Genomic DNA, 57,671 nt, shown 5'->3' on the forward strand with positions numbered 1-57,671 from the left:
TATACCTAAGACATTTTTGAGCAGTGGCCTGTGGACGGCTGATTGGTAGGGTGGGAGCTTTAAAATCCTAGCGGATTTACTCTAACTAGTTCTATACCCAACCCTTCGATATTTCAACGACTTTTGAGGTATTCTGATTTTGAAGTGGAGCCATACGATGGCGGGAATTTGCAAGTATGCTACTGCCTTGGATGTGGCTTATCTTGAGATGAAAAACATGTCCTTTGGCAATCAGCCGTCCACGTTGTTGTGTATGGTTAGTTGCGTGGTTAAGCAACTAATTTAGTAAACTTTTACGAACCCGTGAATATTCCGCAGGAATATTCGCAAGTAGGCTAGAACCAAGCAATTAATTATACACGGTGTTACCAATAGTTTTTAATTCAGTTGTAATTCAAACGTCTTAAAAACTCTTTGGTCTATTAATATATCAAACCGTTCAATGTTTTCAGACGTAATTTTCGCTTCTATTATAATTTTATTATTTAAGTCAATTCGTTTATTTATCTCAATGCTCGGAATCATTAGATTTATCTTATTTTTTTCTTCGTCAGATAGCGCAAGAAATTTCTCATTCGTATAATCTGGGATTTTCAGATTGTTTTTAGTGGCATAAGTCTCAATTGGATATCCAAGAAGCATAATCGGAAGTGATTGTTCCTTTGAGGTCAGAACTATTGTGAAAGTTCGTTTTTTATCCACCAATATTGTGTCAGTCAGCGGTTCTTTCAGTTCAACAAATTCCGATAAGTTTTTCGGAAGTTCTTTTCGGTCATCGTCTCCGTTCGCAAAAATTACAGTTTGCGAATTTGCCTGAAAACTAATGGCAAATAGTAAAATCAATATGGTAGTAATGTTCTTTCTCAAATTATTGGTAACAGGCCACTGCATAAAGCGAGTGCGGCATTTTGCTGGGTAGCCTGTATTTATTTGTTTATTAATTGATTGTCTAAATATACAGTTATTTGTGGTTCCTTCGCCGCGCGTAGAGCTTTCAAACCCCGATGTACTTCGGGACGCTTTATGCTGTAGTTCTTGCATCCGACGAGTGAGGTATGAGCGAGAGGAATGCACAGGCGCAACCACGTTTCGAGCTTTCTATACTTTAGATGTATACCTAAGACATTTTTGAGCCCTGCCTCCGACGAGCATAGCGAGAGGAAGGCATCAAAGAACTACTTAGTCATCTCATCACGGATTATCAATAGAAAGATACCAAGAGCTTTAAAATCCTAGCGGATTTACTCTAACTTGATCTATACCCAACTCTTCGATATTGCAACGACTTTTAAGGTGTTCTGATTTTGAAGTGGAGCCATACGATGGCGGGAATTTGTAAGTATGCAACTGCCTTGGATGTGGCTTATCTTGAGATGAAAAACATGTCCTTTGGCAATCAGCCGTCCACGTGATTGTGTATTGTTAGTTGCGTGGTTAAGCAACTAAGTTAGTAAACTTTTACGAACCCGTGAATATTCCGCAGGAATATTCGCAAGTAGGGAATAACCTAGCAATTAATTATACACGGTGTTAGCGGTTCGTGTTTTTCATTTCCACTCTTTTTCTTATTTCACTTGTTAAAAAATATTGTTCCGGTGAATTGTCTTGAGAAGGCAAACAAATTATCTCCTTTTTTAATAATCCCTTAAAATCCTTTTCAAGATTATTTTTGTCTAAATACTTGTTATATTTTTTCGGTTGTCCTTGAGCAAATCCATGTAACCTCCATAAATCAAATCCATCGTGTCTTTGTTCAGGAACATAAGCAAAATCGAAATTAACTTTTTTATTTCTGAAATGTAGAGCAAGTCCGCAACCATGAAATGCATAAAATTCAATTCCTAAATCTTTTAATTTTCCAGTTTGTTCATATAAACCACTATGCCAACCTTTCAACAAATCTGAAACACCATATTTGGTTTTTATAATTTGAACTCCTTTATTAACTGTGCTTGTAAAATCATTTATTAATTCTAAAATATTCCCACTCTCAAATTCATTAATCAATTCTGTGGTTAAAGAGAAAATGTTATTTCCAATTTCTTCTCCTGCTATTTTTGTCAAATCGTACCATTCGGAATCTTTTTGAAATGAGTTATAAATGTCACTCAATTCTTCAAAGTCATTGTTTTTTAGATTTGTTATGGATAATCTTATTTCATCTTTAAACTCTTTAGGTGAATGATAATGATGCAAATATTCTCCAGAAAAATTTCCCGCAATTATTTTCGCTTTTTCCAGCAGATAAATCAAACGTTCTATTTTTAAGTTTTTATTCATTTTCCTGTTTAATTTCGAGTCAGTTTTTGCATGACCGCTAACAGGCCACTGCATAAAGCGAGTGCGGCATTTTGCTGATTTGCTTTAATTTATGGTCTGGTTTGTTTGGACTAAATATACAATGAATTTTAGAGTTGTGCGCCGCGCGTAGAGCTTTCAAATCCCGATGAACTTCGGGACGCTTTATGCTGTAGTTCTTGCATCCGACGAGTGAGGAACGAGCGAGAGGAATGCACAGGTGCAACAATGTTTCGAGCTTTCTATAATTATGATGTACAAATAAAGACATTTTTGAGCCCTGCCTCCGACGAGTATAGCGAGAGGAAGGCATCAAAGAACCGCTTAGACAGTCCATCACCGATAATCAATAGAAATACACAAAGAGCTTTAAAATCCTAGCGGATTAACTCTAACTTGATCTATACCCAACTCTTCGATATTTCAACGACTTTTGAGGTATTCTGATTTTGAAGTGGAGCCATACGATGGCGGGAATTTGCAAGTATGCTACTGCCTTGGATGTGGCTTATCTTGAGATGAAAAACATGTCCTTTGGCAATCAGCCGTCCACGTCTCGTATAAGAGCAGTGGCGGATTTAAGACCACAGCCTTTTCCACCAAGACCTGCTTTTGTTACTAGTATTATCGTTTGTTTTATCACTTTCTCCGCCATTGCTTTTATACATTGTTGGCGGTAGTTTTTCATCATTCGACTTCTCTTTGAATTCAAATGATTTCTTCAATTTTTCTATCTCTTCAAGGTTTTCTTTATGATATGGAATTTGTAAAAAGTCCCAGTTTTGTTTTGATAAAAATGGTTGAAGAAATTCCTCAATAATTGACTTTAAATAATTTGAATTGTCTTGAAATGATTCTACTCCAATTCTTAAGTCGATATCCAAAACATAATTAAAATCTTTGTTGTTTTGGAAAAGAAAGGTTTTACTTTGAAATTTATTTGGGGTTATTCTAAGATGAGCAGATAGCTTTGAATTTATCTTTAGTTCTCCGTAATACCATTTCTCAAAATTATACCACCCATAACCATCATCTGTCTTTTGTTCAAGTTCTAGGTCAAACGTCTTATTAATTATTCCTGCAATTTGCTCTATTGGCTCATCAGATTTTAGTCCAATAAAAAATGAAGTTGATTCATAACCGTAATAGACTAATTTGTTAATTAAGTCATCATAGGATTTAACTCTTAGTTTTTCTTCATATCCATTATCAGCACATTCTAATTCAAAATGTACAATCTGAGGAATTTCATATGCTGATTCAACATTATAACCATAATCAAAACATAACATTGTATGACCATCCATATGTGAGAGAATAGGAAGTCTTTCTAAATTAATGAATTCGGATTCTGTCGAACTTTCAAGTTCTTCTTTGTCCATATATTCTAGCAATACATCTTTTAAAGTTTTATAACCTCCGTGATTGATAATTTGGTCAATTGTTGAACCATTAAATAAAAGTTCATTGACATCACCATTATGGATTAGAGCACTTTTCCATAAATATCCACCATTTTGGATTTTCATATGTTCCCTGTAAAGACTTGGAAATTTAAATCCAATTTCAGTTTCTTTTTGAACGATTTGTTCTTCCGTTCTTCCAATACTTTTATCAGTAAATCCTTTTGCAGGTTGTTTCCAAATATCTTCTGTCATATGATTTTTCTGTAATTACCGCCAACAGGCCACTGCATAAAGCGAGTGCGGCATTTTTGTTGGTTTGCTTTAATTTGCGGTCTTGTTTGTTTGATCTAAATATACAATGAATTTTGGAGTTGTGCGCCGCGCATAGAGCTTTCAAAATTGTCGTATTCGCGTTATGTAATAGTTGTGGCTGGTTGCAACCACGTCTCGAGCTTTCTATAATTTAGATGCAAGCCCTAGGCATTTTTGAGTAGTGGCCTGTGGCGGCTGATTGGTAGGGTGGGAGCTTTAAAATCCTAGCTGATTTACTCTCACTTGATCTATACTCAACTCTTCGATATTTCAACGACTTTTAAGGTATTCTGATTTTGAAGTGGAGCCATACGATGGCGGGAATTTGCAAGTATGCTACTGCCTTGGATGTGGCTTATCTTGAGATGAAAAACATGTCCTTTGGCAATCAGCCGTCCACGGTTACGTATAAGAATAGTGCGTAGTTTGTATGCGAGGATTTTCCGAAGGAAAATCAGACGTTACAAACACGCAACGACCTTTGATTAAGCACTAAACCGCAATTATTTTTATACGGTGTTGTGCGTTCGTTTTTATTCCACAATGTTTATTTTCATTCCGTTAATTATTGTTCCGTTCTGCAATTCCGACACAGTTTTTAATTCCGATGTAGGATTCCATTCTCTTAAAAGTAATTCGTTTTTCTCGTTCCACCCAATTATTTTAAATCCTTGAGTAATTAATCCTTTTCCAAGGTCATTTTCCTTTTTGTCATTTTTAATAATTGACCAAAATATTCTTGAATATCCTAGTCCGCCTTTGTCAAATTGATATTCGTAATATTTGTATTTTTTATTCGGTGAAATTGAGTCCGAAAGTATAATCAAATTTGGCTCGTTTAGAGAGTGTTCCGAATTAAAAGCTTCCACAACATCGTTCAAATCCGAGTTGATTTTAATTCCAATTCCGATTATTCCAATCAGGATAATTCCAACAATTATTAAAATCCATTTTTTCATTAAAATTCAATAGTTTTCATTTTCAGCACGATTTTTCTCAAATGACGCACAACAGGCCACTGCATAAAGCGAGTGCGGCATTTTGCTGATTTGCTTTAATCTATGGTCTTGTTTGTTTGATCTAAATATACAATGAATTTTGGAGTTGTGCGCCGCGCATAGAGCTTTCAAAAATGTCGTATTCGCGTTATGTAATAGTTGTGGCTGGTTGCAACCACGTCTCGAGCTTTCTATAATTTAGATGCAAGCCCTAGGCATTTTTGAGTAGTGGCCTGTGGCGGCTGATTGGTAGGGTGGGAGCTTTAAAATCCTAGCGGATTTACTCTAACTTGATCTATACCCAACTCTTCGATATTTCAACGACTTTAGATGTATTCTGATTTTGAAGTGGAGCCATACGACGGCGGGAATTTACAAGTATGCTACTGCCTTGGATGTGGCTTATCTTGAGATGAAAAACATGTCCTTTGGCAATCAGCCGCCACGGTTTAGTATATGGTTTGTTGCGTGATTAAGTCACTAAGTTAGCAAATAAAAACCGAATAGAATATTCCGCAGGAATATTCGTAAGCAGGCTAGAAACTAGCAATAAAATATATACATTGTTGGCAAATCGTTTTATTTCCAAATTTCCCACCATTTTTTATTTCCACTATTCGTTCGTTCTTTGGTCAAGTCAATATTAACAGAAATTTTCTCTTCAACTTCCCATATTTTAGTTTTGTCAATATCAACTGATAAATCATCAAGAAATTTTTCCGCTTCAATTTTTTTTCGAGTTTCGTCAGTCAGCCCTTTTTGAGGAACGCTTATTATCCGTTTATCCTCTAGTTCAATTCTTTTAATCCAAGAAACGATTTCGTTTTCAGTCTTTTTATTATAAGAACTGGTTGTGGATTCGTCAATCTCCAAATTTTCGTTTAACATAAAATAGTCGACAATATGTATAGAAAAGAATAGATTTTGTGATTTATCAAAGTAAAACATTTCGGATTGCTTATTCTGAGGTAATGACAGAGAAACTCCAATCCAATTTATTATTCTATTTCTTTTATTCATTCTCTATTCGATGTTCTGATAAATGTTTGCCAACGTCTAGGCTATGATTAGTGTGGGGCGGTGATTTACAATTCCCATGGCGCCACAGCTCGTAGCCAAATCTTTTTGTTTTGTTTTTTCTTTTCCTTGTCCAAAGCAAAATCCCAAAGATTTTGCGACCTCATAAATATACATAGACCTTGGCGTAAAAACCTAAACCCCACATTAATTATAGGCATTGTTGTGCGTAGTATTTTATTATCTCAATATATCATCTAACCGTTTATCAAAAAGATATTCTTCATTAATAAGCCTAATTATTGTCAGCTTTGATTTAAGACGGATATTTTCCTTTCTCAATTCACGTATTATTTTAAAATCCCCCAAAAACGTTTTTCTAGTTAGTTCACTATTTTTCTCATCAGCGGCATTCTCAGTTAGTGCTCTAAAAAATATAGAATCTCCTCGTATTGAAAATCGTGATTTTAAAATATCAGATTGGAATCCTGGAAAAGTAACCGTTGAATCTCCAATATTAAATTTAATCTTTTCGGAACCTTCGTATCCAATTGGGGATACACTAATTGTAATTTGCTCGCTTTCTGTTTGCGGGTATACTTTTTCTCCAGAATGAGCCATTTCTATAATAACCCAGTTACCACTCAATTCCAATTGATTTTCACAAGAAAAGAAAACAAGTGATAAAATAATAAAATATAGTTTTTTCATATTACGCACAACAGGCCACTGCATAAAGCGAGTGCGGCATTTTTGTTGGTTTGCTTTAATTTGCGGTCTTGTTTGTTTGATCTAAATATACAATGAATTTTGGAGTTGTGCGCCGCGCATAGAGCTTTCAAACTTGCCTCCGACGAGCGCAGCGAGAGGAAGGCATCAAAGAACGGCCTAGTCACCCGATAACCCATAATCAATAAGAAGACACCAAGAGCTTTAAAATCCTAGCGGATTTACTCTAACTTGATCTATACCCAACTCTTCGATATTTCAACGACTTTAGATGTATTCTGATTTTGAAGTGGAGCCATACGACGGCGGGAATTTGCAAGTATGCTACTGCCTTGGATGTGGCTTATCTTGAGATGAAAAACATGTCCTTTGGCAATCAGCCGCCACGTGATTGTATATGGTTTGTTGCGTGTTTTAAGCACCTAATTTAGCAAATAAAAACCGAATAGAATATTCCGCAGGAATGTTCGTAAGTAGGCTAGAACTAGCAATAAATTATATACGGTGTTACCACACGTTTTTTATTTTTTCAATTCGTTCGGGATATTTTCCGTTTTCTAAAAATTCGTTAAATTCTTCTCCAGTAAATTTTACATTCCCAGAATTAATTGTTGTGTTTTTCCAATTTGAAACTATTAATTGAATGGAATTAAACAACTCTTTATTTTCATCTCCATTTTCAACTCCTATTCGTAATTCTCCATTTTCTAAACCGATAAATTTGAAAAACAAACCTTTTTGAGTTTCACTTATTTTATTTAGAGTTTGGATAAAATATCCGCTATAATCTGGATATGGAACTTTTTCGGATTGAATAAGTTCGCTCGCAAAATATCTAAAACCTGTTTTAAAACCATATTCTTCAAGTTTTTCAATCCAATAATTGGCTGTTGGAACTTCTTTTTCGGTTGTTGTGATATAAATCTCACGGTTACTAATCCAAGGTTTTGTATAGGTTTGAGTGATTTTAGGTTCGCTAATTTCTATGGATTCACAATTCAATTCAAACACACTTTCTGTATCGAATTTTAAACCAATTCCTTTTTCCGTTAAGTCAATTCCGTTAATACAAGATTCTTTTGTTGGTGAGAATTGTTCTTTTTTATAAGTCCAATTCTTAAGTCCGATTGGTTTTAAACTAAACTCCTTTAATTCTTGTTTTTCTCCTGCGACATATGTTCCAACTGTTTGATATCCGACTACAATTTCAAGTCCGCTTTTTGAATCATTAATTTCAGATATAAATCCGTCTTCGAACCAATAATTTTGGTCGAGCCATTTCTCTAATTTAGTTCTGTTTTCGATGTTCATTCAAATGTGTGGTAACAGGCCACTGCATAAAGCGAGTGCGGCATTTTGCTGATTTGCTTTAATTTGCGGTCTTGTTTGTTTGATCTAAATATACAATGAATTTTGGAGTTGTGCGCCGCGCATAGAGCTTTCAAAAATGTCGTATTCGCGTTATGTAATAGTTGTGGCTGGTTGCAACCACGTCTCGAGCTTTCTATAATTTAGATGCAAGCCCTAGGCATTTTTGAGTCCTGCCTCCGACGAGCATAGCGAGAGGAAGGCATCAAAGAACCGCTTAGTCATGCCATAACCGATAATCAATAGAAAGACACCAAGAGCTTTAAAATCCTAGCGGATTTACTCTAACTTGATCTATACCCAACTCTTCGATATTTCAACGACTTTAGATGTATTCTGATTTTGAAGCGGAGCCATACGACGGCGGGAATTTGCAAGTATACAACTGCCTTGGATGTGGCTTATCTTGAGATGAAAAACATGTCCTTTGGCAATCAGCCGTCCACGTGATTGTTTATCTTTATTTAAGTGCCTAGGCAACTAATTTAGTAAACCAAAATGAACGCGATAAAATTTCGCAGGGATTTCTAAAATAGGCGAGAACTAGCAATTACTTAGAACCATTGTTGTGCACAGTATTTTTATAAATAATATATTTCATCACAAAATTGCTTTCCTTTTTCTATAGTATCTTTAATACTGTTCTCAATATCTACAAATGAAGACATTAATTCTTTTGATTTGTCATATTTTGGTAGAGCATAAACGTCTAAAAAGTCATTTATTTTTGGAATAAGATTTTCGATTGATTTTAGAAATGGTTTTCTAGTTTCACAATTCTCAAAAATGCTACTTTCAATATATAATCTTAACTTTAATTGTTGCTCACTTACATTATTATTTAGAACGCTAATTTTTTCCATAACCTGATTTTGAGTTATAAAATCATTCTGTTTTTCAATATCAATTTTATTTAGACTTTGTGTGAAAAAAGTCAGGAATGCAGCCTCTTTCGAAATTGAGTCAATTAATTCGAAAGTTAGATTTTCTGTTCGTTCAACCCAAGATTTATTTTCCGAAGCTCTTTGAATTGATTTAGTTAGTTTAATGAAGATTATTAAATTAATTAATGTCAATATTGGATTTAAAATCCCACCTAAATATGACACAAAGGTATTCCAGTCCTCTGGTTGTGATATAGAAAAAGAAAATGAACTAAATTTTAACACAAATGCTAGTGCTGAAAATGTGAGAATTAGACCAAAAATATAATAAATCAGTCTTGTGTTTTCAACATTAATTTTTTGTTTTTTTTCTTTTCATAATTTATTTCATTCAGTTGTTTTACTCATATTGCGTACAATGGTTTTGCATATGATTAGTGGCGTGTTTAAGCACCTAATTTCATAAGTAGGTTCGGACTATTAATGAATTATACACATTATTAACTATAGTTTATTTAAAACTTCTATCATTATTAGAATACTTCCTAAAATAAATGTTCCAATTGTTAATACGTAAAGTGTAACACTTATGCCTAATGAAATTCTGAAAATTTTGCCTGATCTATAATCTGCTTTTTCATCTCTCAATTTATTATCTATATAGCTTTGTGAATAACCAAAGTATTCCGAAAATTCTTTTTTAAATATTTTAAATTGTGACTCAACATCATTCGAATCGGCGATTGATTTATAGTATTTTTTATATAATTCTATTCCTTTTTTTATATTCTCATCAGACCTTTCATTTAATTTTGGTGTTGGTCGTTCAATTCCAAAATCTTCTTTCAAATATCGTATTATGTCAAGAATCCCATCAGATTCCTTAATTTCTCTGGGAAAAGGAATATCAAATTCCGTGGTCATACCAGCTATTTTGCTACTAAAAACCATTAGAATATTTGATAATCTAAGTTGAGTCAAGAATGATACTACTCTAAACAAAAGTCCTAAGATGACTATAATTATGGAAAATAAACATATTTCAAAAAGTATATTTTCTAAAATTTCATTCTCGTTACCTCTAATAATTGTTAACATAAAAACACCTATTGCAAATCCTACAATCCAAATAATGATTTTGTCTGCTCGTTCAAAGTTATCAAACATTCTGTCCGAGTGCTTGTTGAAAACTTTGTCAGTTGAAGTAAAAAGATGTTTTAATAATTCGTTATTCATTCAATAATATTTACAGCCCAATAATTAAAGCGAGTGCCGTTCCCGATAGCTATCGGGATTGCAGATTTGCTTTAGTTTGCGGTCTTATTTGTGTGGACTAAATATACAATGAATTTTACAGCTGTGCTTTTGTCGAGAAGGTCATAACTGCACTTATTTATAAATGGAGTATGACCATTTGTATAAGGAGTTATAAAGGCATTTAACGACAGTCTAGGAGATTATAAGAAGAGGGAAGGAGGGAAATGTCTAGTTCGGCTATTATAAGGTTATAACCTCACATTTTCGCGAAAGCGTACCACACCACACCAAGAACTTATATAAAACAAAAAAGGCCTTCTAATAAAAGAAGACCTTTTTGAGCCGATGGAGGGACTCGAACCCACGACCTGCTGATTACAAATCAGCTGCTCTAGCCAGCTGAGCTACATCGGCATTGCGGGTGCAAATATAATAGCATTTATTATATATGCAACCCTTTTTTTAAAAAAAATTATAGCTTATTAATACGGTCTATAAGTGCCTGCCCTTCCTTCTCAAGATCTACACGTACTGCCACTAGATTTTTACCTCTATTCTCTACTTTACGGTCGTTTACTTTTGTAATTAAAGTGTCAAAAGTTGCGATAGCATCATCTATAATCGCTTCACTTTCCTTTCTGTCTGCCTTAGGATTAAGTGCTTCCCAAACATATACTGCGTCAATGATGTCACCTAGTACAAAATTGATATCCTTTTTTAAATCTCTAATATTTGCCATTGTTCTAATTTTGACTGCAAAAGTAGTTTAATTTATAATCATGAACCTTACATTTTTATGTAAAATCACATCATGCTTATAATAGTAGTACGATCTTAAAGGTGCTTACTGTTTCTTGCGCTCCTCTATAAGCTTCTTGAGCTGCTTCCCGTATTTAGAATTTCTAGTTTTTCTAGGGAATGTCTTATATAAAGTATCTAGATACGGAGTGGTAGCATCTGGTATTTGTGTCATTACAAGGTAAGGAGCAATCTCAAGATCCTTGTTTGTTGTTGCAAAGTTACCCGTGTATAGATACTTTCTTTTAAGTAGTTTTTGTAATGAGTCGTCATAAGCAAGAATCTCTTCTTGATCATCTCGCTGTCTAGCGTTAAAAGAACCTTTTATAAGATCAAGATTCTTATCATTAAACTGCTTGTTCATATTCTTAAACTGTGTCCAGTGCATCTGGTTTTCAGACCCTGTTACGGCTGCAAATCCTTCAAAGTTTTTAAGGGAGGTAGTGATATTAATAATTCCAGCCTCTGCAAAGAAAGGAATACGGTCATCATAACCAGACTCATCTGCTTTATCAAGGTGTAAGTAGTAAACCTCTGGTTCTTTTATGTCAAGTATAAACTCAAATTCTGGCTCACCGTCTATTACAAGAGAGTCTAGATTTACAAGCATGGTATCTTGCACGCGCTGTACATATAAAGTTCCTTTTTTAAGACCTTTTACCGTTCCAGTGACTGTAAGATTTCCTGTTTTTGAACAAGAGACCATCAAGATGCCTAATAAGAGAATGTATACTATTTTATTCATAATTGGTTTTAATTATAGACGGCAAATATGCTACTATTTTACATATAATACTAGCCCGCAGCTGCCATTTCCATTAAAATTGTACAGAGTATTGCGCCATATGTTCCCACCACATAGCCAAAAACTGCTAGCAACACACCCACACTAGCTAGCGACGGGTGAAACTCTGCCGCGACAATAGGAGCAGAGGCTGCCCCGCCCACGTTTGCCTGGCTTCCCACAGCAAGAAAGAAAAAGGGTGCTCTTATAAGTTTTGCCACCAGTATGAGGAGTCCCGCATGTATACCCATCCACACAAAACCTATGGCAATAAGCCTTGGGTTTTCAAAAATAGTGGTGAGATCCATTTTCATCCCTATACTCGCAACAAGTATGTAAATAAACACACTGCCTATTTTACTTGCTCCAGCACCTTCGTAATTTTTGGCTTTTGTAAAGGAGAGTAAAATCCCTATCGCAGTTGCAATCGTGACCATCCAGAAAAAAGTAGAGCCAAAGGAGGCAAGCGCAGAATCCTTTGGGATATCAGAAAATAAAGCGCTCATACCACCGGATCCCCAGTGTGCAATACCCACCGCGCCAAAGGCAAGACCCAGCATAACCATAAGATCAGAAAGCGTCGGGTTTCTCTTTACCCCTTCGGTAAAGGTTGATACCTTTTCTTTTAATTTTTCTATAGCTGTGTTATCTGCCTTAAGCCATTTATCTATGCGGTTGCTTTTACCTATACCTAGTAAAATTATGGCCATCCACACATTTGCCACCACAATATCTACCAGTACCATACCACCGTATTTTTCTGGATTGTATTTATATATCTCAAGCATCGCAGCTTGATTTGCACCACCGCCTATCCAGCTTCCTGCTAGTGTAGAGAGGCCACGCCATATTGCATCTGGTCCAGCACCACCTACTGTTTCTGGTGATACGGAAGAGATGAGAAGTATCGCTAGCGGGCCACCTATCACAATCCCTATCGTTCCTGTAAAAAACATGATAAGCGCCTTAGGGCCTAGGTTTACAATTGCCTTAAGGTCTATACTAAGCGTCATAAGCACCAGCGATGCGGGTAGCAAGTAGCGACTCGCCACATAATACAGTTGGCTACTCTCTGCATCTATCAGCCCCAGGCTATTAAAAATCGCAGGAATGAGATAGCATAGCAGTAGGGCAGGTACAATGCCATAAAATTTCCCCCAGAAGCCTGTCTTCTTACTCGAGGTATAAAATATAAATGCAAGTGCAAGCGCAATGAGGCCAAAAACGATGGCGTCATTTGTAAAATAAGGTGTGTTTTCCATAATAATGTGGGTAATTACGCTTTCGCGAAAATGGGATCACTTTCACTGCAAGAAGCATAAAAAATAAACTAAGGCTTACCGCCAAATGAATCCGAAAATACCAAAATCCCTATAAATATAACCAGTAAGTAAGTTTTAAATTAATACTCCGGAAGCGAGGAGCAAAGGTGGTATCTGTAAAATAGTTGTCATTATACACCAAAAATAAGTCTGAAAGTGGGGCAAATCGCCATTGCAAGCGTGAGTTAATCCCAAAGTTATCTTGCAAGGTGCTGTACTGCACAAGCGTATTCCAGAACAGGTTTTTACTAAAGGTTACATCTACACGCGGGCTTACAAGCCAGATGCGATTATCTGCATAAGGAGCTGGGAGGTCTATGTTGTCATAGCGGGCGTTTATCCCTAGCACAAGTTTAGGTTGCAAGCGCAAGGTAGCTTCTGCTCGCAAAGTGAGTATCTCCCCGTTAAAAAACTCGCCATAGGTAGTATTTGCCGTGTAGTAAAACTTCTTGCGCTGGTCAGATTTGTACTCCACTTCCAGATTGGTATAACGGTACTCGCTTCCTTCTGGTAGTTCTAGTCCGTCTGATCGCGATGGGTCAAAGCTGTCAAAGAGTTTTGTGTAGCGCGTTCTAGGTTTTGCACTCAGGCTGCTCGTATTTTTAAACTGGGCTTCCCACTGTGGTGAGAGTGTGCGGTCGCCAAGGGTAAAAGCGACTTCTGGCCGCCATACAAAGAAGGAGTTTAAAGAAAATATATGCCTATTGATTGTTCCGCCTTTCGGGAAAAAGAGCCTTTCCACCTTACTGAAGTTCCTAAAGATATCCTTACGAGGTATAAAACCAAGCTCTGAGTTGAAGTCTTCATTTATAAATAGCGTAGCGCTCGTCGCCCGCCAGTTATTTTTATTGTACTCCATGCGCGCTCCGCCAGAGTAGTCTTTACTATCAACCCCAGGAGTAAAGGATTTATGGAGGTAAAATTTACCGTTCCAGCTATTGTCTTTATTGGCTAGGTTATAATCTAGGCCTATAAGTCTGTTGTATTCTTCATCAGGTTGTACAAAGGCAGCATCACTGGTGTTCTGCTTGTTTACAAAAATGGCACTTATATTTGACCTGCTAAAAACGCTGTGTTGTAAGGCTACAACGGTGTTATTTGTTGCTGCAATCTCAATAGGTTCATCATTTTCCGTTTGCATATTGAGAATACCTACGCGTAGCTTGTTTGTGAGCTTACCGCTCAAGCGGGCACCTGCTACAATGTTGTTCTGTACCGTGTTCCCATCAAGATCTTCGGCTATACCTATACGCCTCGAGAAAAAAGGATTTGCCGCCCCAGGATCACCAAAATCTGCAAAGAGGTCGCTGTTTTCTATAAAAAACTGCCTGCGCTCTGGCAGTCCTACTTCAAAACGTGAGAGGTTTGTAATAGCATTATCTACCTCTACTTGGGAGAAGTCTGGATTGATAGTGACATCAAGATTAAGGCTGTTGCCTATTGTAAAGCGCGCATCACCGCCCACCTTGATCTCGGTAAAGTTGTCGTCTAGTTCTCTGTCTTGTCCAGCAATGGCATTTACATAAGGAATTATAGAGATGGGACTTTTTGAGCTACCTAGCGGTTTCTCAAAAACCATATCGCCCATGTAAGCGAGATTAAAAATATTCTGATTCTGAGGAATTTGTATCCACGTGTTTCGCGAGTTATCTTGGGTGTCAAATTGGTAGCTATTAAAACGCCATCGGGTTTCGCCTTCTCTATATTTAAAGGCGCTCATGGGGATTGCCCACTCACATACGTAATAGCCGTCATGTACCGTGGTTTCTCCCACCCACTTAGTATCCCAGCTAGTGGTAAAACCTCTCAAATCTTTTCCGCCGCCAGAGACTAGCGCTTCCCTGCGCACGCCAGCAGGATTGGAACCAAAAAGAAACGCGTTATTACCATCATTAAAGGTGTCAAACATTAAGGTGATATTATCACTTCCGCCTGCTCTAAAGTCACGGCGCAACGATGGGACTATATAATCGTCGCCCTGCGCATAGACTTTGATGCCTACATACAAGGTTTTGTCATTATATAAAAAACGTATCTCAGATTGATAAGGTGCCTGTATGGTATCTGTAGGGAAGTATTGCCAGAAGTTTGTTGCTGGGACTGCTTTGTTCCAGGCAGTTTCATCAAGTACACCATCTATCGTAATAGGTGTTTCTATAAAGGATACACCTACTTCTTTGGTTTGAGCGTAGTGCGCTGTACTTACTCCCGCAAGGAGTACACAGAGTAGCAATTTATACATCAGGAATGGTTAGTTCCCCGAATGTATCAAAAAAATGTCTTGTATGCGATAAAACTTACGAACCTTTTAGCCACTTCTCACGTAAAACTCGCTGTAAGTCATCGTTATACGTTTGTAATTCTACCAGTGTTGCCTGCGGAATTTGTGGTGTAATTACCGTTCCAGTAAGTGCCACTTCTTTACCATCTCTTTGTACAGTCATAGTAATTGCATCACCAGATTTCCAGCTATTTGAGACTGTTATTAAATCGTATACGTTAGAAAGATCATAAGCAGTTCCATTTACTGCGGTAATCACATCGTTTCCTTGTACGCCCAGCGCAGTGAGAAATGTATTGAGGTTTCCTGGAAGTACATAAATGGTGTTTTCTTCTTTGTTGCCATTAATATAAGGACGTTCTTTTCCTAATAAGAAGCCTGTATCTACTAGCGTAGTGCTATAATCAAGTCCTACTAAGTCAAAAAAGTCTTTGTACTGTATAGGTTGGGTACCTATCACGTGATTTGTAAAGAATTCGCCCACTTCAGGGTAGGTGATTTGGGTGATTTGCGGGATCAGATTACTGTCTTCAAAAGGTCTGTTAGGCCCATATTGATACGTAAGTTCCTTCATAAGGTCGAGAACACCACGCTCGCCATTGCTATTTTTACGCATAAGTATATCAAGACACATCCCGATAAGAGCTCCTTTTTCATATACGTTACCATAATTTGATGCATATGGCTCTTCAAGAATATTTGCACTCATCTTAGTAAATGACATAACATCATCATACCCTTTTGCATTACTTATTTTTTGAACGAGCGTGTTGTAAAAATCTTCTGGAGTAACGAGTCCTTGCTGCACTTGAAAGTGCTGAGCAAAGTACTCCGTAATCCCTTCATACATCCATAAGTGCATGCTCATCTCAGGATCATTATACTTAAATTTATGAATCTGCGTAGCATGTAAATTAAGCGGAGTCACGATATGAAAAAACTCATGCGATACTACATTTACCATGGCATCATCAAGGTTTTCTTGAGGCATAGACTCTGGAAGTACGACCACCGTAGAGGTGTGATGTTCTAGCGCTCCTAGATCTTGTGCATCATCTGCTTCGCCTGTAGTAAGGTATAGTAAGATGGTATAACGGTCTGTAGCATTAAAATCACCTAAATAGTTCTTTTGTGCTTTGATCATACGCTCTATATTAGGCTTAAGGCTTGACGCCTTTACCGTTCCAGAAGGACTGTATACACTAAGCTCGATAGTAATGTCATCTATAGTAAATACCTCTTTGTTAGGTACATTATACATGATAGGATTATCTACAATGTCAAAATATCTATCGCCTTTGTAGGTATCTGTAATTCCTGTATTTCCAAAATCTTGCGCTACATACAGTGAGTCTGCAAAGCGTGGAAGGCTAGTAGTAGCTTCCATAGTTTCTGGTCTATTGATATCTACATAATAAGGCATTTCCTCCTGATCTTTAAAGTACCCAAGAATTCCATGTAAATTGAGCATAAACTGCTCGTTTTCTTTAAAATTGGTCCCCGCAGGAGAAAAAATAGTGTGTTCTGCCTCTACATCATAAGTGTCATTCACATAGTAATCGATGTAATCAAGATTACGTGCATTTTTAATGTCCCACGTATTATCTGAGGTTTTGGTGACCTTAAGCTTCTTTCCAAAAGTTCCATAGGCAGCAACACTGTCTATAAACTTTCCATAATCATCATCAGAGTAAGTACCGGGCACCGTTTCAGGAATGTAAAAAGTTGCTACGTCCTTATATATAGGCGCAGGTTGTACACGTACTTTAATACGATCATTGCTCAAGCTTACAAGATCTATGGCACTACGGGTTAGTTTGTTTTTTTGAGTAGCTAGGTTAGAGCTAGCAAGGGGCTTATTGAGAACATCACAGCTTACTATAAGTATAGAGCAAGCAATAATATAATAGATCTTTTTCATCTTGAAGATTGTAGACATGAGTGACTGTTAGAAGTCAAATGTAGTAATTCTATCTTATCTAGAAATTTTGATAGGTACTAGTGCTTTGTGATAAACCCAGCAACGGTACTTATTAACTCTTTAGCTAGTGGAAGCTTCGTATTATTATAAGACTTTGTGTTTTCTAGATCATCACCATCTATTATTCTAAGCACATGATTCATACCTTCTATGATGACGAGAGTTGCTTCACTATTACCTTCTTGTAATAAAACGGCTTCCTGCTTGGAGGTCTGTATGTCGTTTGTACCATTAATAATAAGAGTTGGCACAGTAAGTTTACCTATTTCAACCTTAGGATCGTATTGCATCCAGCTTGCCATAAACGGCTGCACAGATGGACGGAAGATAGAGGTAAGTGCAGGAGAGTAATCTGTCACACGTCCATCTTTTTTGAGTGTGGCAAATGCGCTCATAGCTTTGCCCTTGAGATCTGGCATTTGTGAGCCTATCTGATGGATGATAGATTGATCTATCGATTGCCCAGATCCAGAGAGCGAGATAAAACCTTGTACATCTGTACGCTGGGCGGCTACCATTCCTATGAGAGAACCTTGTTCATGACCTATTACATATAGTTCTTTAAAACGTCCTTGTTGTTTTACATAATTTATGGCAGCTACCGCATCATCTATAAACATATTAAAATCTAGACGTTCTTCTTGTAGTGCGTTTTTCTTGAGAAGGGTGAGTACGCGTTTGTCATATCGTATGCTTGCAATACCTTCCTTTGCTAGAGACTCAGCAAGAAGTTTGAGGCTATTGTTACGCATCATTTGCTGGTTACCATTGCGATCTGTAGGTCCTGACCCAGGAATGATAATCGCAATTTTTGAGGTAGGAACTTCAGGAGTAAGTAAAGTGCCATACACCATGTCACTTATACGCACATCACTGCTACCGCCATATTCTTGCGCGATAAGCGCTTGTTGTAAAAACCCAATGAATAAGAGAGTTAAGAGTAATTTGGTTTTAGTAAAAAAAGTATATGTATTCATAAGGATGTTTATTATTGCCATGATAAAGATAGTGTAGTTTCACGCTTTCCGAAGTGAATGCGGGACGAGTTTCGCGAAAGCGTACCTATTCTTAATAGTTTTATAACACGCAACATAGAAGTTTCATTGTACATTTGGCAAAAAATTATTCAATGCGTATACTTATTTCATTAGTACTAGTTCTTGTATTTACATCAAACGTCTCTGCTTACGACTGGGGAAAAACAGGCCACAGAACCACAGGAGCTATTGCCGAAAAATACCTATCTAAAAAAGCAAGAAAAGCAATTGCCGAAATACTTGATGGCGAGTCGCTTGCTCTAGTATCTACTTATGCAGATGAGATTAAAAGTGATTCTAAATATAGAAAATACGGTACACAACATTATGTAAATGTACCTTTTGATAGTACATATGATGTACACCCTAAGAATGAAAGAGGAGATATTATTACAGGGATTGAATCATGTATAACTGTTATAAAATCTGATACCGCTACAAAGGAGGAGAAAGCTTTTAACTTACGCATGCTAGTACATTTTATAGGAGATTTACACCAACCACTTCATACTGGTATAGGAGAAGATAAGGGTGGGAATGATTTTCAAGTACAATGGTATAATGATGGTACAAATTTACACCGCGTCTGGGATACACAAATGATTGAAAGCTACGGTATGAGCTATACCGAACTTGCAGACAGTATGCCAGAAATCACAAAAAGACAACGTGAGGCAATGGCGGCTGGCACCTATAAAGAGTGGATGGAAGATAGTAGGGATCTTGTAAAAGATATTTACTCAAAAACTAAAAAAGGAGATAAACTAGGCTACCGTTATATGTATGACTACTTTGAAACTTTAAAGGGCCAACTGCAAAAAGGTGGGGTGCGCCTAGCTCAGCTACTTAATGAGTTACTTGGTTAGAGGAATATCATCCTCTAATACCTCGTCCTCTTTAGTTTTATATTGTTTTGGAGTCATCTCATTGTATTTTTTAAAAATCCTAGTGAGGTGACTTTCATCTGTAAAGCCCAGCTGGTACGCAATTTCTGAAACCGTGAAGTCTGTGTTTTTTAATCTGTATTTTACAAGGTGTAGTTTATACATGATGATATAATGATGTAGTGAATCTCCAGTCTTTTTCTTAAAGTATGCACTTAAGCCACTACTAGTCATCGATAATCTCTCGGCAATAGCAGCTACCTTCATTTTATCTCTATCATAAACATGCTGTCTTATATAGTTTAAGATATCATCTATAGTGGTGTGTTGATCTTTTCTAGAAGAAACAGACCTAGGTTTCAAATCACGTGTAATGTTTCTCGCAATTATACTCAAGGTGGTACTTACCATATTTGAGATATTGTGTTTGTAAAACTCTTTGGCCATTTCATACTCAAGTACAATGGCATTATGAATCTGCCAGATAAGCTCCTTATCAGAGTCTGCTGTTATTACATCACCAGGTATAAGATTAGGGTTTTGTATAATACGTTCTATGCGATGTAACCAGTAAGATCTATCAGGTAGATTCATCTTACTTGAAAACAAAGATTCTGTAAATTGAAAGTAGCAGAAAGTTGTAATCTCATTTATTTCAAACCAGTGAGTGTCGTCTGGGGCAATTAAAAAAATATCACCTGCGTTGTAAGAGATGATAAACTCATTGATAAAATGCTTTCCTTTTCCTTCTTCTATAAAAATTATCTCAAAATAAGTACGTTTATCTTCGTCTTGATGTCTGTCTAATTTCTGGAACTTTTTTATCAGAAAAGTATCTTGTAAACTGAATCTTTGCATAGGATTTGGGGATTAAAGATTTGATACTGTATAAGATACAATTTAATTTTTAATAAGCATTTAGTCAAATCCTAATGTTTTTCTAAATATTGTACAATTAATACTAAATTTTATACAAGTTAAAATATACTATGCACGCATAGCTTTGCACCAGAATTAGAGAGAGAAACTACAGAGGGGCTGTGGTGTTTTGTTTTAAGGTTAGTTTGTTGGTTTTTTTTTTAGACATGTGTTAGAGTGAAGCACATTGTCTTAATGTTTCATATACAGCACCTCTTTCTTTCTTGTAATAAATGTCCAATACCACTGCAAAAGGCGTGAGGTATTAGGTGTTTATCATAAAAATATTTGGCCTTAGGAGACTATTTTACAATGATGTCGAGTAACCCCTAGATTACTAGCAGATAAGTAACTTCTAAGGCTTTTTAAAAGCATACGGCTTTCACCCCTAAGTGAACAATGTTCCTTCTTGTAATGAGAAGTTTTTAAAAGCAAGCGTTTCCCCTAAACGTTTGCTTTTTTTATGCGATAATTCTAAAGGTAAGATTAATACGAGGAGCCACCTTTTTTGCAGTTTTAGGTAACTGGTGATGCCAGTGATGTTGTGTACTTCCTTGCATTAACAATAAGCTTCCGGGCTCAAGAATGAGTTTAGCTTGCTGAGTTTTGTCAACTTTGTTTCTAAATTTAAATAGGCGAGGAGCTCCTAAACTTACAGAAGCTATAATTGGATTGTTACCTAACTCCTTCTCATCGTCTGCGTGCCAGCCGTTGCTATCATTTCCATCACGGTATAAATTAAGGAGACATGTAGTAAATGTCACTCCAGCGATCTCTTCTACTCGTTTTTTAATAGCTTGTAGTGCATCTGTAAATGGCTCAGGAACCATGGTAATATTTGAGTACGAGTATGATTTTGAATTAGAACTATAGAGTGCCGTAAGTCTAGGTTGTGGGTATACTTTTCCAAAAACTTTAATGTCATCATGACGCCACGAGATTTCTTCTAGAAGCGTTTCATAATAAGAAGCCGCCTGTTCCTCTGTGAGCATGTTCTTGTAATAGGTGACGGCTGCATCTGGGAGGTTAAGTGAATATGGTTCTTCTGAAAATAATGACATCTATAAATATTGATAAGCCCAATAAATTAACCCTAATTGTAATGGTAAGCGCATCCATAGTGCCCATACGGGAAATTTACCCTTTAGCTTTTCATTACTTAGCATATCGATATGTACTGTAAAAAATACAATAAGCATCGCAATAATTCCCCAGATTGCAATAGCTCTAGTTTCTTCAAAGAGTAATCCTACGCCTCCAGCAACTTCTGCCACACCACTCCAAAAAACCATAGCTTTTTTGTAAGGAATATAGGCAGGCATAATAGCTCCATATACTCGAGGTTTTATAAAATGCATAACACCTGCAAGGATGTACATAATAGACATAAGGTAAAAATGCCAAGGCATAAGCTGTAATTTAGGGTGTTTTATAAAGGTACAACCGTGAGTTGTAAAATAAGAAAGATGTATCTTAAAACTCGGCGTTGTACTTTTTGCTTCCTGCCACTACGCCTTCATTAGTTACTTGTAAGTGTTTAGGCAGTTTATTGTCTCTAGGTAAGACCGCTAGATAGCGATCAGAATTACTCGTAAACACGTTTTTATACATAGGTTTCCTGTTGAGGTCTAGCATAATTACTAACTCATGTATAAACTCTTTATGATGAATGAGATCTGTACTTCCTAAGTGAAAAATACCAGAGAGTTTTCTATTAATAATATAGTGCACCTGCTGGCAGAGTTTGGTATCTGTAGTAGTATTCATCACCAGATGCGGAAAAACTTCTATGGCATCTCCTAGTAATAATTGGTTTTTGAGTTCCTCAATTCGAGGTGAACCCACGCCAAAAACCATAGGCAGTCTCACAATCGCATATTGCGACTCTGGAAGATGTCGCATTAAGAGCGTCTCTATTCTAATTTTTAATTTACCATAGATACTTTCTGAGAGCGTTTTGTCATTCTCATAACTAGGGTAGTTTGTAAAAGCATCAAAGACATTTGCACTAGAGATAAATACGATACGACAGCCAGATTCTTGAGCATAAGCAATCATAGATTCATGAGCCTCTAGCTGTTCGCCAAAGGGACCTCTAAGTGCAGCGATAATTACAGACGGTTTTATCTTGAGTAGCACTTCATACACATCATCTTCTACAAGATCAAATCGTAAATAGTGCTGATTATCACTGTAGATCTTTCCAGAGTGATAGGTGCCATAGGTGTTGTAGTACCTATACAATTCCTTGTATAAAGCACCTCCTAGAAAGCCACTAGCGCCTAGTATTAAAACTTTATCTTTTGATTTTTTAAATGCGATAACTACAATTTTTTAAATAAAAAACTCCCGAATTCCAAAAGTTAGTCCTTTGGAATTCGGGAGTAGCTTTTCGGTTTATTATCCTTTATAGAAAGGTGTCTTTACAACGGTTGCAGGTACTAGATTCTTACGTATTTGTATGAAAATTTTTGATTCCGCTTTCGCGAAAGCGGTATCTACATACCCCATACCTATTCCTTTATTTACAGAAGGGCCCATAGTACCAGATGTTACGTGACCAATCTTATTACTATCTGCATCTACAATATCATATCCTTGACGAGGAATTCCTCTTTCAGTAAGTTCAAAACCTACAAGTCTCTGTTTAAGTCCTTGTTCTTTTTGAGCTTTTAAATCCTCACTGTTTACAAAATCCTTAGTGAATTTTGTTACCCAGCCTAAACCTGCTTCAAGTGGAGAAGTGCTGTCATCTATATCATTACCATAGAGACAATATCCCATTTCTAAACGTAATGTGTCACGAGCAGCAAGACCTATAGGTTTGATTCCCCAGTTTGCACCAGCTTTAAAGACATTTTCCCACAGTTGTGCAGCATCTTCATTTTTACAGTAAATCTCAAAACCACCACTACCAGTATATCCTGTAGCACTAATAATTACATTTTCAATACCTGCAAAAGGTGCCACCTCGAACGTATAAAATTTAATACCTGCAAGATCTACTTCTGTAAGCGATTGCATAGCTTCAATAGCTTTAGGCCCCTGTATTGCAAGAAGTGAGTGACCTTCAGAGATATTACGTAGCTCTGCATTAAAACTCTTTAATGTATTTTGAGTTTCTAGCCATGCCCAGTCTTTATCTATATTACTAGCATTTACCACAAGCATATATTGATCTTCCTTAATACGGTACACAATAAGATCATCTACAATTCCTCCTTTATCATTAGGGAAGCAGTTATACTGAGCTCCGCCCACGTTTATTTTTGAAACATCGTTAGAACAAACCCATTGTAATAATGATAATGCATTTTCTCCAGACACAAGAAATTCACCCATATGTGAAACATCAAACACTCCAACACCACTTCTTACGACGTCGTGCTCTGCATTTACACCTTCATAAGAAACTGGCATATTATAACCAGCAAATGGGACCATTTTTGCACCTAGCGATTCATGTACTTCAGTTAAGGCTGTATTTTTCATCTTTATTATAGTTCTTTTGGTTACACAAATGTATGAAAAGGTGGCAGTTTGCGAGGTAAATAAAAAGTAAATTATCGATGTAATACAGCAATAAACGACGTCCGTGGCAATATGCCTAATAAGCATATATAGCATCTTCTGTTATTTAATTAATAATTAAATTTGAAGGTTATGCTACAGTAATGATTATGAGAAATATAACCGTTCTTTTTTTACTTGTCTTGTTACCAGCTCTTGCGTGGTCGCAAGAAGGAATTATATGGGAGAAGAGATTAGATACGTATCCTGTAGATAGAACTACGGAGGCTCAATTAACTACAGACGGTGGTTATATTATAGGTGGGCATACTAATAAAAAAACCACATTAGACCAGTATGCAACTGCAGAGACAGATGTCTGGATGGTCAAGCTAGATGGAGAAGGCGTTGTAGACTGGGAGCGGCTGGTAGCCTCAAGAAATAAAGCCGTACTTAAAAGAATTTTTCAGTCGCCAGAAGAGGCTAAGCTCATTAGATCTACAGTGATAAATGCAGATAGTTCTGCAATTATAAATACAGACGAGTTTGCGATTTCTCAAAATCCAGAACCACCACAAAAGATTCAATCTAGAATGGTGCGTTCAAGTAGATCAAGTTATAAAACACTAGAAGATAGCTGGAGCGATCCTACATTTTTAGAACAAGAAGTTACAGAAATAGAAGTTACAGCGTCCAAAGATGATTTGTGGAGACTACATCTTGACCCAGCTTTACAGATGAATTGGAATAAAAATCAGCTTGCTGGTACGGAGCGTAAATTACGTAGTGTAACTACCGCTGCCTCTGGAAGTACGCTAGCTGCAGGATATACGACCAAAGCTATAACAGACGACGCTACTACCTTAGGCGATAAAGATTTTTATGTAGCAAGTTACGGGAAGACAGGAAATCTAGAATGGTCAACCACTATAGGTGGAGCAAAAGACGATCAGATTGTGAAAACTATTGCCACTCAAGATGGAGGTTTTATACTGGGTGGTATCTCTGAGTCTGGAATAGGAGGAACAAAAACTACTAAAAATCTAGGAGGAACAGATTGGTGGGTTGTTAAGATAGATAGTCATGGTAATATATTGTGGCAGCGTAGTTTTGGAAATTTTACAGATGATAAGCTTACCTCCCTACAGGAGCTAGATAATGGCGATATTCTACTAGGAGGCACAAAAGCAATTATAGCAAAAAATCAATACCGAACTACTCAAAATGGCGGAGTTACAGAAGACTTTTCTATTATTAAAATTAATAAAGTAGGTATCGTAAGATGGGAGCTAGAACTGGGTGGCTCTGGTAAAGAATATCTCACAAGTGCTTTACAAAAGGAAAATAACGAAGTAATTATCTCTGGTATGAGCTATGCCGACTCAGACAATGCTAATGGACAAGAAGAGGAGGTAAGTGATATCTGGGTGATTAATTATGGGATTAAGAACCTCGAATCTTTTGATGAACTCTTAAAGAAACGATTTGGGAAAAAGCGCACCGTGTTTAGATCAAATGCTGCAAAACGTTTCAACCGACTTGAATATTACGACGAGCAAGGTAATCTTCTAGATACAAGATATACCTATAAAATTAAGCGTCTTGCCCTGAAACACGCAGAGATTGTAAAAGGCACAAAATACATACGAGTACTCTCTGGGAATACAGCAGCAATTGTAGATTGGGACTAATTACCTAATCCGTTCGTAATCATATGTGACGTTTGATGACTGTTTTGAGAACACCTCAGTATTGATGCTATTGGCTGTAATTATTTCAAAAGATAGTGTTCTTCCTTAATTCGTATTAGATTATTAATGCTTCCTGAAGTGAATTCGGGACGATTTTCGCGAAAGCGAACTATCCCAACAAATACGTCTTTAACTCTTCGTAATTCTTCACAAGAATGCTATCCATCGTTTTATGCATTAACTCCTTGATTTGTTCGGGGAGATCAATGTTACCTACTACGGGTGTAACTGCTGGTAAAAACTTTACGGGATGTGCGGTTTCTAAAAACACTCCATAAGCGGCTGGATGATCTTTTAAATAGGCCTTGAGTCCTAAGTATCCAACCGCGCCGTGAGGATCTGCTATATAATTATGATTTTCATGCAAATGGAGCATCGCACCACGTGTTGCATTATCACAATAGGAGTATGATGAAAACTTTTTAGACAATAACTGTCTGTCGTTTTCAAATAACTGTAGTACTCTAATAAAATTGCTAGGATCACTTACATCCATGGCATTACTTATCGTTGCCACCGTTGCCGTAGGAGTATACTTTCCACTTTGCATAAACCTAGGAATCGTAGTATTACTATTTACCGCTGCTACAAATTGGTGCACAGGCATTCCCATCATATGCGCTACCATACCGGCACATATATTACCAAAGTTCCCGCTAGGAACAGAAAACACGAGGGAATCTGCTTTTCCTTGTTTTTTTAATTCTTTATAAGCAAATAAATAATACAGCGACTGCGGTAGCCATCTTGCGACATTAATACTATTTGCAGAGGTGAGTTGTTTTGTACTAGTAATTTCTTTATCTAAAAATGCCTTCTTCACCATTGCCTGGCAATCATCAAAGGTTCCATCTACTTCGAGTGCGGTGATATTTTCTCCTAAGGTGGTGAGCTGTCTCTCTTGCACATCAGATACTTTTCCAGAAGGGTAGAGGATTACTACTTTTATCCCTGGCACTTTGTAGAAGCCTCTAGCTACAGCTCCTCCGGTGTCTCCGCTGGTAGCAACTAGTACGGTAACTTCTTCTTGTTGATTACGTTCTTTTAAGAAGTGGCCTAGACAGCGCGCCATAAAACGTGCTCCTACATCTTTAAAAGCCATAGTAGGCCCATGAAAAAGCTCTAGCGTTGCCACATTTTCTTCTATAGCAACCAATGGGAAATCAAAAGAAAGAACATCTGTTACTATTTCTTTAAGTGTAGCTTCGTCCATACTATTGCCTACAAAAGGTTTCATCACTTCGACAGCGATTTCTTCTTTTGATAAATGCTCAATCTGTTCCCAGAAGGTAGTAGGAAGTACTGGGATGTTTTCAGGAAAGTAAAGTCCTTTATCTGGAGCAATTCCTCGTATTACTGCTTCATCAAAAGTAACGTTTGGCGCTTGCTTATTAAGACTGTAGTATTTCATATATAGACAACTAGCTAACTAAAATTATGCATTTTTTTTGTAAAGTAAATCTAATAGATTTTAATCAGAAATTTACCTAAATAGCAGTAAGATGCAATATGCTGATACTGGTAGATTATGGCTTTTAATTTTGATAATCAGTGAGTTGTGGTTGAAATAAAACGCCATTCATATAGAATGGCGTTTGTTTATTAATATATAAGATGATTATCTACTCTACAAGTACTCCACCTTCAGGTTTTGAAAAAGTAGCAATATCTAGTTGCGTAGCAGTTGCTGTAGGGTTTGTAAAATTCATAGCATTCCTCATTTCTGTAGGCTTTCCATCTACTACCTTGTACCATTGTAGTTCGCTAGGTAATTTAAGACCATTTACATCTTGCCATGTAGCATATTTAATAAAGCTGTAACGTTCACTTGGTCCGTCACTACCTGCTGTCACTGTATATGCTAGCCATGCCATTTCGTTTGTAGTAGGGTCATTGTATAAGATGTAATTATCATCTGGACTATCACCTACCTCGTTACCAAAGCTAATTTTTGTCCCAGGGTAGCTTACACCATCCATTTCTAATGCAGGAACCTCTGAGTATGTGATGCCTTCATCGCTTAGTACAAATGGCATTGCATAAAAATAAAACATCAAGTTATGATAAAAACGAGCTCTCTCTGGCTGGAAAGCGATGGTATCTTGTTTTAACCATAAGTCTTTACCATCATATCCTAGTACAAAATTTTTAGTCTCAATACGTGTTTTACGAGATTTAAGATCAACAGTATGTATTTCATTTATGTCTCCTTTTGGTAAGGTGAAACATAAATTATTCATGTTATTCCAAGTGTCAATTCCTCCGTGAGCTTCAAATACTTTAGAAATTTGATCTGGGTATACTCTTGATGGAGTTTCTACTACAGCAACTTCTTCTGTTTTTACGGTTGATTCATTTTTACAACTTGCAAAAGCAATAAGTCCAGCAAGCAATAGGATAGATTTGTTCATAGTATATTAATTGGTTAGAATTTGTAAGGTAGTCGTATGGAATTTATAGTCTTACAAAACTCGTCAATCATTTTCAGATAATTTGAAAAATTCATTTACGGGTTTTTCAAATAACTCAGAAAGTTTCAATGCAAGTACCGTAGAGGGAACGTAGCGATTTTTTTCTATCGAATTTATGGTTTGCCTCGAGACACCTATTTTCTTTGCAAGATCATCTTGTGTAAGATCAAGGATAGCACGTTCTACTTTAAGTGTATTAGTCATCTGCACCACTTTTAAATAAATGAAAAAATAGAATCTGACAGAACAACAGCACCCATAATACAAAGAAGTCATTCACAGGCTTGAGAGATGAGCCACCATTTATTAAAGCATCTGCTCCTAGATTTATAAAAGGCATCACAAGCGTTTGTAGCACGCCCACAATAAAAGCAATCATATAAGACCTCATACGTATGCTTCTTATAAACTCATCTTCTATAGGTTCTTTAGATAGAGATACTATAAGAAGACCTATGAGCATGGTATATTTTACAATAACTATAATGGTAGACTTTAGGGAATCATCTGTTACGATAATACTTGTTGCAATTAGAGAGACAAAAGAAGCAATAAACAAAATCCAGCCTATTCTTTTGAATTTATGTGGGAGTTGAAATTTGCTAAGCTTATCAAGGTTCTTGCGCTCGCAGGCAATTATTTTTTTAAAATTCATAATAATAACGTTTAAGTGAAAATAACCTAGCTTTACTTTATGGAAAGTTAATTTGTTATAATGTCAAATATACTTTACATTTTTGATAGTAGAACTATTTTCTTCTAGTTTTTCTCTAATCTTCAGAATATTCTACATTTGTGGTATGTCAAAATATATTTCTAGTATCCAGAATCCAACTGTAAAAAGACTGTTACAACTTCAAGATAAGTCACGCGCACGTAAGAAGGAGGGTGGTTTTATTATAGAAGGTGTGAGAGAAATAGAGCTTGCTATCGCCGGAGGATACGAGATTACAGAAGTTTATTTTAATGAAGCTGTAATTTCAGAAGATGAGGTTGCTGGGATGGTAAATGACACAGCGATGATGACAAGCTTATCTGCCGAGGTATACCAGAAAGTTGCTTATAGAGCAGGAACGGAGGGAATTATCGCTTTCGCGAAAGCGGAAACTAAAACCTTACAAGAGTTGGCGCTACCTGAAAATCCGCTACTATTAATCGCCGAAGCACCAGAGAAACCAGGAAATATAGGCGCACTATTAAGAACAGCAGACGCTGCTGGGGTAGATGCAGTAATTATCGCAAATCCCAAAACAGATTTATACAATCCTAATATCATACGATCAAGTGTAGGATGTGTGTTTACCACACAAATTGCAACTGGGTCAACCGCTGAAGTGATTTCATTTTTACAAGAAAAAGGAATAGCGGTTTACAGTGCTATTTTACAAGAGGCGGTAGATTATGCAGCACAAGATTATACAACGCCTTCAGCCATAGTGGTGGGAACAGAAGCCACAGGATTATCTCAAGAATGGCGCACTGTAGGTACAAATATTAAGATACCTATGCGAGGTAAAATAGACTCTATGAATGTCTCAGTTGCTGCGGGAATATTAGTTTTTGAAGCACGCAGGCAACGCGGATAGAATGTGTGTAAAGAAGAAAAAGACGCTTAATCAATAAGGGCAATCTTCATATATACATTTGCAACTGGCCACTCGCTGCCGTCCACTTTTAACTTATTAATTTCATCCACAACATCCATTCCTTTAGTCACTCTGCCAAAAACGGTGTGATCTCCATCTAGGTGATGCGCTCCACGTTCTGGTTGCACAATAAAAAACTCAAAAGGAGCAGTTGCATTACTCACATTTTGCTCGGTATACTTAGCCGATGAAAATGCTCCGCGCGTGTGCGTATGTGTAGGATTTGCTTCATTTGGTATTAAATAACTCCCAAAGCTCGCTCTGTTGCGCGCAGTGCCTTGCGTATCATTATTACCTCCTTGTACCACAAAATTAGGCGACACTCGGTGGAACTGCGTCGTATTAAAATAGCCGTTTTTTACGAGCATGATAAAGTTTGCTCTGTGTAGCGGAGTATCTGTAAAAAGCTCCACTTCTATTTCTCCAAAACGGGTAGTAATCTTAACCTTAGTCTCAGGATTCTCTTCCCCATAAGCTGTAAGAAAATCAATAACCATTTCTTGTCCACTGATGGTAGGCTCTTTTATAGTACCCATGACCAGTGATGGATCTACTTTTTTGATGTCTTTTTGTTGCAGTGCTATCGTGTCTTTTTTTGCCACTTCTTCCTTTACAGAATTAGGTGCAGATTTCTTATCTTGACAACTTGTGCTCGCTAGCAGCGCTATAATAATCCAGAGATACGTACGCATAAATGAAATTTGAATCATTTTTAGAATTAGCTTCAAAAATAGGAAATCTCCCGCTTCCAGGGCGCGATGTGCAACTAGAGATGGCACCCACAGAACGACTTAAAGAACTCGAGGAACTAGAAATCACAAAGCGCAACCCAAGACAGGCTGGTGTGATGTGCTTATTTTATCCTACGCCAGATGGTGATACGGAGTTTATACTCATCTTACGCAAGACCTATGAAGGGGTACATTCTAATCAAGTAGGCTTTCCTGGAGGAAAGGTAGAACTTACAGATAGCGACCTCGCACATACAGCGTTGCGAGAGACAGAAGAGGAGGTGGGCGTACCCCAATCTCGCGTTGCAATTACTCGCGAACTCACAAATATTTATATACCACCTAGTAATTTCTGGGTACAATCTTTCATAGGACATCTAGATCATACTCCCGCATTTATTGCTCAAGAAAGCGAGGTTGAGTCTTTGATCCCCGTGCCACTATCTGAGTTCCTCTCTGACGATTGTATAACAACGCAAAAACTCTCTACCTCCTATATGGATGATATGGAGGTACCAGCATATAAATTGCAAGGTCATATTGTTTGGGGAGCTACAGCAATGATGCTCAGTGAGGTACGATCGCTTCTTAACACTTCTTTAAAATTGTAACGCCTTTTGTATCTTTACAGGCTGTTTGTAACCAAGTACGCTTTCGCGAAAGCGCACTCAAACGCATCCAACTTTAAACTAAATAATGGGGATATTTAAAAAAAATCCATTTGGACATATACTATTCTTAAAACGCTGGCTCATAAGAATTGCTGGTGCAATGACGCATAGACGTTATCGCGGTTTTAATGAATTACAGATAGTAGGTTCTGAAATACTGACTAATCTTCCAGATAGAAACGTATTATTTGTTTCAAATCACCAGACATATTTTGCAGACGTGGTTTCCATGTTTCACGTCTTTAACGCGAGTTTAAGCGGTCGTACAGATTCTATAAAAAATATAGGATATCTGTGGGATCCAAAACTTAACCTATACTACGTTGCCGCTGGAGAAACGATGAAGGCTGGTTTACTACCGCGCATACTGGCTTATGCAGGAGCTATTACAGTAAGTCGTACCTGGAGAGAAAAAGGTAAAGAAATAGATCGCCAGGTAAACCTTAAGGATACTGAGAATATAGGAATAGCGCTAGATGATGGCTGGGTAATTACGTTCCCGCAAGGAACTACAAAACCATGGAAACCTATTAGAAAAGGAACTGCTCACATTATTAAAAACTATAAACCTATCGTAGTGCCTATTGTGATTGATGGTTTTAGAAGGAGTTTTGACAAGAAAGGATTACGTATTAAAAAACGTGGTATTCTTCAATCTTTTGAAGTAAAAGAACCGCTAGTAATAGATTACGAAAACGACTCTGTAGAGAAAATTGTAGAGCAACTAGAATATGCAATCGAGCAACATCCATCTTTCTTAAAGGTCATCCCAACGGAAGAGATAGAAGCAGAAGAAGAACTTAATAAAAAGAGAAAGTGGGAATATTAATATACTCACCTTACTAAGAAAAAAAAGCGAGAGCGACCGTAAGGTCGCTCTCGCTTTTTATATGCTTAAAAGGCAACAGCTTGACCTATTGCCTTAATCAGAACTCAAACCCCCTAGATTTAAAGTTCCAATTTTTTAAGTTGATTGTAATTTGCTCTTAGTCTCTTTAAAAGACGGCCGTACAGTAGTCTATAAATAATAAGGAGAATACCAATCGCTAAAGCGAGCATAATAATCAAACTTATTACGGCTAGAAAGAGACTATCTGTAGAAAGGAACTCTGGATGCGTTGTCTCTATCAAAACAAATGCACCTACAGTCCCAAGTACAAGAAACGCAAGGTTAAACCATATATAATATTTTACGGTTTTACGTGTGTTCAAAATATTTTGCATTAGTACTCTTGGAGAGTCTGTGTTTTCAATTTTCTTATAATTTTTATAAAACCAACCAATGAAGAATATAAGCGCTGCTAGGTGAATTCCTGTTGAAATATATTCTACTGAATCTCCTATTACAGTTTTTACATTTGAGGCGTCGTCTCCTGTAATTTTAATTCCGAAGCTGAGTAAGATCCATACAGCAAATTCTGCAATACTTATAAAAAGTATCCACTTCACTACAGAAGAAGATTTCTTAAGTAGCATAGGGTACAAGTCTTCCTTCGTATATTTAGGAAGTGATCCTTCCTGCTTTTGCCAATCTTTCTTTAGCATTTCTAGTTCATCTACCATAGCTTATGGATTTAATATTTTTTTGAGCTTTTTCTTCACTCTGTTCATCTTCACTCTTGCATTTACCTCTGATATACCTAGGGTTTCAGAGATTTCACTGTAGTTCTTATCTTCTAGATATAAAAAGACGAGTGCCTTATCTATATCATTAAGCTCTTTTACTGCACTATACATCAACTTTAATTGCTGCTCCACGGTATCATCATATTCTTCTGACGATATACGAAACATGACAGAATCAAAATCCTGAGTCTGCACCGTTCTTTTTGATTTACGATATAAAGTGATGGCGGTATTTAATCCCACGCGGTACATCCACGTACTGAACTTTGAGTCTCCTCTAAACTTGGGGAAGGCTCGCCATAATTGTATCGTAATCTCTTGAAAAAGATCATTGTGTTGATCCCGATTGTTGGTATACAAACGGCATATCTTATGCACAATGTTCTGGTTCTCTTCCAGAAGGGTTACAAAATTATCTTCGACTGTTTTATCCAATGGTTGGTGGCTTAGTTAATGGTAAGTAGAGATTTCTTACAAAGTGTTACAGAATAATTCTAAAAGTTTTAGTCTATTTCTGGTAACGTCCAAGTTACTCTATATAATTGACGCCTGAGATGATCAACTAATAAGTGCCTAAAAAGAAAAAAACCTCTGCTCCCTAATTGCAGAGGTTTTTTCTTACTTGTTAAATTCTTGAACTTTCAACGGGATAAATATAGATATAATAGTTGTGTAAGCACATCCTCATATGTTACGTTTAAGTAAAATCAATCGCTGAATATTGCCGATTATAACTTTAGTAAACACGTTTATAGTTCATTAAAAAATTAATTTTAATGTGATTTTTTTTAAAAATTTTTACTTCTCAGATTAAAGCAAATGTTATGGTAGTTACGCAAACGTTATAAATGTCTTTTTAGCTTTAAAATCTTCTTTAACGTCTATGGAAAAAATGATTTTATTAGGACTTTTATCTTATGAATTACAACTGGGAACTCTAAAATGACGGTTGGGAGTATTACGCTTTCGCGAAAGCGTAGTTCGCTCCATATTTGCTCAACAATCAATCAACCGAACTATTTATGAAATCGCTTTTACTTATTATCGTAACCCTATTAAGCTACCAATTATCTGCTCAAACCGTCGTCTCGGGAAAAGTCACAGACTCGAAAGGAATCCCAATAGAAGGCGCAAACATTTTTATAGATGGCAGTTATGATGGAGCCAGTACCGCAGCAGATGGATCATTCTCATTTACCACAAGTGAGGAGGGAACGCAGCTACTTAAAGTCACGTTTTTATCATACGAACCGTATGAGTCGTTTATGGAAGTAACGACTTTTAAAGACCTTAAAATCACATTGCGGGAAGATATAAACTCACTGGATACGGTAGTACTTTCGGCAGGGACATTTGAGGCTAGTGATAATAGTAAAGTATCTGTGCTTAAGCCGCTTGATGTTGTGACTACGGCAAGTGCGCTAGGAGATTTTGTAGGTGCATTACAAACGTTACCTGGTACAACTACCGTAGCAGAGGATGGTAGACTCTTTGTGCGTGGAGGAGATGCCGGAGAAACACAGATATTTATAGATGGCATACGTGTCTTTACTCCTTATACACCAACCGCAAATAATACGCCTACTCGAGGCAGGTATAGTCCTTTTCTGTTTGATGGGATTACGTTTTCCACGGGAGGATACTCGGCCGAGTATGGAGAGGCTTTGTCAAGTGTTTTATTACTGAATACCATAGATGAGCCAGATCAAAATAAGACAGATATCTCCCTAATGTCTGTAGGCGGCGGACTAGGAATTACCAGAAAATGGGAGAAGAGTTCGCTCAGTGTAAGTACATCATATATAAACCTTGCTCCCTATGTGGCATTGTTTTCTAATCGTAATAATTTTAATAAGCCTTTTCAAACCTTTTCAGGAGAAGCAGTATATCGTTACAGAACTGAAAATGGCTTGTTTAAATTATATGCAGCGGGAGACAGGACAAGTTTTGACATTACGCAAGAAGATATTAATAATCCAGAAGGGTTCACGCTGGGTTTAAAAAACAGTAATGTTTACATAAACACGAATTATACTGGAATGTTAAGTGACAGCTGGAGTATACAAACGGGAGGAAGTTATACGAGTGCTCAAAATGATACATCTCTACAATCGGCTACTAACATCGATAACAAAGAAAATAGCGCACATCTTAAAGTCAAACTTAAAAAGCGTTTTTCAAATAGGTTTAAACTAGCCTTTGGTGCAGAACATTTTGTAACAGATTTTCAGGAGGATTTTAATGGAGTCCTTGATGATCAGAACATTGTAGCTGCCTACGATTTTAAGAGTAATATTACTGCGGCTTTTGTTGAAAGTGATATCATCTTCTCTCGCAATTTTGCATTGAAGCTGGGCGCTAGGGCGAGTTATACAGATTATATGGAAGGAGTCACATTTTCGCCTAGAGCGAGCGTAGCCTATAAAACAGGTAAAAATAGTCAGTTTTCTTTGGCTTACGGAGATTTTTATCAAAATCCGCTGAATGACTTTTTAAAATTTAGTCTTGATCTTGATGCTCAAAAGACGACGCATTACATAGCAAACTATCAGTATAGTAACAATGGCCGAATCTTTAGAGCAGAGGCGTACCGTAAGAGTTATAGTAATTTGATTACTTCTAATACGATGTTTAATAGTCCAGAGAGCGTGCTTACGAATGATGGAAATGGCTATGCGCAGGGAGTCGATGTTTTTTGGAGAGATAACACGAGTATAAAAAATATGGATTACTGGGTGAGCTATTCCTACCTAGATTCAGAGAGGAAATATCTCAATTTTGAGGAACAAGCAAGACCGTCTTTTGCAAGTCCACATAACCTATCTGTGGTAGGTAAGTATTTTATTAAAGATTGGAAATCACAGGTGGGTGTAAGCTTCCAGCATAGTTCTGGGCGTACCTATACAGATAAGAATAGCGCTGGTTTCTTACAAGCAAACGCAAAGTCCTTTAATAGTTTAAGTGTAAACTGGGCTTATTTATTATCGCAGCAAAAGATTCTGTACTTTTCTGTAAACAATGTACTTGGGTTAAGAAACGTAAATGGCTATCAATATGCAGATACTCCTAATCCTGCAGGTACCTTTGACCGTAGAGCGTTACGTCCAGCAACAGATCAATTCTTTTTTGTAGGCTTTTTCTGGACCATAAGTGATGATAAGAATAGTAACCAACTAGATAATTTATAGACGTCATATTCGTTTTGAAGTAGTATTGTAAAAGAAGTATCTTAGTAAAAAATAATAAGAGTCTATGAAATATTTACTTGTTGTATGCTGTCTAGTGATGTTTATTTCTTGTGGTGATGATGATTCATCTGGTCCAGCAGAGGTAATTTGTACTACTGATGTTGTGCCGTCTTTTAATATCACCGTTAGAAATACTGAAGATAATTCTTTACTAGAAGGAGTAAGTATAGTTGCAAAAGATCAACAGTTTGAAGCCACGCTTACAGAAGAAAGTCCTGGTGTATATGTAGGACCAGATGAGCGTACGGGAAGTTATTTCTTAATTATTCAAAAAGAAAACTTCCAGACCATTATCACTGAGACCTTCGTTGTAGAAGAAGATGAGTGTCATGTAATTACTGTCGCAAGATCATTCACATTACAACCACTGTAATAAATGATATTTTTATTCATAATGAAGCCCAAAGAAATCTTTGGGTTTTTTTGTGCTTATATGAGTGTAACAAGTTAGTGCTTATGGCTACCTATATGTACAATCAAAAAATCAACAAGAATGAACGCACATGAAATAGACTACGAGATCTTTGGAGAAGAGATGCAATATGTAGAGGTAGAGTTAGATCCGCAAGAAGGTGTAATTGCCGAGGCTGGCAGCTTTATGATGATGGAAGAAGGTATACGTATGGAAACCATTTTTGGCGATGGCTCTGCAAAGGATACTGGCGTAATGGGTAAGATTTTTGGAGCAGGAAAGCGTTTACTTACGGGAGAGAGTTTGTTTATGACAGCCTTTTACAATGATGTAGTAGGTAAGAAGAAAGTAAGTTTTGCATCACCCTATCCAGGAAAAATAATACCGATAGATCTTGATAAAGTAGGAGGGAAGTTTATTTGCCAGAAAGATGCATTTCTTTGTGCAGCAAAGGGTGTTTCTATTGGAGTCGAATTTTCGCGTAAGCTAGGTAGAGGTCTTTTTGGAGGAGAAGGATTTATCATGCAGCGTCTAGAAGGTGATGGTATTGCATTTGTACATGCCGGAGGAACTACGCTTAAAAAAGAACTTGCTCCCGGAGAGCGTTTAAAAGTAGATACTGGATGTATTATCGGGTTTGATAGTACGGTAGCTTATGACATAGAATTTGTAGGAGGTATTAAGAATACCATTTTTGGTGGTGAAGGGTTATTTTTTGCCACATTAACTGGTCCTGGGACTGTTTATATACAGTCACTTCCTTTTAGTCGTCTTGCAAACCGTGTACTGGCGATGGCTCCAAAGGCGGGAGGTAAACAAAGAGGTGAAGGCTCTATACTAGGTGGATTAGGAGATTTACTCGATGGCGATAATCGTTTCTAAGTGATACCGCAACTGCTTATTTAACAAGTGTTTAACTTAAATTTAAGATAGTGAAATATGATAAAACACGTGTTTTATAATTCTTTAAGTCTTATATTTATAGAGTTCAATAATATAAAACATAGCCTATAGCATCAAACTACTTTTTAAAATCTAACCCTATAAAACCCTTCGAATATGGCGAGAGCAATGTTTGAATACACGAAGACTATTTTAGATAAGGTAAGTTTTGATAGCTCGCTATTTTGTAAAGAACTAGAGAAAGCAATTAAACGACTATTACCTTATGAAATAGATGAACTTAGAATCTGGATCAATGCATTGATTAAAACCAATCCTGATCTTGGTCATTGTCTAATTTATTTAAAACCATAAAAAAAAGCCCCAGTAATGGGGCTTTTTTAGTATAATTAATAGGTCTTATTTTGAGATAGGACTTATAATTTGCACATTTTGAAAGGTGATTGCACCTTTTACTACGCCAGCAATAGTAGACCTTAAGGCCTCTATAATCTGTATCTTAAGTTCGCTCTTATGATAGATAATACTTATTTCTCTAGCAGGAGAAGGTTCTTCAAATGATTTAAAAAGTTCTTGCTCTTTTACAGGTATATCAAGAGTATGCAAGTAAGGTAAAAGCGTCATACCTAGTCCTTCATTTGCTAGTTTTACGAGCGTTTCAAAACTTCCGCTTTCTAATGAGAATTTCTCATTATTCATATTTCTAGGCGTAGCACATAGATTAATCACACCATCTCTAAAACAATGTCCATCCTCTAGCACTAGCATATCTTGCATGTCTAGATCTGAAGTTTCTAAAACCTCTTTATTACTCAGTCTGTGGTTATGCGGAACATAAGCAACAAATGGTTCGTAATATAAAGGTCTTTCTTTAATCATAGGATTTTCAAGAGGAGTAGCTGCAATGGCTGCGTCTAGATGACCTTCCTCAAGCTTTTCCATGATTTGATCTGTGTTGAGCTCCTCAATCTTGAGCTTAACCTTAGGGTATTTTTTTATAAAATTAGTGAGAAACATAGGCAGTAGCGTAGGCATTACTGTTGGGATAACCCCTAGCTTAAATTCACCTCCTATATAACCCTTTTGCTGATCTACAATATCTGTAATACGGTTTGCTTCGTTTACAATATTACGTGCTTGGTGTACAATTTTTGACCCTATTTCTGTAAGCTCTATAGGCTTCTTACTGCGGTCAAAAATAAGAATGTCTAGCTCATCCTCAAGCTTTTGTATTTGCATACTAAGCGTAGGCTGAGTAACAAATGTCTTTTGAGCTGCTCTAGTAAAATTTTGATGCTCTGCTACCGCAAGCACATATTTAAGTTGAGTAATAGTCATGTTGTAATTTATAACACAAAAGTAAGAAAATCATTGAGTGTACCTATGTACAACATCAATTTATAAGTTTTTTCTTATAGCAAAAAAAAGCCAGCAGGTGAGTGCTGGCTTTGAAATATGAAGAAACTAATATTACATTTTAATTTCTAGTTGTACATCTTCTGTACCTACTGTAAATTTTGCATTGTTCCAGCTAGGAGGTCCAAAGCCTGTACCACTACCAGATGTTGCATAATCTTCTTTAGGCATTCCATTTGCTTCAAAATCCATACGGTTATTTCCATTTTGATCATGTAGCGTTATAATTCCATAATCTCCAGGCTGTACATTTTCAAAAACTAAGGTAACCGTATTGTTTTCTGGTGTAGCTCCTTGAGAGTCTAATGGCGCAGCTTTCATAAAGGTCGCCTCATTATATAGCGCTGCAGAGGCAGAACCGTCATTATTAGTTAAGTTAGGAATCGTTACTGTGATGGTAACTCCTTCTGCTTCTTGTCCAAAAGAAATTGTTGATACGGCTGCGAGTAATAAAAAGATAATTGTTCTCATAATTGATAGTATTAGATAGTTATTGTTTTTTGTTGATGTTGTAAATATATTATCACGCTTTCGCGAAAAAAATCTTCTATTACCCAACTGTAAAAATCAACGACCGAACTGTGAGAATTCGTAATCTAAATCAATTTGTAGTTATTTATCAGTACACCAACCCAATGTTTTTTCTAATAGTATCTAACATTTTAATAAGGTCTTTACTCTTATCAAATGTCATAATATCACTCTCGGTCTTATTACTTTCAAGCATTTTCTGGCAATGCAGTATCTCATAATGATATCCATTCACACTTTCCGGAATAGGGAAATCATATGTTTTTGAAGCACTATCTTTAGTTATGGTAACACTAGTTGGCTCATGGAAACGACTGCTTATGAGTATTTCGCCATGTTCTAAAGTGATGTGACAAGTAGTGTCTGTTTTCTCATCAATAGCCGAAAATAAATCTGCTTCTACTTGATTAGGATACGTTAACTGCATAGAGCAATGATGATCTACACCTGTGGGACCCAAAAAAGCCTGAGCACTTATATTTTCAGTATATCCTAAAAGTGTTAGCGCTGCAAACACTGGGTAAATACCTACATCTAGCAAACTACCGCCACCGAGGGATTTATTATATAAACGAGCATTTACATCGTAAACTGCGTCGAAACCAAAGTTGGCAGTAAGGTTTGTAATCTTTCCTAAATCTCCATTTTTAACCGTATCAAGTACAAATTGATAATGAGGTAAGAAGTGCGTCCACAGTGCTTCCATTAAAAAGGTTTGTTGCGCTTTCGCGAAAGCAATCATTTCCTCAACTTCTTCAAGATTCATGGCAAAGGCCTTCTCACAAAGCACTGCTTTTTTATGCGTGAGACATAAAAGCGTTTGCTCTTTGTGAAATATGTGAGGAGTAGCAATATAAACGATATCTACTTTAGGATCTAGAAGCATTTCCTCATAGCTACCATATGCGATAGTCGCGTTATGAGTATCCTTAAAAGCTGATGCGTTGTCAAGATTTCTACTTGCTACAGCATAAAGATGTGCACCTTGAGCAAGTTGTACATCGTTTGCAAATTCAGCAGCAATCTTGCCGCAACCTAGTATTGCCCAGTTAGTTTCTTTAGTCATGTAGATTGTATTTAATTATAGCGATACAATTTGTTTACTTCACATTTTCGCGAAAGCATAATTACACATTACTACTCATCTTGAGAACCTCCAAAGCTTACTTGTAGTAGCATCGCTAGTCCCATTACGAGGGCGCATCCTACAACGTTGAGCCATAAATATGGGAATTCTATAATTTCAAAATGTATGAGTCCGTACACGATGATAATGATTACTTGCGTGATGAGTGCTGCTATGAACACGGCATTACTTTTTACAAATTTGATAAAGAATGCAAGTAAGAATATTCCGAGAATATTACCGTAAAAAATAGAACCTATAATGTTTACAAGCTGAATTAAGTTTTCAAATAGACTTGCCGTACAAGCCACGATTATGGCGAGCACGCCCCACATAAGTGTAAAGCCTTTTGTACTGCGCACGTAATGTCTGTCTGTCATAGTTTCCTTATAATTACGCTTATAAAGATCTACAGCTGTGGTGGCTCCAAGTGCATTAAGTTCTGACGCGGTTGATGACATTGCTGCGCTGAGTATTACAGCGAGTAATAAGCCTATTAGTCCGTTAGGAAGGTTATTGAGTATAAAGTGTATAAAGACGTAATCCTTGTCGTTATTTTCTACCTCTGGAGCAGCTTTTGCAATGAGCACTTTACCTACAGATCTTATTTCCTTATCAATACCCTCATATTTATCTATAAGTGATAATTGAGCTCCGTTTTCCTCATAAATATCCTGTGTAGGATCCTTAGCATAATTAAAGGCAGCCTCCTTTTGGTTGTTTTGGTTTTGAGCTAGTTGTTGTTCTAGTGATTCAAATTCGCTCGCATAGATTGACGTTTTTACGGCTTCGGTTGCGGCAGGATTAAAATGTAGCGGCGCACTATTAAACTGATAAAAAACAAAAACCATAACTCCCACAAGGAGAATAAAGAACTGCATCGGGATCTTTAAGGCTCCGTTAAACAGAAGACCCATTTGCATTTCCTTTACATTTTTTCCAGAAAGGTAGCGTTGCACCTGGCTCTGATCTGTACCAAAATAGGAAAGCATTAAAAAGGTACCTCCTAGTAAACCTGTCCATACCGTGTATCTATTGCTTAAATCAAAAGAGAAGTCTAATAGATTCATTTTTTCTCCAGCACCTGCAATGCTCAAGGCATCTGTAAAACTGATGTCCTCCGGAAGTTTATCAAGAATGAGGTAAAAGGCAATTGCCATACCGGCGAAAATCACAGCCATTTGCTGCTTCTGAGTAATGCTAACTGCTTTCGTACCACCAGAAACGGTATAGATAATCACTACAATCCCTATGATAATATTGAGCATAGTGAGATCCCAACCCAATACCGCCGAAAGGATAATTGCCGGAGCATAAATAGTAATCCCTGCAGCGAGACTACGCTGTATTAAAAATAAAATAGCTGCGAGTGATCTCGTTTTTAAATCAAAACGACTTTCTAGATATTCATAGGCTGTAAAAACCTTTAGTCTGTGATAGATAGGGATAAAAACCAAGCAAATCACAATCATCGCAATAGGAAGCCCAAAATAAAACTGGACAAATCCCATACCGTCATAAAATCCCTGACCTGTGGTAGATAAAAAAGTGATGGCACTTGCTTGTGTGGCCATTACAGAAAGGCCTACCGTCCACCATTTTGAGGTATTACCACCTCTTATATATTCTTCTGCGTTCTTACTTCCTTGTGTTTTATAGGTTCCATAAACAACTATAAAAATGAGCGTGAATGCTAGTACTGCCCAGTCTATTATTTCCATATTAAGAGAATGAGGTCATTAATAGATAAAACACGATAATGTAAGCTAGATTGACCAGCAGTACTATGGTGTACTTCTTTTTCCATGGGTATTTGGATACATTTTTCATTGCTTTATCTCGCTCTTTTCTTGCTTTCCTATACTCAGCATATTTGCAAATAATTTATAAGCTCCAGATACTCCTGCTGGTAGTTCTCTAAAAAAGCTTAACCCAGTATAAATGTAGTGACCGTCACCATATGGAGCGACTAGCAGGCTACCGTCTTTTGCCGTTTCTCCTTTATCATTCATAGAGAGAATAGGAGTATAGGCATCATCCCACTTGTTTGGAAAATAAAGGCCACGTTCTTGCGTCCACCCTTCAAAATCTTTTTGAGTAAGCTTATTTGGGAAATTCATGATAGGGTGATTTTCAGCAAGGATTCTCACTTCGCTATTCTCATCCGTCACACGGTCTCTACTAAGTTGCATCTCATAAGGAGCTCCTATTTTTGTATCACCCCAGCGACCAGACGTATTGTATTGTGCGATAAGCGTACCGCCGGACTTTACATAATCGAGTAAAAGTGGCTGCTTTGCTTGCATCTCATCCACTACATTATAAGCTCGTATGCCTACTACCACCGCGTCAAATTGTGCAAGCAGTTCTGGTGTGATAGTGCTAGGTTCTATAATAGCTACTTGGTAGCCTATCTGTGTGAGATTATCTGGCACTGCATCTCCAGCACCTTGAATGTACCCTATGTAATCCCCTTTACGCTCGATATCAAGTCGTACAATTTTTGCTTTGTTAGGTAAGAAAAGTGACTGCAGCGGGATGTGTGCATAATCTATTGTTACAAGCTCCTTGGTGTACGTTTTATTTCCGGCGGTCACTACGGGAGTGAGATCTCCTTCGCTATCAGTGCTAGGAGGTGTTACAGAAAATATAACTTTTTGTTCTGCACCTTTTAATGCAATAGATATGTTTACACTTTTTGGTGTGATTGTCCATCCACTAGGAGCAGTGAGAGATACGGTTCCGTTAAAATTATCCTGATGCGCTGTTACCGTTACGGGAATGTTTTTTGATTCCGCTTTCGCGAAAATTATAACCTTCGAGTCTAGCTTTGATGAAACTACTGGTACTATTTCAAAAGGCTCATACACTTCGCCCTTAACGCGATCATTGTATTTAAAAACAATTGGTTTTTCAATCGAAATAGGTACGCCAGCAATCGTGAGGTCAAACTTCACAGTGTTTTGTTGTGGAGTTTCCGGTTTTCCTATCATAGTGCGATCATCTACTCGGTACATTCCTAAAGTTCCTTCTTCACGTAACCAGTATGCAGAAGTATCTTTAAAAGAATCATCTATGGTAACCGTTGCTTCTATAGAAAGTGAATTGTTGTTAGCTAGCGGTGTGTCGCTAGCTAGTTGTTGATTGCTTGATGTAACAATTGCGCTGTTAAGCATTACAGACTGCATACTTCTGTTTATCGCTTCAAGTTTTAAGGTTACTTCGCTCCCTAGAGTAGCATAACCAGTATTTGCAGCTGCTTCTAGATAAATACCTGCGCAGGCAGTGATGATATCTTGCAGTTCTTTAGATTTAATAGCTTTCCAGTGAGCATCCTCTAATTGTTGTACAAGTGCATATGCTTTAGCTAGCTGAGGAATACTTTTTTCTGGAGCAGTAAAATCATAGTCTGTAACGACCTGATCTAATATTGTTTTAATTGCCTGACCTCCTTTTACGCGCGTCCAAGTCGTGTTGATTCCTTGAAAAACGTCGTTATTAGTTGGCATCTCACCGCGTAATAATTCAAAATAGGTGTCCTCGCTACCACGGCTTCCCGTATTTCCAAAACCTTGAGACTTGTGCTGACTTCTACTAAGGGAAGAGATTTCTGTATTAGAAAGTCCGAGACTAGGGTAGTAGGTACCTACATCAACTTGAACCAATTTAGATTTATCTGCCTCATCAAATTTTTCTTTGCTTCCGTAGAACCACCATGAAGTATTAAAAAATTGTCTACTCGGCTTCCAGGTGTCTGTGTATTCTAACTGCTCTTTATATTTTGAGGTGTCACCTGCTAGGTCAAAAGCTTCTACAGATAGCATTGCGCTTGAAGTATGATGACCGTGTGTGCTTCCTGGTGTTCTGTGATTAAAACGGTTAATAATTACATCAGGCTTAAATGTTCGTATTGCCCAGACCACATCTCCAAGTACTTCTTCCTTATTCCAGATTGCGAGCGTCTCATCTGGATGTTTTGAATATCCAAAATCATTTGCTCTTGTAAATCGCTGTTCCCCACCATCTGTTGCTCTTGCAGCTAGTAGCTCATTAGTACGTATCACGCCAAGTAATTCACGTAATTCTGGACCTATGATGTTCTGACCACCATCACCTCTCGTAAGCGATAAATAGGCAGTTCTTGCTTTAACTGTGTTTGCAAAATAGGAGATAGCCGTAGTATTCTCGTCATCGGGGTGTGCAGCTACGTAGAGTACTGAGCCTAGAAAGTTGAGTTTTTGAAGGTCTTGGTATATTTCGCTAGCTGTTGGTTTAACAGGTTGAACGGTAATACCTTGAGCATATATTTTCGCGAAAGCGAAGACAAATAAAAAGGCTAAAATCACATAGGATTTACGCATAATAATGAGGAGTTTGATACTTCTCAAATATACCGATTATGAAAGGTAGCCTAAGTCCTTTAAGGTTTCTTTAACAATCTACACCGCTTTATTAAAGGGATCATCTTCATCCATTTGTTGATTTTGCTCTAAGATATTTGTAGAGATTCCCTCCTCTACAAGTGTGATTCCTTTTTGAAGAATTAAACTGTTAGGGTAGGTGTGTAGTCCGCCATCAGAAGTACGCAGATTCGTGTGAAAAGCCTTGATGTCTTCTATAATCGCGATGATAGGGAAGTCTTTGTCGTGAATTTTAATACGGTCGCCTATTTTATAAGGGAGCGTAAAAAATATGATTACGCCAGAGGTAAGATTACTTAGTACTGACCACTGCGCAAAAAATGCAACACCTATAATAGCAAAGACAGAGCTAGCAATGACTCCAATATCCTTTATTTTAATTCCCCAGATGAGTATACTTATAATAAACGCAATTATTAATAACACTGCATCTACGTATTTCATAATAAGATTTGCACGCTTCTTTACTTTGTTTTTACGCTCAGAAAAACGACGTACAAAATAAGAAGTGATAATGCGTAAAACGATAAGAATCCCTAGTGTTACAGCACTATGTATGATTTCAGGTCTAAACAATTCCATAAATTACAACCATTTTTTACGCTTAAAATAAATAAGCGAAGCAACAAAAATAACAATCATGGCTCCCCAGAAATAATAATAACCATCCTTGATAGCTAGTTCTGGTATATGCTCAAAATTCATCCCATAAATTCCTGCAAGAAAGGTCATAGGTATAAAAATGGTAGCGATGATGGTAAGCACCTTCATCACTTCATTCATACGGTTTGCAATGTTTGTCGAGTTCATATCCATTAACCCAGCAATCGTATCTCGATATACCTCTACAGTCTCAATTACTTGGATTGTGTGATCATATAAGTCTCTTACAAATACCTGTGTTTTCTTTAGAACAAGGTGATTTTCTACTTTTTCGAGCTTGTTTACTACCTCTCTAAGTGGGAATATAGATCGTCTTACTTGTATCACCTCTTTTTTGAGAGTTTGAATTTCTTGAGAGTAATTTTGAGAGTTGTCTGTATAAATTTTATCTTCAAGCTCTTCTATTTTATTACTCAACTGCTCGATAATAATAAAGTAATGGTCAATCACGGCATCCATGATTGCATAGGTAAGGTAGTCTGCTCCATTAGAGCGCACTCTACCTTTTGCATGTCTGATACGTTCTCGCACACCGTCAAAAACATCACCATCATATTCTTGTAAACAGATGAGATATGTTTTACCTAATATTAAACTTATGTGCTCAACATTCAGTTGATTTTCGGCATCATAGTAAAGCATTTTAAAAACGATAAATAAGTGGTCGCTATACTCATCTAGTTTAGGTCGCTGGCTAGTGTTTGCAACGTCTTCCATTACTAATGGGTGCAATTTATAACGCTCTGCAATTTGTGTAAGAGCGACAGTGTCGCTTAAACCATTTATATTAATCCAAGTAACTGTTTTCTCGTCGGTATCTTTGTGATATTCTTCCAGTCGGGCAAGCGTTTCCTCATCCAGATAATCGTCGTTGTAATCAAAGACGTCAATACTTACAGCCTTTTGCGCTTTATTACCTGTGTAGATCACATGACCAGGAGCGTGAGAGAGTTTCTCTTTCACGGTCTCCCTAGTAATATTATTTCTCACTAAAGCGTTTACTTTACTTTTAATTTTTTTTCTAATCATTATAAGCCAAGTTCTGTGCGTAGTGATTCGTCTTCTTTAGTTTTTTTACCCCAGTAGGCACTTCTGATTGTTTTCATCTTTGTAGCCGTTGTGGTCATTTTCTCTCCGCCACGACCGTCTGGATAGGTCTCTTCCCAACCTTCAATCTGGTGTGGGAAATCACTAGAAAAGTTTATTGTAAGTGTTCTGTCTAATGATGGATAATTAAGTGTGTATGAAGTTGCTGTTAAGCTTCCCGTAACATTATAAGCTTTTATAGGAGTATGCGTCATCGCAGCATACGAAACGTCTGGAATACTTGTAAAATTCCCCGTAGGTAATAAGGTAGGATCGATGCGCAATAATGCCCACAATTCATTTTCTAATACTGCTTTGTCTAAGGTATATTCCTCATCTGCTCTGCTTTCAAAATAAGAGTGAATCTGCACCTCAAATTGATCTCTGTTATTGAGTTGTGTGTACGTATTACCACACCATTCTTGCATACTTTGTGAGACCTTAATAGCGTGCAACTCCTCATTTACTGGTAAAAATGTACTACTCATAATGGAATACGGATAAATGCCCGTCACAAAATTTTTAGTAGCATTTAACTTGATAATAGGGATATTATTGTTGTCTTGGTTATCTGCTTTTACTTGCTTTTCTGGCAAAAAATCTTCAGTTACAAAAATAAGTGCTGCTGTTCCTTCCCTTAACTCGCCATAACGAGCTTGCTGTAACTCGTAGCTGGTGATTTCGGCAGTTCCAGCATACCAGTAGTCTTTCCACTCCTGTGAGATGGAACGCTGTGCTATTGGTAGCGTATTAATGCTTGTTGCGGTGTCCGCTTTCGCGAAAGCGGTATCATTTTTATCATTGTTCTTACATCCAGAAATCATAGCAATAACGACTAAAGCGCTACCTATTAAGAATGTACTTCGATATGCTTGATGTTGTTTTGTGGATATAGACATGATATAAATTTTAATATTAAAATTACAGAAATACTATGAGTCTGCGAGCAGCATTAACGTTTCATAAACTTTATGAAGCGGCATTCCCATGACATTGAAGTAAGATCCCTCTATGCTGGTCACTGCAATGTAGCCAAACCATTCTTGAATACCGTAACCACCTGCCTTATCATACGGCTGGAAGTTGTCTATATAATAGTCTATTTCTTCTTCGGTCAGGTCTTTAAAAGTCACTTTTGTTATGTCATTAATGACTGTTTGGCCAGTAGCAGTAGTAAAAGCGACAGATGTAATGACCTCGTGTGTGCTGCCTGAAAGTGCAGATATCATGGCATAGGCTTCATCGCGGTCTTCAGGTTTATTTAAAGCAACTCCGTTAAACCAAACAATCGTATCACTAGTGACAAGAATATCTTGCGCTTTAAGATTTGAAAACGCAGAAGCTTTGAGTCTAGCAAGGTGATCTGTAATTTCTGGTCCTTCAAGCTCTTCTGGAAATATCTCATCTACAGGTTTAATATCTATAGTAAAATCGAGTCCTAATTCTTTAAAAAAATCTTGACGCCTAGGAGATCCTGAGGCAAGTATGAGGTTGTGATTTTTGAGTTTTTCTTTAAGCATAGCGTTCTATAATTAGTATAAGTGGAAAAAGGAGAATGCCTAAAAGCATTAAACCTTTAAGTAGTCTAGCGATTAATTTATAATCTAATGTTTTTTCTGCGTTCCAGCATTGGGAGGCAATATATCCTAGTGGGATTATTGTAAAGATAAATAGTACGATAGTGATAGGTAGCGACCCATCTGCAAATATAAAGGTGAATAATGCACTATTAAACAACAACCCTAGTGCAATGAGAGTGCACAAAAGCATCGTGCGTTTACTGCCAATTATTATAGGTAAGGTGCGATACTCCATAGCATAATCCCCATTTATGTCTTGTACATCTTTTACAAGTTCTCGCAGTACGTTAATCATAAAAGCAAGTACCACAACAAAAGTAAATAGGGTATGACCTTCCTTTGTGAGCATGTGTTCTACTCCAGAAAGCTCAAGAGCTTTGGCTTCAAATAACCATATAATGACGAGCGAAAAAGCAACGAGCCCACTAGTTACAACGTTTCCCAGTATAGGGATTCTTTGCAAGTATGAGTTATAAGCATAGAGCGCTACGCTCACTCCTATAAACAGCAATGAATACTCCCAATGTTCTAAAATAAACGCACTGTAAATCCCTAAAGTAATTCCTATGCTCCATAGTGAGATAAAGTAAGTGTAGGAATTACGTAGCGATATGTTATCAACTACATAAACCTCATTAGGCTTGTTGATACGATCTGCTTTAAGATCAACAATATCATTATGAATATATCCCGCAGCCGCTATACAAAGTGTAGCGAGAGATAGTGTAGCAAACTCTAAAAAAGATAGCTGAGTGCCAACATCTCTCAAATAACTCAAAGACAACTTTAAAATAAGCTGAGTTATAAAAATCATAAATAGATTAAAAGGTCTTATGATTTTTAAATATGCCACAAGTCTATTTTTAGTGTGCCGAAGCATCCATTTGTTTCATCCAGTTGTTTTGCACTTTAAGCACTTGCTCAATTACATCACGCACACAGCCGTGGCCGCCTTTTTTATGAGAAATATAGCTAGATATTTCTTTGATTTCTTTTACGGCATCTTGAGGACAACAAGGTAATCCTACTTTTTTCATCACCGGAAAATCAGGAATGTCATCGCCCATGTAGAGGATGTTTTCTAGGCGTATATTTTTCTTATCTATATACGCTTGTAGGTGTTCCATTTTAAGGTGTGCGCCTAGTGCAATATCTTCTATGCCCAGTTTTTGAAGTCTAGAGCGTACGCCTTCGTCAGTCCCACCGCTTATGATACATAGGTTGTATCCTGCTTCTAGCGCAGCTTTCATAGCATAGCCATCTTTTACATTCATAGTGCGATGCATATGCCCATTTGATGTAATGTGCAATGATCCATCCGTAAGTACTCCATCTACGTCAAAAATAAATGTCGTGATCTGGTGTAGGTATTCTTTATAACTCTTTTCCATAGAAATGTGTAATCGCTTTAGTTATGTTTTTATAAACTGCTGTATGATCAGGATCAGTAAGCAATTTAATTTGTTGGTCTATGACCTGTTTATCATCACGTTTTGCAGGACCTGTCTGACTATTTCTAGGTCCTTGTTGTAACGCTTTTTCGGTAGTTTTCTGTATAAGAGGATACAAGGTGTCAAAAGGAACTCCGTGTACGTCACAAAGTTCTTGAGCAATGGTGTAACAGTGATTTGTAAAATTATTTGCAAATACTGCAGCAAGGTGCAATTGCCTGCGCTGTTCACTGTTTATTACTTGTACATTGTTTGATATAATCGCTGCTAAGGTCTTTAAGGTTTTTTCATCTTTTTGATCAGCTGCTTCTATGAGAATAGGAATCTCGGTAAAGTCTATCGATGTGTCTTCTTTAGAAAAACTTTGCAGCGGATAAAAAACTCCTTTATTATGCTTTCGCGAAAGCGTACTCATCGCAGTAAATCCAGAAGTATGTACCACCAGTGAGTTATCAAAGGGAATCTGCTCAGAGATGCTTTCAATGGCATCATCGCTTACAGCAATAATGGTAACATCGGCAGGTTTGAGTTGGTCTATAGTGACGGTTTCTCGAGCTATATTGTTAAAGTTTTCGAGCTTTTCAAGAGAGCGACCTGCAACCTGCATAAGTATAGCTTGATTTTGAGAGCCCAATGCCTTTGCAAGATGCCAAGCCACATTGCCAGTACCGACGATATTTACTTCAATCATAGGTACAAAAATAGGCTTTTTTAGATGTGCTCAGCTTTCATTTTTTATGAAGCGTCTCTCTAAGGTTTTTCGAGCCTCGTAGGTTATCTTTGCCCTCGGTAAAATTGGCCTATATTATGCAAAAGAAAATCGCCTCTATTTTATTCTCCACAAGACTGATGGGGATATTGTTTATAGCTTACTTTGTCGCAATGGCAGTAGGTACCTTTTTAGATCAAGGGCAAGAAACTTCTCCTACACCTTACTCCAGATATTGGATTTATGATGCATGGTGGTTTACACTAATCCACATCATGTTTGTGATCAACTTTATAGGTAATGTTTTCCGCTATAAATTATTACGTAAAGAGAAGATAACCACCCTTATTTTTCACGCCTCTTTTATCATTATTTTAATAGGAGCTGGTATCACAAAATATATAAGTTACGAGGGAGTAATGGTTATAGAAGAAGGTGAATCTGAAAATACATTTTTAAGTGAGAAAACATATCTGGATGTATTTCTAGATGGTGAGCGTGATGGAGAGCCTATGCGTCGCCCATTAAAAAAGGAATTGTCTCTGTCTCCACGTCTTGATAACGATTTCTCATGGACAGAACGTTTTAATCATAGCGCTACAGATGGCAGTGATTACACAGATGTTTCTTTCAATTTTAATAAGTTTATTGATGGTGCAGAAGATGGTTTTGTAGAAGATGAAAACGGACTTTGGCATCTTAAGATTGTAGAAACAGGTACAGATAATCAGCGTCATGAGCACTTTCTAGTAGAAGGAGAGCTAGTGAATATTCACAATGTGTTGTATGCTTTTAATAAGCCCACAGATGGGGCAATAAATATAGGCTTTGATGGAGAAAACTATACGTTTTCATCACCATTTGCCGGCGATGTAACCGTGATGGCAACTCAAGCCAAAAGCGAAGTCCCAGAAGCTGTAGAGCAACCACTTAAATTAAGAGCATTATATAACTTAGGAGGAAAACTCTTAGTGATTCCAGAACCTGCAATACGTGGACGCACAGGTATTGTTGCAAAGGAAGTAGCAGAGAAGAACCAAGAAGATGCATTATTTGTAGATGTGACTGTAAATGGCGAGACTAAAACTGTAGGATTGTTAGGAGGGAAAGGTTACAGTAATGACAAGAAGAAGGTTGAAGTGGGTGGCCTTACGGCTTACCTTTCTTATGGAAGTGAGGCAATGCCTTTACCATTTGCAATAAAACTCAATGATTTTATTGCAGAGCGTTACCCTGGAACAGAAAATAGCTATGCATCTTTTGAAAGTAAAGTGACTGTAGAAGATGGAGATGAGAACTTTGATTATGATATTTATATGAATCACGTACTAGATCACAAAGGCTTCCGCTTTTTTCAAGCAAGCTTTTTACCAGATGAGAGTGGAACTATTCTTTCTGTAAGTCACGATTTCTGGGGTACTTGGGTTACATATATTGGGTACTTCTTGTTGTATCTAGGGATGATGTTGATTTTATTTGACAAGGGATCTCGTTTTGGCGAACTCAAAAAGCGATTAGGTAAAATCAAGATCAAAAAAGCAAAACTAGCTGCAGTGTTGTTGTTTTTCGCTTTCGCGAAAGCGGGATACGCACAAGAAGATTTATCTAACAAAGCACCAGAAGTCTCAAACGGAAATGTCGAGGTGCGTGATACGATTGCTACCAGCGGTGAGAATATTGAAGATATATTAGGCTTAGACGGACACAGTGAGGTAACGCACCAGCAAACGATGCCTACCCAGGAGGAAATCAAGAAACTTATTGTTGAGAATGCAGTACCACTAGAGCATGCCCAAAAGTTTGGGAAACTTGTGATACAAGAAGATGGAGGGCGTATGATGCCGGTAAATACATTTTCTAGTATGCTGCTTCGTAAGTTGAGTAGAAGTGATACTTATGAAGGCCTTACTGCAGATCAAGTGATGCTTTCTATGATTGAGAATCCACAGATATGGACATTTACAGAGCTTATCTATCTCAAAAAGGGTAACGACAGCTTACGTAATATTGTAGGAGTACCATCAGACAGAAAGTACTTTAAACAGATGGACTTCTTTACTCCAGATTTTAAGTATAAGTTGAGTCCATTCCTCGCAGATGCATATTCTGAAATTAACCAGACCAAAATAGCTAAGGAACTAACAGAAATGGATCAGCGTCTAGGGTTACTAGATAGAACACTAGTAAAGGAGATTTTAAAGATTTTCCCAAAGCCAAACGATCCAAATAATAAGTGGATATCACCTATAGAAGTCAAAGATGCAGCATACAGAGCAACCGACTCGGTAATTGCAAATCAAATATTTCCTGCTTACTTATTGAGCTTACAAAAAGGAAGACAGTCAGGAGACTACTCTGATGCAGATAAAGTGCTTGCTGGTATAGAGAAATTCCAGCGTACGCATAGTAATGATATTATGCCTTCTAAAGAAAAGATAGAGGCAGAGGTATACTATAATGAGCACGATGTATTTACAAAGCTATACTGGATGTACATGCTTGCAGCTGTGTTCATGATGATTTTTGTGATTGCTGCTATTTTCAACCCAAGTAAGTTTATTACGTTTATGGGTAAACTAGGAGCGGCAATTATCATAGTGCTATTTATAGTTCATACAGGAGGTCTTATATGGCGTTGGTATATTTCAGGTCACGCACCGTGGAGTGACGCTTATGAGTCTGTACTTTATGTAGGGTGGGCAACAGTATTCTTTGGTCTAGCCTTTGGAAAAGATAGTATGCTTACCATAGCCAGTACTGCTTTTGTGGGAGCATTTATTTTGTGGGCAGCTTCGTTAAACTGGATGAATCCAGAGATTGCTAATTTACAGGCAGTATTAAATAGTTACTGGCTTATGATTCATACGGCGGTAATTGTAGCGAGTTATGGTCCGTTTATACTTGGTGCTATTTTAGGTATCGTCTCTCTATTTTTAATGATTTTTACCACAGAGAAGAATAAAGAGAGAATGGATCTCAGTATCAAAGAGATTACCATTATTAATGAGCTTGCACTTACAGTAGGTATGGTTTTACTTGCTATAGGTACTTTCTTAGGAGGACAGTGGGCAAATGAAAGTTGGGGACGTTACTGGGGTTGGGATCCTAAGGAAACTTGGGCGCTTATCTCACTCATTGTATATGCCTTTGTCATACACATGAGACTTATACCAGGATTAAGAGGAAGGTGGATTTTTAACTTCTCATCTATTATTGCACTTGGAAGTATTCTCTTTACATGGTGGGGAGTAAATTATTACTTATCTGGACTTCACGCTTACCAAAGTGGAGGCGACATCGCAACCCAAAAGATATTTATTACTGTTGGCGTGCTAGCTGTCTTAGGTTTGTTCTCTTACAGAAAATATAGAAAGTTCTACGTCAATAAAAGTAAAGCGTAGAAGACTACAGAGCATTAAATGTATTTTACAGCCATTAATTCTATCTTGAATTAGTGGCTGTACGCTTCAGTGCGCTTATGATACTCTTACATATCTAGTTCATATTATGAGGTGCTATTAAAGAGCGTAATGATGTTACGAGTGATCTCGAGCTGTTACTTACAATGTATAGATAGGTAAGGGCAGAGATAAAAAATATCTACTAGCGTTTCTTTGAAGTCCAATTAAAACGATAAGTCCTTTAGGTCTGTACCGTTATCAAGTCCAAGTTTTGAATAAAGACTGCTGGTTAATTGTTGCAGCTTATCATCAGACAGGCTGTGCTTTAAGGCAATCATCTCGTTGCTGAGTCCTTTAGAAATATCATTTAAAATACGCACCTCCATATTTTCAAGCTTGTATTGATAAATGAGAGATTCCATATAATTATCATCTGCATCTTGAACGTTCTTGTAAGCACTGAGTTCTTTTATTTCTTTTACGTGTAGCATTAACTTATGCTTCATTAAGACGCTCTTTCTTTGGATGTTCTTAAAAGAGACAAGCAATAAAATAGCAATAAGCGTAAAATTAAAAGATGCTGCTACAGCAACCTGAGCAGGAGTATAATTTATAAAGGATAGATTAAAAATGTGAAGAAGAAAATAGTCTGCTAGAAATAATATATTGATACTATAAACACCTATAAGAATTAGTTTACGAGCTCCTTTTGCAATCATAAGCATCAATACCCACATTAAAATAACCGTTACGATACACGTAATATCTACGCCTATAAAACCAATTATGTTATGGCTAATTAGATAAGTAATTAGAAATATAGTAGACAGCGTGCTCAATGCAAGCATAGCATACTTAATCCACATTTGATGCGGTCTTACTTGTAAGTAAAACATCATAAATCCAGTAGCGGAAAGACCTACTAAATAATGTCCAAATATTTCAAGAGATATAGAAGTGTTATTTGTTATTCCAAAGAGATATAGCACATTATCTTTTGTGAGAATACTTAAAAGAACAGCAAGTACCAAGAATGCAAAAAATAGAAACTGTGTATTTCTTACGATAAAATAAAAAACTAAAATTGCTACTATAAGTGCTATTGCTGTACCGTAAAAGAAACCAATACTTAGTAAGCTTCTTTTTTCTCTACTCGCAAAAGAAGATTCGTCAGAGTGGTGAATAGGGAAGTATGCTTCTACTGGAAAATTTGCTTTAAGGTAAAGTGGGAATTCAAGATTTCTTTTGATTAAAAAATATGAAGGAAAACGTGTATCCTTCATAATGTTAAGTTCTTTACCACTAGAATCGTATAATGCTAGATTATTAACATGAGAAGATTTTAGTTCGAGAATCTCTCTATCTGCAGTTATACCATCTATCTTAAACCAGTAAATACCATTTTCTGTTCCTAGGTTATCTGAGGTAGTTGTATTAAAGCTAGTGTTCTTAACTTCATCTATGGTAAGTGTACCACTTGTATCTCTGAGGTAATTAATAGATTCAAATGGAGTGCCCGCACTGATGCATAGCAAAGCCAAAAGAACCATTAATATCTTCATTAGATTTAAAATTTGATAAACAATAATACGTTAAAACGCACTAAGTTACAACTTTGTCGTCATATTAGTGCATTTTAACGATAATTATTGCACAAAAATTAGACCATATCTTCAGGACGTACCCATTCGTCAAATTCTTCTGCAGTTACATATCCTAGGTTGATAGCTTCTACTTTAAGTGTAGTTCCGTTTTTGTGAGCAGTGTTTGCAATTTCTGCTGCTTTGTAATAACCTATCTTAGTATTTAAGGCAGTTACGAGCATTAGTGAGTTATCTAGTAGCTCTTTAATTCGCTCATTATTAGGCTCTATACCTGAGGCGCAATGATCAGAAAATGATACACAAGCATCACCTATAAGTTGTGCAGACTGTAATAAGTTTGCAGCCATCATTGGTTTAAAAACATTAAGTTCATAATGTCCTTGCATGCCACCTACGCCTATTGCAACATCATTACCCATCACTTGAGCACAAACCATTGTTATGGCTTCACATTGCGTAGGATTTACCTTACCAGGCATTATAGATGATCCAGGCTCGTTTGCAGGAATTGAAATTTCTCCAATGCTACTACGTGGTCCTGATGCTAGCATTCTTATATCATTTGCAATTTTATTGAGAGATACTGCAAGTTGCTTAAGCGCTCCATGCGTTTCAACAATAGCATCGTGAGCAGCAAGTGCTTCAAATTTATTCTCGGCAGTGCGGAAAGGGTGGCCTGAAAAATCAGCCATATAAGAAGCTACAAGCTCAGCATATCCTTTAGGAGTGTTAAGTCCAGTACCTACTGCTGTACCACCTAGTGCAAGCTCAGAAAGGTGATCAAGCGTGTTGTCTAGCGCTTTAAGACCGTGATCAAGTTGTGATACATAACCAGAAAATTCTTGACCTAGTGTAAGTGGAGTAGCATCCATTAAGTGCGTACGTCCTATTTTAACAACGTCTTTAAAGGCTTCAGCTTTCGCTTTAAGTGTATCCCTTAACTTACGTACCCCTGGGATTGTAGTCTCAACAACTTTTTTATATCCTGCGATATGCATTCCTGTAGGGAATGTATCGTTAGAAGATTGTGATTTATTTACATCATCGTTAGGAGCGAGTGTTTTCTCTCCTTCACCTATAACTTTTCCTGCAAGTTGGTGAGCACGATTTGCAATCACCTCGTTTACATTCATGTTACTTTGAGTTCCAGAACCCGTCTGCCAGATTACTAGTGGGAACTGGTCATCATGCATTCCAGTAAGAATTTCATCACAAGCTTGTGCTATAAGATCTCTTTTTTCGGTAGAAAGGACACCTAGCTCACAGTTAGTGTAAGCAGCTGCTTTTTTAAGAATCGCAAAACCATGTACAACCTCGATAGGCATAGATGCAGGAGCACCTATTTTAAAATTGTTTCTTGAGCGCTCTGTTTGAGCTCCCCATAATTTATCTGCGGGTACTTTTACCTCGCCCATCGTATCTTTCTCGATTCTATATTCCATAATTGAATGTGTTAAAATTGGTACACAAATTTAAACATTTGGCTTCATTTCACATCGTTGATAAGCTGTCAATAAATGTGTTTTTTCTCTTGTGAAAAATAAATAATATCAACTATCTTTGCTTCAAACTAGAAAAGACACGATCCTATGTTCGATTTTGACCAATATTTAGGTTTTCTCGCATTCTTAACCATCCTTACTATAGGATTTTGGTTAATGATATTCCTTCTTACATTTGTAATCCCTTACTGGGTAGGAGGTTCATTTATTGAATTTATGAAAGAGAAAAGAGAAGAGCGCAAGCTTAAAAGAGAGCAAGAAAATAGCTAAGATATTTTTTACGCTTACGCGAAAATATATAAACCTTCAACATGATCTGTTGAAGGTTTTTTTATGCATTCTTTATTCTGAATTTTAAACTTCCTTAATTACTAAAGGCCAGCTGATCCCTTAAGGTTGTAGATCTAATACAGTCTGCCTCAGAGGTGTCACCAAACTCATCTACAAACTTTATACATTGCATTCCATCTGGTAAGCAAGCTTCACCAAAGGTGGTTTGTGAGGTGCACATGGTTGCTCCTGTGCTGTAAACTCCAGTCTCATCTAGCTCTAATGCAAAGGTGGATACATAATTGTCATTACTAAATACTCGTAAATACTTATTGCCTTTCATATCTATCACCTTTAAGGATGAAGGAATAAGCTGTAACCCCAAGGTGCGTGCTTTTGCTTGAAACGCATTTAAGAAGGAAACTTCAGATATAGTAAATACAAATGATTCTTTTTCTAGCATTCCTACAGCTGTAAGACTTACTTCATCTACACTAGGCAAATGGTCTGTACTAGCGCTAAATCTAAGATTGTTATCACAAGACGTAAGAAGAACAGCCGCGATTAAAGAAGAGAGCAAATACTTTTTCATAATACATTATACGTTAGTTTATAATTTACAAGCATTCGGTAAATGGGCTAAATTTATTCTAATTATGAATTGGTGA

General features: G+C 37.1%; 54 protein-coding genes and 1 tRNA gene. 12 read left to right on the forward strand and 43 right to left on the reverse strand.

Going from position 1 to position 57,671, the window contains the following annotated elements; genetic code table 11:
* Window positions 1-378 precede the first annotated feature (378 nt).
* The 3 genes from ACJJVU_RS07410 to ACJJVU_RS07420 form a co-directional block, all read right to left on the reverse strand.
* Complete coding sequence (locus tag ACJJVU_RS07410; protein WP_405223807.1) at window positions 379-1,041, reverse strand: hypothetical protein; 663 nt, start codon at window positions 1,039-1,041, stop codon at window positions 379-381.
* 489 nt (window positions 1,042-1,530) lie between these two features.
* Window positions 1,531-2,334, reverse strand: a complete 804-nt coding sequence (locus tag ACJJVU_RS07415) for a DUF6896 domain-containing protein (RefSeq protein ID WP_405223809.1) — start codon at window positions 2,332-2,334, stop codon at window positions 1,531-1,533.
* Between the two features lie 542 nt (window positions 2,335-2,876).
* Window positions 2,877-3,956 (reverse strand): SMI1/KNR4 family protein, encoded by a 1,080-nt coding sequence (locus ACJJVU_RS07420; RefSeq protein ID WP_405223811.1) that lies wholly within the window; start codon window positions 3,954-3,956, stop codon window positions 2,877-2,879.
* Window positions 3,957-4,312: 356 nt separating this feature from the next.
* On the opposite strand from ACJJVU_RS07420, the gene ACJJVU_RS07425 reads away from it, so the two are divergent.
* Window positions 4,313-4,441: a hypothetical protein gene (locus tag ACJJVU_RS07425; protein ID WP_405223813.1), complete on the forward strand. Its 129-nt coding sequence runs from the start codon at window positions 4,313-4,315 to the stop codon at window positions 4,439-4,441.
* 108 nt (window positions 4,442-4,549) lie between these two features.
* Here the strand turns inward: ACJJVU_RS07425 and ACJJVU_RS07430 are convergent, their stop codons facing one another.
* The 13 genes from ACJJVU_RS07430 to ACJJVU_RS07490 all read right to left on the reverse strand — a co-directional run bounded on the left by ACJJVU_RS07430 (window position 4,550) and on the right by ACJJVU_RS07490 (window position 18,412).
* Window positions 4,550-4,975: a hypothetical protein gene (locus tag ACJJVU_RS07430; RefSeq protein ID WP_405223815.1), complete on the reverse strand. Its 426-nt coding sequence runs from the start codon at window positions 4,973-4,975 to the stop codon at window positions 4,550-4,552.
* Between the two features lie 618 nt (window positions 4,976-5,593).
* Window positions 5,594-6,034 carry a hypothetical protein gene (locus ACJJVU_RS07435; RefSeq protein ID WP_405223817.1) on the reverse strand — a complete coding sequence of 147 codons (441 nt, stop codon included), beginning with the start codon at window positions 6,032-6,034 and terminating at the stop codon, window positions 5,594-5,596.
* Window positions 6,035-6,271: 237 nt separating this feature from the next.
* Window positions 6,272-6,766, reverse strand: a complete 495-nt coding sequence (locus ACJJVU_RS07440; RefSeq protein WP_405223819.1) for a hypothetical protein — start codon at window positions 6,764-6,766, stop codon at window positions 6,272-6,274.
* Between the two features lie 501 nt (window positions 6,767-7,267).
* Window positions 7,268-8,071: a hypothetical protein gene (locus ACJJVU_RS07445; RefSeq protein WP_405223821.1), complete on the reverse strand. Its 804-nt coding sequence runs from the start codon at window positions 8,069-8,071 to the stop codon at window positions 7,268-7,270.
* A gap of 638 nt (window positions 8,072-8,709) precedes the next feature.
* Complete coding sequence (locus ACJJVU_RS07450) at window positions 8,710-9,297, reverse strand: hypothetical protein (RefSeq protein WP_405223822.1); 588 nt, start codon at window positions 9,295-9,297, stop codon at window positions 8,710-8,712.
* 219 nt (window positions 9,298-9,516) lie between these two features.
* The gene (locus tag ACJJVU_RS07455) at window positions 9,517-10,248 is read right to left on the reverse strand and encodes a hypothetical protein (protein ID WP_298327254.1); all 732 of its coding nucleotides are present in this window, start codon (window positions 10,246-10,248) and stop codon (window positions 9,517-9,519) included.
* A 361-nt stretch (window positions 10,249-10,609) separates the two neighbouring features.
* Window positions 10,610-10,683 (reverse strand) — tRNA-Thr (locus tag ACJJVU_RS07460).
* Between the two features lie 58 nt (window positions 10,684-10,741).
* Window positions 10,742-11,008, reverse strand: a complete 267-nt coding sequence (locus ACJJVU_RS07465; protein ID WP_013751747.1) for a hypothetical protein — start codon at window positions 11,006-11,008, stop codon at window positions 10,742-10,744.
* 105 nt (window positions 11,009-11,113) lie between these two features.
* Window positions 11,114-11,812, reverse strand: coding sequence for a DUF4369 domain-containing protein (locus ACJJVU_RS07470; RefSeq protein WP_405223823.1), 699 nt, complete (start codon window positions 11,810-11,812; stop codon window positions 11,114-11,116).
* A gap of 50 nt (window positions 11,813-11,862) precedes the next feature.
* A complete protein-coding gene (locus tag ACJJVU_RS07475) occupies window positions 11,863-13,113 on the reverse strand; it encodes a DUF819 domain-containing protein (protein WP_405223825.1) in 1,251 nt (416 codons plus the stop codon).
* A 109-nt stretch (window positions 13,114-13,222) separates the two neighbouring features.
* Complete coding sequence (locus ACJJVU_RS07480) at window positions 13,223-15,415, reverse strand: DUF5916 domain-containing protein (RefSeq protein WP_405223827.1); 2,193 nt, start codon at window positions 15,413-15,415, stop codon at window positions 13,223-13,225.
* 55 nt (window positions 15,416-15,470) lie between these two features.
* Window positions 15,471-17,375: a peptidase M61 gene (locus tag ACJJVU_RS07485; protein WP_405223829.1), complete on the reverse strand. Its 1,905-nt coding sequence runs from the start codon at window positions 17,373-17,375 to the stop codon at window positions 15,471-15,473.
* A 77-nt stretch (window positions 17,376-17,452) separates the two neighbouring features.
* Complete coding sequence (locus ACJJVU_RS07490) at window positions 17,453-18,412, reverse strand: alpha/beta hydrolase (RefSeq protein ID WP_405223831.1); 960 nt, start codon at window positions 18,410-18,412, stop codon at window positions 17,453-17,455.
* A 152-nt stretch (window positions 18,413-18,564) separates the two neighbouring features.
* Between ACJJVU_RS07490 and ACJJVU_RS07495 the strand changes: the two genes are divergently transcribed.
* Window positions 18,565-19,338 (forward strand): S1/P1 nuclease, encoded by a 774-nt coding sequence (locus tag ACJJVU_RS07495; RefSeq protein ID WP_405223833.1) that lies wholly within the window; start codon window positions 18,565-18,567, stop codon window positions 19,336-19,338.
* Here the strand turns inward: ACJJVU_RS07495 and ACJJVU_RS07500 are convergent.
* The 5 genes from ACJJVU_RS07500 to gcvT form a co-directional block, all read right to left on the reverse strand.
* On the reverse strand, window positions 19,327-20,214 hold the full coding sequence (locus tag ACJJVU_RS07500; protein WP_405223835.1) for an AraC family transcriptional regulator: 888 nt from the start codon (window positions 20,212-20,214) through the stop codon (window positions 19,327-19,329). The genes ACJJVU_RS07495 and ACJJVU_RS07500 overlap by 12 nt on opposite strands.
* A 521-nt stretch (window positions 20,215-20,735) precedes the next feature.
* Complete coding sequence (locus ACJJVU_RS07505; protein ID WP_405223837.1) at window positions 20,736-21,335, reverse strand: alpha-ketoglutarate-dependent dioxygenase AlkB family protein; 600 nt, start codon at window positions 21,333-21,335, stop codon at window positions 20,736-20,738.
* Window positions 21,336-21,683: a hypothetical protein gene (locus ACJJVU_RS07510; protein WP_405223839.1), complete on the reverse strand. Its 348-nt coding sequence runs from the start codon at window positions 21,681-21,683 to the stop codon at window positions 21,336-21,338.
* A 64-nt stretch (window positions 21,684-21,747) separates the two neighbouring features.
* Window positions 21,748-22,563 (reverse strand): sugar nucleotide-binding protein, encoded by an 816-nt coding sequence (locus tag ACJJVU_RS07515; RefSeq protein WP_405227481.1) that lies wholly within the window; start codon window positions 22,561-22,563, stop codon window positions 21,748-21,750.
* Between the two features lie 111 nt (window positions 22,564-22,674).
* The gene (gene gcvT, locus ACJJVU_RS07520; RefSeq protein WP_405223841.1) at window positions 22,675-23,766 is read right to left on the reverse strand and encodes a glycine cleavage system aminomethyltransferase GcvT; all 1,092 of its coding nucleotides are present in this window, start codon (window positions 23,764-23,766) and stop codon (window positions 22,675-22,677) included.
* Window positions 23,767-23,954: 188 nt separating this feature from the next.
* On the opposite strand from gcvT, the gene ACJJVU_RS07525 reads away from it, so the two are divergent.
* Window positions 23,955-25,475 (forward strand): hypothetical protein, encoded by a 1,521-nt coding sequence (locus ACJJVU_RS07525; RefSeq protein ID WP_405223843.1) that lies wholly within the window; start codon window positions 23,955-23,957, stop codon window positions 25,473-25,475.
* Between the two features lie 169 nt (window positions 25,476-25,644).
* Here ACJJVU_RS07525 and thrC read toward each other — a convergent pair whose 3' ends face one another.
* The 4 genes from thrC to ACJJVU_RS07545 all read right to left on the reverse strand — a co-directional run bounded on the left by thrC (window position 25,645) and on the right by ACJJVU_RS07545 (window position 28,661).
* Window positions 25,645-26,946, reverse strand: coding sequence for a threonine synthase (gene thrC / locus ACJJVU_RS07530; RefSeq protein WP_405223845.1), 1,302 nt, complete (start codon window positions 26,944-26,946; stop codon window positions 25,645-25,647).
* Window positions 26,947-27,157: 211 nt separating this feature from the next.
* Complete coding sequence (locus tag ACJJVU_RS07535; protein ID WP_405223847.1) at window positions 27,158-27,946, reverse strand: DUF6503 family protein; 789 nt, start codon at window positions 27,944-27,946, stop codon at window positions 27,158-27,160.
* Between the two features lie 63 nt (window positions 27,947-28,009).
* Window positions 28,010-28,210, reverse strand: coding sequence for a helix-turn-helix transcriptional regulator (locus ACJJVU_RS07540; RefSeq protein WP_405223849.1), 201 nt, complete (start codon window positions 28,208-28,210; stop codon window positions 28,010-28,012).
* Window positions 28,203-28,661 carry a hypothetical protein gene (locus ACJJVU_RS07545; RefSeq protein WP_405223851.1) on the reverse strand — a complete coding sequence of 153 codons (459 nt, stop codon included), beginning with the start codon at window positions 28,659-28,661 and terminating at the stop codon, window positions 28,203-28,205. The genes ACJJVU_RS07540 and ACJJVU_RS07545 overlap by 8 nt, the downstream gene beginning before the upstream one ends.
* Before the next feature lie 145 nt (window positions 28,662-28,806).
* Here ACJJVU_RS07545 and ACJJVU_RS07550 point away from each other — a divergent pair, with 145 nt between their 5' ends.
* The gene (locus ACJJVU_RS07550) at window positions 28,807-29,592 is read left to right on the forward strand and encodes a TrmH family RNA methyltransferase (protein ID WP_405223853.1); all 786 of its coding nucleotides are present in this window, start codon (window positions 28,807-28,809) and stop codon (window positions 29,590-29,592) included.
* 26 nt (window positions 29,593-29,618) lie between these two features.
* On the opposite strand, the gene ACJJVU_RS07555 is transcribed toward ACJJVU_RS07550, so the two are convergent.
* Complete coding sequence (locus tag ACJJVU_RS07555; RefSeq protein WP_405223855.1) at window positions 29,619-30,344, reverse strand: peptidylprolyl isomerase; 726 nt, start codon at window positions 30,342-30,344, stop codon at window positions 29,619-29,621.
* Window positions 30,345-30,346: 2 nt separating this feature from the next.
* On the opposite strand from ACJJVU_RS07555, the gene ACJJVU_RS07560 reads away from it, so the two are divergent.
* Together ACJJVU_RS07560 and ACJJVU_RS07565 are read left to right on the forward strand one after the other, a co-directional pair.
* Window positions 30,347-30,994, forward strand: a complete 648-nt coding sequence (locus ACJJVU_RS07560) for a CoA pyrophosphatase (protein ID WP_339848375.1) — start codon at window positions 30,347-30,349, stop codon at window positions 30,992-30,994.
* Between the two features lie 85 nt (window positions 30,995-31,079).
* Window positions 31,080-31,883 carry a 1-acyl-sn-glycerol-3-phosphate acyltransferase gene (locus ACJJVU_RS07565; RefSeq protein ID WP_013751767.1) on the forward strand — a complete coding sequence of 268 codons (804 nt, stop codon included), beginning with the start codon at window positions 31,080-31,082 and terminating at the stop codon, window positions 31,881-31,883.
* 119 nt (window positions 31,884-32,002) lie between these two features.
* Here the strand turns inward: ACJJVU_RS07565 and ACJJVU_RS07570 are convergent, their stop codons facing one another.
* On the reverse strand, window positions 32,003-32,617 hold the full coding sequence (locus ACJJVU_RS07570) for a hypothetical protein (protein ID WP_298327311.1): 615 nt from the start codon (window positions 32,615-32,617) through the stop codon (window positions 32,003-32,005).
* 3 nt (window positions 32,618-32,620) lie between these two features.
* On the reverse strand, window positions 32,621-33,115 hold the full coding sequence (locus ACJJVU_RS07575; protein ID WP_144784468.1) for an RNA polymerase sigma factor: 495 nt from the start codon (window positions 33,113-33,115) through the stop codon (window positions 32,621-32,623).
* A gap of 587 nt (window positions 33,116-33,702) precedes the next feature.
* On the opposite strand from ACJJVU_RS07575, the gene ACJJVU_RS07580 reads away from it, so the two are divergent.
* The 4 genes from ACJJVU_RS07580 to ACJJVU_RS07595 all read left to right on the forward strand — a co-directional run bounded on the left by ACJJVU_RS07580 (window position 33,703) and on the right by ACJJVU_RS07595 (window position 37,597).
* Window positions 33,703-35,868 carry a TonB-dependent receptor gene (locus tag ACJJVU_RS07580; RefSeq protein ID WP_405223859.1) on the forward strand — a complete coding sequence of 722 codons (2,166 nt, stop codon included), beginning with the start codon at window positions 33,703-33,705 and terminating at the stop codon, window positions 35,866-35,868.
* Window positions 35,869-35,932: 64 nt separating this feature from the next.
* Complete coding sequence (locus ACJJVU_RS07585) at window positions 35,933-36,301, forward strand: hypothetical protein (RefSeq protein WP_405223861.1); 369 nt, start codon at window positions 35,933-35,935, stop codon at window positions 36,299-36,301.
* 120 nt (window positions 36,302-36,421) lie between these two features.
* A complete protein-coding gene (locus tag ACJJVU_RS07590; RefSeq protein ID WP_405223863.1) occupies window positions 36,422-37,222 on the forward strand; it encodes a TIGR00266 family protein in 801 nt (266 codons plus the stop codon).
* Window positions 37,223-37,399: 177 nt separating this feature from the next.
* Window positions 37,400-37,597, forward strand: coding sequence for a hypothetical protein (locus ACJJVU_RS07595; protein ID WP_035336481.1), 198 nt, complete (start codon window positions 37,400-37,402; stop codon window positions 37,595-37,597).
* A 45-nt stretch (window positions 37,598-37,642) separates the two neighbouring features.
* Here ACJJVU_RS07595 and ACJJVU_RS07600 read toward each other — a convergent pair whose 3' ends face one another.
* The 12 genes from ACJJVU_RS07600 to ACJJVU_RS07655 form a co-directional block, all read right to left on the reverse strand.
* On the reverse strand, window positions 37,643-38,581 hold the full coding sequence (locus ACJJVU_RS07600; protein WP_405223865.1) for a LysR substrate-binding domain-containing protein: 939 nt from the start codon (window positions 38,579-38,581) through the stop codon (window positions 37,643-37,645).
* Window positions 38,582-38,713: 132 nt separating this feature from the next.
* Window positions 38,714-39,130 (reverse strand): DUF2141 domain-containing protein, encoded by a 417-nt coding sequence (locus ACJJVU_RS07605; RefSeq protein ID WP_339848367.1) that lies wholly within the window; start codon window positions 39,128-39,130, stop codon window positions 38,714-38,716.
* A 148-nt stretch (window positions 39,131-39,278) separates the two neighbouring features.
* The gene (locus tag ACJJVU_RS07610; protein WP_405223867.1) at window positions 39,279-40,256 is read right to left on the reverse strand and encodes a Gfo/Idh/MocA family protein; all 978 of its coding nucleotides are present in this window, start codon (window positions 40,254-40,256) and stop codon (window positions 39,279-39,281) included.
* A 71-nt stretch (window positions 40,257-40,327) separates the two neighbouring features.
* Window positions 40,328-42,037, reverse strand: coding sequence for a sodium:solute symporter (locus ACJJVU_RS07615; RefSeq protein WP_405223869.1), 1,710 nt, complete (start codon window positions 42,035-42,037; stop codon window positions 40,328-40,330).
* 105 nt (window positions 42,038-42,142) lie between these two features.
* A complete protein-coding gene (locus tag ACJJVU_RS07620) occupies window positions 42,143-44,677 on the reverse strand; it encodes a PIG-L family deacetylase (RefSeq protein ID WP_405223871.1) in 2,535 nt (844 codons plus the stop codon).
* A 78-nt stretch (window positions 44,678-44,755) separates the two neighbouring features.
* On the reverse strand, window positions 44,756-45,319 hold the full coding sequence (locus tag ACJJVU_RS07625; RefSeq protein ID WP_013751779.1) for a mechanosensitive ion channel domain-containing protein: 564 nt from the start codon (window positions 45,317-45,319) through the stop codon (window positions 44,756-44,758).
* 3 nt (window positions 45,320-45,322) lie between these two features.
* Complete coding sequence (gene corA / locus ACJJVU_RS07630) at window positions 45,323-46,429, reverse strand: magnesium/cobalt transporter CorA (protein WP_405223873.1); 1,107 nt, start codon at window positions 46,427-46,429, stop codon at window positions 45,323-45,325.
* Window positions 46,429-47,385 (reverse strand): septum formation inhibitor Maf, encoded by a 957-nt coding sequence (locus ACJJVU_RS07635; RefSeq protein ID WP_405223875.1) that lies wholly within the window; start codon window positions 47,383-47,385, stop codon window positions 46,429-46,431. Before ACJJVU_RS07635 ends, corA begins: the two co-directional genes overlap by 1 nt.
* 33 nt (window positions 47,386-47,418) lie before the next feature.
* Window positions 47,419-48,006: a Maf-like protein gene (locus ACJJVU_RS07640; protein ID WP_405223877.1), complete on the reverse strand. Its 588-nt coding sequence runs from the start codon at window positions 48,004-48,006 to the stop codon at window positions 47,419-47,421.
* Window positions 47,999-48,919, reverse strand: a complete 921-nt coding sequence (locus ACJJVU_RS07645; protein WP_405223879.1) for a geranylgeranylglycerol-phosphate geranylgeranyltransferase — start codon at window positions 48,917-48,919, stop codon at window positions 47,999-48,001. The genes ACJJVU_RS07640 and ACJJVU_RS07645 overlap by 8 nt, the downstream gene beginning before the upstream one ends.
* Before the next feature lie 10 nt (window positions 48,920-48,929).
* Complete coding sequence (locus tag ACJJVU_RS07650) at window positions 48,930-49,457, reverse strand: KdsC family phosphatase (protein WP_405223881.1); 528 nt, start codon at window positions 49,455-49,457, stop codon at window positions 48,930-48,932.
* Complete coding sequence (locus ACJJVU_RS07655; RefSeq protein WP_405223883.1) at window positions 49,441-50,208, reverse strand: Rossmann-like and DUF2520 domain-containing protein; 768 nt, start codon at window positions 50,206-50,208, stop codon at window positions 49,441-49,443. The genes ACJJVU_RS07650 and ACJJVU_RS07655 overlap by 17 nt, the downstream gene beginning before the upstream one ends.
* Before the next feature lie 116 nt (window positions 50,209-50,324).
* On the opposite strand from ACJJVU_RS07655, the gene ccsA reads away from it, so the two are divergent.
* Complete coding sequence (gene ccsA, locus ACJJVU_RS07660; RefSeq protein WP_405223885.1) at window positions 50,325-53,627, forward strand: cytochrome c biogenesis protein CcsA; 3,303 nt, start codon at window positions 50,325-50,327, stop codon at window positions 53,625-53,627.
* 224 nt (window positions 53,628-53,851) lie between these two features.
* On the opposite strand, the gene ACJJVU_RS07665 is transcribed toward ccsA, so the two are convergent.
* Window positions 53,852-55,189 (reverse strand): 7TM-DISM domain-containing protein, encoded by a 1,338-nt coding sequence (locus ACJJVU_RS07665; RefSeq protein WP_405223887.1) that lies wholly within the window; start codon window positions 55,187-55,189, stop codon window positions 53,852-53,854.
* Between the two features lie 98 nt (window positions 55,190-55,287).
* Window positions 55,288-56,673: a class II fumarate hydratase gene (gene fumC, locus ACJJVU_RS07670; RefSeq protein WP_405223889.1), complete on the reverse strand. Its 1,386-nt coding sequence runs from the start codon at window positions 56,671-56,673 to the stop codon at window positions 55,288-55,290.
* A gap of 147 nt (window positions 56,674-56,820) precedes the next feature.
* On the opposite strand from fumC, the gene ACJJVU_RS07675 reads away from it, so the two are divergent.
* Window positions 56,821-57,003 carry a hypothetical protein gene (locus ACJJVU_RS07675; RefSeq protein WP_013751789.1) on the forward strand — a complete coding sequence of 61 codons (183 nt, stop codon included), beginning with the start codon at window positions 56,821-56,823 and terminating at the stop codon, window positions 57,001-57,003.
* 94 nt (window positions 57,004-57,097) lie between these two features.
* Here ACJJVU_RS07675 and ACJJVU_RS07680 read toward each other — a convergent pair whose 3' ends face one another.
* Window positions 57,098-57,595, reverse strand: coding sequence for a hypothetical protein (locus ACJJVU_RS07680; protein ID WP_405223891.1), 498 nt, complete (start codon window positions 57,593-57,595; stop codon window positions 57,098-57,100).
* Between the last annotated feature and the right edge of the window lie 76 nt (window positions 57,596-57,671).

The sequence above is a fragment of the Dokdonia sp. Asnod1-B02 genome (assembly GCF_045063955.1).
Lineage (GTDB): Bacteria > Bacteroidota > Bacteroidia > Flavobacteriales > Flavobacteriaceae > Dokdonia.

Excerpts from the sequence above, each read along its gene's own strand:
- ACJJVU_RS07410 (WP_405223807.1), bottom strand. The coding sequence starts at position 1,041 with ATGCAAGAACTACAGCATAAAGCGTCCCGAAGTACATCGGGGTTTGAA.
- ACJJVU_RS07415 (WP_405223809.1), bottom strand. The coding sequence starts at position 2,334 with ATGCAGTGGCCTGTTAGCGGTCATGCAAAAACTGACTCGAAATTAAAC.
- ACJJVU_RS07420 (WP_405223811.1), bottom strand. The coding sequence starts at position 3,956 with ATGACAGAAGATATTTGGAAACAACCTGCAAAAGGATTTACTGATAAA.
- ACJJVU_RS07430 (WP_405223815.1), bottom strand. The coding sequence starts at position 4,975 with ATGAAAAAATGGATTTTAATAATTGTTGGAATTATCCTGATTGGAATA.
- ACJJVU_RS07435 (WP_405223817.1), bottom strand. The coding sequence starts at position 6,034 with ATGAATAAAAGAAATAGAATAATAAATTGGATTGGAGTTTCTCTGTCA.
- ACJJVU_RS07440 (WP_405223819.1), bottom strand. The coding sequence starts at position 6,766 with ATGCAGTGGCCTGTTGTGCGTAATATGAAAAAACTATATTTTATTATT.
- ACJJVU_RS07445 (WP_405223821.1), bottom strand. The coding sequence starts at position 8,071 with ATGAACATCGAAAACAGAACTAAATTAGAGAAATGGCTCGACCAAAAT.
- ACJJVU_RS07455 (WP_298327254.1), bottom strand. The coding sequence starts at position 10,248 with ATGAATAACGAATTATTAAAACATCTTTTTACTTCAACTGACAAAGTT.
- ACJJVU_RS07465 (WP_013751747.1), bottom strand. The coding sequence starts at position 11,008 with ATGGCAAATATTAGAGATTTAAAAAAGGATATCAATTTTGTACTAGGT.
- ACJJVU_RS07470 (WP_405223823.1), bottom strand. The coding sequence starts at position 11,812 with ATGAATAAAATAGTATACATTCTCTTATTAGGCATCTTGATGGTCTCT.
- ACJJVU_RS07475 (WP_405223825.1), bottom strand. The coding sequence starts at position 13,113 with ATGGAAAACACACCTTATTTTACAAATGACGCCATCGTTTTTGGCCTC.
- ACJJVU_RS07480 (WP_405223827.1), bottom strand. The coding sequence starts at position 15,415 with ATGTATAAATTGCTACTCTGTGTACTCCTTGCGGGAGTAAGTACAGCG.
- ACJJVU_RS07485 (WP_405223829.1), bottom strand. The coding sequence starts at position 17,375 with ATGAAAAAGATCTATTATATTATTGCTTGCTCTATACTTATAGTAAGC.
- ACJJVU_RS07490 (WP_405223831.1), bottom strand. The coding sequence starts at position 18,412 with ATGAATACATATACTTTTTTTACTAAAACCAAATTACTCTTAACTCTC.
- ACJJVU_RS07495 (WP_405223833.1), top strand. The coding sequence starts at position 18,565 with ATGCGTATACTTATTTCATTAGTACTAGTTCTTGTATTTACATCAAAC.
- ACJJVU_RS07500 (WP_405223835.1), bottom strand. The coding sequence starts at position 20,214 with ATGCAAAGATTCAGTTTACAAGATACTTTTCTGATAAAAAAGTTCCAG.
- ACJJVU_RS07505 (WP_405223837.1), bottom strand. The coding sequence starts at position 21,335 with ATGTCATTATTTTCAGAAGAACCATATTCACTTAACCTCCCAGATGCA.
- ACJJVU_RS07510 (WP_405223839.1), bottom strand. The coding sequence starts at position 21,683 with ATGCCTTGGCATTTTTACCTTATGTCTATTATGTACATCCTTGCAGGT.
- gcvT (WP_405223841.1), bottom strand. The coding sequence starts at position 23,766 with ATGAAAAATACAGCCTTAACTGAAGTACATGAATCGCTAGGTGCAAAA.
- ACJJVU_RS07525 (WP_405223843.1), top strand. The coding sequence starts at position 23,955 with ATGAGAAATATAACCGTTCTTTTTTTACTTGTCTTGTTACCAGCTCTT.
- thrC (WP_405223845.1), bottom strand. The coding sequence starts at position 26,946 with ATGAAATACTACAGTCTTAATAAGCAAGCGCCAAACGTTACTTTTGAT.
- ACJJVU_RS07535 (WP_405223847.1), bottom strand. The coding sequence starts at position 27,946 with ATGAACAAATCTATCCTATTGCTTGCTGGACTTATTGCTTTTGCAAGT.
- ACJJVU_RS07540 (WP_405223849.1), bottom strand. The coding sequence starts at position 28,210 with ATGACTAATACACTTAAAGTAGAACGTGCTATCCTTGATCTTACACAA.
- ACJJVU_RS07545 (WP_405223851.1), bottom strand. The coding sequence starts at position 28,661 with ATGAATTTTAAAAAAATAATTGCCTGCGAGCGCAAGAACCTTGATAAG.
- ACJJVU_RS07550 (WP_405223853.1), top strand. The coding sequence starts at position 28,807 with ATGTCAAAATATATTTCTAGTATCCAGAATCCAACTGTAAAAAGACTG.
- ACJJVU_RS07555 (WP_405223855.1), bottom strand. The coding sequence starts at position 30,344 with ATGCGTACGTATCTCTGGATTATTATAGCGCTGCTAGCGAGCACAAGT.
- ACJJVU_RS07560 (WP_339848375.1), top strand. The coding sequence starts at position 30,347 with ATGAAATTTGAATCATTTTTAGAATTAGCTTCAAAAATAGGAAATCTC.
- ACJJVU_RS07565 (WP_013751767.1), top strand. The coding sequence starts at position 31,080 with ATGGGGATATTTAAAAAAAATCCATTTGGACATATACTATTCTTAAAA.
- ACJJVU_RS07570 (WP_298327311.1), bottom strand. The coding sequence starts at position 32,617 with ATGGTAGATGAACTAGAAATGCTAAAGAAAGATTGGCAAAAGCAGGAA.
- ACJJVU_RS07580 (WP_405223859.1), top strand. The coding sequence starts at position 33,703 with ATGAAATCGCTTTTACTTATTATCGTAACCCTATTAAGCTACCAATTA.
- ACJJVU_RS07585 (WP_405223861.1), top strand. The coding sequence starts at position 35,933 with ATGAAATATTTACTTGTTGTATGCTGTCTAGTGATGTTTATTTCTTGT.
- ACJJVU_RS07590 (WP_405223863.1), top strand. The coding sequence starts at position 36,422 with ATGAACGCACATGAAATAGACTACGAGATCTTTGGAGAAGAGATGCAA.
- ACJJVU_RS07595 (WP_035336481.1), top strand. The coding sequence starts at position 37,400 with ATGGCGAGAGCAATGTTTGAATACACGAAGACTATTTTAGATAAGGTA.
- ACJJVU_RS07600 (WP_405223865.1), bottom strand. The coding sequence starts at position 38,581 with ATGACTATTACTCAACTTAAATATGTGCTTGCGGTAGCAGAGCATCAA.
- ACJJVU_RS07605 (WP_339848367.1), bottom strand. The coding sequence starts at position 39,130 with ATGAGAACAATTATCTTTTTATTACTCGCAGCCGTATCAACAATTTCT.
- ACJJVU_RS07610 (WP_405223867.1), bottom strand. The coding sequence starts at position 40,256 with ATGACTAAAGAAACTAACTGGGCAATACTAGGTTGCGGCAAGATTGCT.
- ACJJVU_RS07615 (WP_405223869.1), bottom strand. The coding sequence starts at position 42,037 with ATGGAAATAATAGACTGGGCAGTACTAGCATTCACGCTCATTTTTATA.
- ACJJVU_RS07620 (WP_405223871.1), bottom strand. The coding sequence starts at position 44,677 with ATGCGTAAATCCTATGTGATTTTAGCCTTTTTATTTGTCTTCGCTTTC.
- ACJJVU_RS07625 (WP_013751779.1), bottom strand. The coding sequence starts at position 45,319 with ATGGAATTGTTTAGACCTGAAATCATACATAGTGCTGTAACACTAGGG.
- corA (WP_405223873.1), bottom strand. The coding sequence starts at position 46,429 with ATGATTAGAAAAAAAATTAAAAGTAAAGTAAACGCTTTAGTGAGAAAT.
- ACJJVU_RS07635 (WP_405223875.1), bottom strand. The coding sequence starts at position 47,385 with ATGTCTATATCCACAAAACAACATCAAGCATATCGAAGTACATTCTTA.
- ACJJVU_RS07640 (WP_405223877.1), bottom strand. The coding sequence starts at position 48,006 with ATGCTTAAAGAAAAACTCAAAAATCACAACCTCATACTTGCCTCAGGA.
- ACJJVU_RS07650 (WP_405223881.1), bottom strand. The coding sequence starts at position 49,457 with ATGGAAAAGAGTTATAAAGAATACCTACACCAGATCACGACATTTATT.
- ACJJVU_RS07655 (WP_405223883.1), bottom strand. The coding sequence starts at position 50,208 with ATGATTGAAGTAAATATCGTCGGTACTGGCAATGTGGCTTGGCATCTT.
- ccsA (WP_405223885.1), top strand. The coding sequence starts at position 50,325 with ATGCAAAAGAAAATCGCCTCTATTTTATTCTCCACAAGACTGATGGGG.
- ACJJVU_RS07665 (WP_405223887.1), bottom strand. The coding sequence starts at position 55,189 with ATGAAGATATTAATGGTTCTTTTGGCTTTGCTATGCATCAGTGCGGGC.
- fumC (WP_405223889.1), bottom strand. The coding sequence starts at position 56,673 with ATGGAATATAGAATCGAGAAAGATACGATGGGCGAGGTAAAAGTACCC.
- ACJJVU_RS07675 (WP_013751789.1), top strand. The coding sequence starts at position 56,821 with ATGTTCGATTTTGACCAATATTTAGGTTTTCTCGCATTCTTAACCATC.
- ACJJVU_RS07680 (WP_405223891.1), bottom strand. The coding sequence starts at position 57,595 with ATGAAAAAGTATTTGCTCTCTTCTTTAATCGCGGCTGTTCTTCTTACG.